Origin of the sequence: Robertkochia sediminum (assembly GCF_016786255.1) — a bacterium.
GTDB lineage: Bacteria > Bacteroidota > Bacteroidia > Flavobacteriales > Flavobacteriaceae > Robertkochia > Robertkochia sediminum.
This window is the reverse complement of the sequence record NZ_JADMKT010000074.1, coordinates 259,123-316,793: the sequence shown is the minus strand read 5'-3', so window position 1 is coordinate 316,793 and position 57,671 is coordinate 259,123. Positions and strand designations below refer to the sequence as shown.

The 57,671-nt window shown below is 45.0% G+C and carries 41 protein-coding genes and 1 tRNA gene (1 of these 42 running past the window's edge); 24 read left to right on the top strand and 18 right to left on the bottom strand.

The genetic code is table 11. The features are described from left to right. The 6 genes from IS446_RS08255 to IS446_RS08230 form a co-directional block, all read left to right on the top strand. Positions 1-405: the 3' portion of a dimethylarginine dimethylaminohydrolase family protein gene (locus IS446_RS08255; protein ID WP_203059671.1), read on the top strand. It extends 510 nt beyond the left edge of the window; 405 of the gene's 915 nt are visible here — the last part of the coding sequence; the start codon falls outside the window, past its left edge; the stop codon is at positions 403-405. Positions 406-426: 21 nt separating this feature from the next. Continuing rightward, positions 427-1,362 carry a citrulline utilization hydrolase CtlX gene (gene ctlX, locus IS446_RS08250; protein ID WP_203059669.1) on the top strand — a complete coding sequence of 312 codons (936 nt, stop codon included), beginning with the start codon at positions 427-429 and terminating at the stop codon, positions 1,360-1,362. 112 nt (positions 1,363-1,474) lie between these two features. After that, the gene (locus IS446_RS08245) at positions 1,475-1,882 is read left to right on the top strand and encodes an RrF2 family transcriptional regulator (protein WP_203059666.1); all 408 of its coding nucleotides are present in this window, start codon (positions 1,475-1,477) and stop codon (positions 1,880-1,882) included. A 125-nt stretch (positions 1,883-2,007) separates the two neighbouring features. Further along, on the top strand, positions 2,008-2,634 hold the full coding sequence (locus tag IS446_RS08240) for a phosphoadenosine phosphosulfate reductase domain-containing protein (protein WP_203059663.1): 627 nt from the start codon (positions 2,008-2,010) through the stop codon (positions 2,632-2,634). 111 nt (positions 2,635-2,745) lie between these two features. Further along, positions 2,746-3,399 (top strand): N-acetylmuramoyl-L-alanine amidase, encoded by a 654-nt coding sequence (locus IS446_RS08235; protein WP_203059661.1) that lies wholly within the window; start codon positions 2,746-2,748, stop codon positions 3,397-3,399. 5 nt (positions 3,400-3,404) lie between these two features. Further along, positions 3,405-4,874, top strand: coding sequence for a M14 family metallopeptidase (locus IS446_RS08230; protein WP_203059659.1), 1,470 nt, complete (start codon positions 3,405-3,407; stop codon positions 4,872-4,874). 3 nt (positions 4,875-4,877) lie between these two features. Here the strand turns inward: IS446_RS08230 and IS446_RS08225 are convergent, their stop codons facing one another. Next, on the bottom strand, positions 4,878-6,368 hold the full coding sequence (locus IS446_RS08225; protein WP_203059658.1) for a BCCT family transporter: 1,491 nt from the start codon (positions 6,366-6,368) through the stop codon (positions 4,878-4,880). 142 nt (positions 6,369-6,510) lie between these two features. Between IS446_RS08225 and IS446_RS08220 the strand changes: the two genes are divergently transcribed. Both IS446_RS08220 and IS446_RS08215 read left to right on the top strand, forming a co-directional pair. After that, positions 6,511-7,962: an MBOAT family O-acyltransferase gene (locus tag IS446_RS08220; protein ID WP_203059656.1), complete on the top strand. Its 1,452-nt coding sequence runs from the start codon at positions 6,511-6,513 to the stop codon at positions 7,960-7,962. Further along, entirely contained in the window at positions 7,959-8,957 is a 999-nt protein-coding gene (locus tag IS446_RS08215; protein ID WP_203059654.1) for a hypothetical protein, read from the top strand. The genes IS446_RS08220 and IS446_RS08215 overlap by 4 nt, the downstream gene beginning before the upstream one ends. Here IS446_RS08215 and IS446_RS08210 read toward each other — a convergent pair. The 4 genes from IS446_RS08210 to IS446_RS08195 all read right to left on the bottom strand — a co-directional run bounded on the left by IS446_RS08210 (position 8,902) and on the right by IS446_RS08195 (position 16,096). Next, positions 8,902-12,747, bottom strand: coding sequence for a glycosyltransferase (locus tag IS446_RS08210; protein WP_203059652.1), 3,846 nt, complete (start codon positions 12,745-12,747; stop codon positions 8,902-8,904). The two genes, IS446_RS08215 and IS446_RS08210, sit on opposite strands and share 56 nt — an antisense overlap. Next, positions 12,734-14,071, bottom strand: a complete 1,338-nt coding sequence (locus IS446_RS08205; RefSeq protein ID WP_203059650.1) for a glycoside hydrolase family 2 TIM barrel-domain containing protein — start codon at positions 14,069-14,071, stop codon at positions 12,734-12,736. Before IS446_RS08205 ends, IS446_RS08210 begins: the two co-directional genes overlap by 14 nt. A gap of 124 nt (positions 14,072-14,195) precedes the next feature. Next, positions 14,196-15,659, bottom strand: coding sequence for an SDR family oxidoreductase (locus IS446_RS08200; RefSeq protein ID WP_203059648.1), 1,464 nt, complete (start codon positions 15,657-15,659; stop codon positions 14,196-14,198). An 11-nt stretch (positions 15,660-15,670) separates the two neighbouring features. After that, positions 15,671-16,096 carry a hypothetical protein gene (locus IS446_RS08195; protein ID WP_203059646.1) on the bottom strand — a complete coding sequence of 142 codons (426 nt, stop codon included), beginning with the start codon at positions 16,094-16,096 and terminating at the stop codon, positions 15,671-15,673. 280 nt (positions 16,097-16,376) lie between these two features. On the opposite strand from IS446_RS08195, the gene argS reads away from it, so the two are divergent. The 4 genes from argS (at position 16,377) to IS446_RS08175 (ending at position 22,520) form a co-directional block, all read left to right on the top strand. Then, positions 16,377-18,149 carry an arginine--tRNA ligase gene (gene argS, locus IS446_RS08190; protein ID WP_203059644.1) on the top strand — a complete coding sequence of 591 codons (1,773 nt, stop codon included), beginning with the start codon at positions 16,377-16,379 and terminating at the stop codon, positions 18,147-18,149. Positions 18,150-18,444: 295 nt separating this feature from the next. Further along, positions 18,445-19,782 (top strand): signal recognition particle protein, encoded by a 1,338-nt coding sequence (ffh, locus tag IS446_RS08185; RefSeq protein WP_203059641.1) that lies wholly within the window; start codon positions 18,445-18,447, stop codon positions 19,780-19,782. 46 nt (positions 19,783-19,828) lie between these two features. Beyond that, positions 19,829-20,716 (top strand): bifunctional methylenetetrahydrofolate dehydrogenase/methenyltetrahydrofolate cyclohydrolase FolD, encoded by an 888-nt coding sequence (gene folD, locus IS446_RS08180; protein ID WP_203059639.1) that lies wholly within the window; start codon positions 19,829-19,831, stop codon positions 20,714-20,716. A gap of 76 nt (positions 20,717-20,792) precedes the next feature. Then, positions 20,793-22,520, top strand: coding sequence for an alpha/beta hydrolase-fold protein (locus IS446_RS08175; protein ID WP_203059637.1), 1,728 nt, complete (start codon positions 20,793-20,795; stop codon positions 22,518-22,520). A gap of 62 nt (positions 22,521-22,582) precedes the next feature. On the opposite strand, the gene IS446_RS08170 is transcribed toward IS446_RS08175, so the two are convergent. The 4 genes from IS446_RS08170 to rho form a co-directional block, all read right to left on the bottom strand. Then, positions 22,583-23,605, bottom strand: a complete 1,023-nt coding sequence (locus IS446_RS08170) for an AI-2E family transporter (RefSeq protein WP_203059635.1) — start codon at positions 23,603-23,605, stop codon at positions 22,583-22,585. Between the two features lie 27 nt (positions 23,606-23,632). Continuing rightward, positions 23,633-24,058, bottom strand: a complete 426-nt coding sequence (locus IS446_RS08165) for a VOC family protein (RefSeq protein WP_203059633.1) — start codon at positions 24,056-24,058, stop codon at positions 23,633-23,635. A gap of 12 nt (positions 24,059-24,070) precedes the next feature. Further along, positions 24,071-25,039 (bottom strand): mechanosensitive ion channel family protein, encoded by a 969-nt coding sequence (locus IS446_RS08160; RefSeq protein WP_203059631.1) that lies wholly within the window; start codon positions 25,037-25,039, stop codon positions 24,071-24,073. A 464-nt stretch (positions 25,040-25,503) separates the two neighbouring features. Beyond that, on the bottom strand, positions 25,504-27,219 hold the full coding sequence (gene rho / locus IS446_RS08155; RefSeq protein ID WP_203059629.1) for a transcription termination factor Rho: 1,716 nt from the start codon (positions 27,217-27,219) through the stop codon (positions 25,504-25,506). A 194-nt stretch (positions 27,220-27,413) separates the two neighbouring features. On the opposite strand from rho, the gene IS446_RS08150 reads away from it, so the two are divergent. Next, positions 27,414-27,824 (top strand): DUF4293 domain-containing protein, encoded by a 411-nt coding sequence (locus IS446_RS08150; protein WP_203059627.1) that lies wholly within the window; start codon positions 27,414-27,416, stop codon positions 27,822-27,824. Positions 27,825-28,182: 358 nt separating this feature from the next. Here IS446_RS08150 and IS446_RS08145 read toward each other — a convergent pair whose 3' ends face one another. Further along, on the bottom strand, positions 28,183-29,769 hold the full coding sequence (locus IS446_RS08145) for a peptide chain release factor 3 (protein WP_203059625.1): 1,587 nt from the start codon (positions 29,767-29,769) through the stop codon (positions 28,183-28,185). Between the two features lie 761 nt (positions 29,770-30,530). Between IS446_RS08145 and IS446_RS08140 the strand changes: the two genes are divergently transcribed. The 9 genes from IS446_RS08140 to IS446_RS08100 all read left to right on the top strand — a co-directional run bounded on the left by IS446_RS08140 (position 30,531) and on the right by IS446_RS08100 (position 46,226). Further along, positions 30,531-32,213, top strand: coding sequence for an HYR-like domain-containing protein (locus tag IS446_RS08140; protein ID WP_203059623.1), 1,683 nt, complete (start codon positions 30,531-30,533; stop codon positions 32,211-32,213). A gap of 156 nt (positions 32,214-32,369) precedes the next feature. After that, entirely contained in the window at positions 32,370-40,583 is an 8,214-nt protein-coding gene (locus IS446_RS08135; protein WP_203059621.1) for a hypothetical protein, read from the top strand. Between the two features lie 51 nt (positions 40,584-40,634). Next, complete coding sequence (locus IS446_RS08130; protein WP_203059619.1) at positions 40,635-42,614, top strand: Ig-like domain-containing protein; 1,980 nt, start codon at positions 40,635-40,637, stop codon at positions 42,612-42,614. A gap of 12 nt (positions 42,615-42,626) precedes the next feature. Then, complete coding sequence (locus tag IS446_RS08125) at positions 42,627-43,586, top strand: PorP/SprF family type IX secretion system membrane protein (RefSeq protein ID WP_203059617.1); 960 nt, start codon at positions 42,627-42,629, stop codon at positions 43,584-43,586. A 242-nt stretch (positions 43,587-43,828) separates the two neighbouring features. Next, positions 43,829-44,359, top strand: a complete 531-nt coding sequence (gene idi, locus IS446_RS08120; RefSeq protein WP_203059615.1) for an isopentenyl-diphosphate Delta-isomerase — start codon at positions 43,829-43,831, stop codon at positions 44,357-44,359. Further along, complete coding sequence (locus IS446_RS08115; protein WP_203059613.1) at positions 44,356-44,766, top strand: 6-pyruvoyl trahydropterin synthase family protein; 411 nt, start codon at positions 44,356-44,358, stop codon at positions 44,764-44,766. The genes idi and IS446_RS08115 overlap by 4 nt, the downstream gene beginning before the upstream one ends. Before the next feature lie 59 nt (positions 44,767-44,825). Next, on the top strand, positions 44,826-45,788 hold the full coding sequence (locus IS446_RS08110; protein WP_203059882.1) for a type I phosphomannose isomerase catalytic subunit: 963 nt from the start codon (positions 44,826-44,828) through the stop codon (positions 45,786-45,788). Between the two features lie 36 nt (positions 45,789-45,824). Beyond that, positions 45,825-46,091 carry a hypothetical protein gene (locus IS446_RS08105; protein WP_203059611.1) on the top strand — a complete coding sequence of 89 codons (267 nt, stop codon included), beginning with the start codon at positions 45,825-45,827 and terminating at the stop codon, positions 46,089-46,091. 61 nt (positions 46,092-46,152) lie between these two features. Then, positions 46,153-46,226, top strand: a tRNA-Thr gene (locus IS446_RS08100). Positions 46,227-46,469: 243 nt separating this feature from the next. Here IS446_RS08100 and IS446_RS08095 read toward each other — a convergent pair. The 5 genes from IS446_RS08095 to IS446_RS08075 all read right to left on the bottom strand — a co-directional run bounded on the left by IS446_RS08095 (position 46,470) and on the right by IS446_RS08075 (position 52,668). Next, on the bottom strand, positions 46,470-47,219 hold the full coding sequence (locus tag IS446_RS08095) for a DUF4369 domain-containing protein (RefSeq protein WP_203059609.1): 750 nt from the start codon (positions 47,217-47,219) through the stop codon (positions 46,470-46,472). A 49-nt stretch (positions 47,220-47,268) separates the two neighbouring features. Continuing rightward, positions 47,269-48,534 carry a DUF819 family protein gene (locus IS446_RS08090; RefSeq protein WP_203059606.1) on the bottom strand — a complete coding sequence of 422 codons (1,266 nt, stop codon included), beginning with the start codon at positions 48,532-48,534 and terminating at the stop codon, positions 47,269-47,271. 81 nt (positions 48,535-48,615) lie between these two features. Continuing rightward, positions 48,616-50,478, bottom strand: coding sequence for a M61 family metallopeptidase (locus IS446_RS08085; RefSeq protein ID WP_203059604.1), 1,863 nt, complete (start codon positions 50,476-50,478; stop codon positions 48,616-48,618). A 47-nt stretch (positions 50,479-50,525) separates the two neighbouring features. Next, entirely contained in the window at positions 50,526-51,347 is an 822-nt protein-coding gene (locus IS446_RS08080) for a Cof-type HAD-IIB family hydrolase (RefSeq protein WP_203059602.1), read from the bottom strand. Between the two features lies 1 nt (position 51,348). Next, positions 51,349-52,668 carry a serine hydrolase domain-containing protein gene (locus IS446_RS08075; RefSeq protein WP_203059600.1) on the bottom strand — a complete coding sequence of 440 codons (1,320 nt, stop codon included), beginning with the start codon at positions 52,666-52,668 and terminating at the stop codon, positions 51,349-51,351. Between the two features lie 141 nt (positions 52,669-52,809). Between IS446_RS08075 and IS446_RS08070 the strand changes: the two genes are divergently transcribed. Further along, positions 52,810-53,610, top strand: coding sequence for a S1/P1 nuclease (locus IS446_RS08070; protein WP_203059598.1), 801 nt, complete (start codon positions 52,810-52,812; stop codon positions 53,608-53,610). Positions 53,611-53,629: 19 nt separating this feature from the next. Here IS446_RS08070 and IS446_RS08065 read toward each other — a convergent pair whose 3' ends face one another. Continuing rightward, a complete protein-coding gene (locus tag IS446_RS08065) occupies positions 53,630-54,499 on the bottom strand; it encodes an AraC family transcriptional regulator (RefSeq protein ID WP_203059596.1) in 870 nt (289 codons plus the stop codon). 159 nt (positions 54,500-54,658) lie between these two features. On the opposite strand from IS446_RS08065, the gene IS446_RS08060 reads away from it, so the two are divergent. Further along, entirely contained in the window at positions 54,659-55,084 is a 426-nt protein-coding gene (locus IS446_RS08060; protein WP_203059594.1) for a hypothetical protein, read from the top strand. A 785-nt stretch (positions 55,085-55,869) separates the two neighbouring features. On the opposite strand, the gene IS446_RS08055 is transcribed toward IS446_RS08060, so the two are convergent. Together IS446_RS08055 and IS446_RS08050 are read right to left on the bottom strand one after the other, a co-directional pair. Beyond that, complete coding sequence (locus IS446_RS08055; RefSeq protein WP_203059592.1) at positions 55,870-56,463, bottom strand: alpha-ketoglutarate-dependent dioxygenase AlkB family protein; 594 nt, start codon at positions 56,461-56,463, stop codon at positions 55,870-55,872. Continuing rightward, positions 56,463-57,338 carry an AraC family transcriptional regulator gene (locus tag IS446_RS08050; RefSeq protein WP_203059590.1) on the bottom strand — a complete coding sequence of 292 codons (876 nt, stop codon included), beginning with the start codon at positions 57,336-57,338 and terminating at the stop codon, positions 56,463-56,465. Before IS446_RS08050 ends, IS446_RS08055 begins: the two co-directional genes overlap by 1 nt. Between the last annotated feature and the right edge of the window lie 333 nt (positions 57,339-57,671).

Sequence of the window (57,671 nt, the reverse complement as noted above, 5' to 3'; positions counted from 1 at the left end):
ATCAAAGAACATTTTCCGAATAAGATCGTTAAGGAATTCGACCTGGTAAAATCAAACACCGAAGCCAGGGATAATGCCCTGCACCTTGATTGCTGTTTCCAACCTGTAGGGAAGGATAAGGCTATAATCTATAAAGGAGGCTTCAGGTCGGAAGACGACTATAAGTACCTGGTAGATCTTTTTGGAGAAGATAATCTCTTTCAGATCACCCGCGATGAGATGTATCATATGTTCAGTAATGTGTTCTCTATCGCCCCCGACGTGGTGGTAACCGAGCGCAACTTCACCCGTCTTAACGAATGGTTGCGAACTCAGGGTTTTACAGTAGAAGAGATTCCCTATGCAGAGATCGCGAAACAGGAAGGACTTCTGAGGTGTTCGACATTGCCCCTGATCAGGGATTAAATTATTTGAAAGCACGCAAAAATGAAAAAACAGGCAACAAACTCTATTTTGATGATTCGTCCGGTGAATTTTCGGATGAATGAACAAACTGCAGTAAATAATTACTTCCAGGAAGAAACAGATGCGCTTCAGGCCACAGTAAACCAAAAGGCCAGAACTGAATTTGACACCTTTGTCGAAAAATTGCGCAAGGCCGGGGTTCATGTGGTAGTGGTAGAAGACACCCTGGATCCCGATACTCCTGATTCGATCTTCCCGAACAACTGGATCTCTTTTCATGGAGATGGGCAGATCGCATTGTATCCTATGTTTGCAGAAAATCGCAGACTGGAAAGAAGAGAAGATGTGCTTGATCAACTCGAAGGTGAAGGCTTTAAGATCGAGAACGTCATGGATTATACCAGTGCCGAAGAGCATGGGGTATTTTTAGAAGGTACGGGGAGTATTGTTCTTGACCGCGTAAATCAAAAGGCCTATTGCGCATTGTCGCCAAGAGCAGATGAAGACCTTTTCATTGAGTTTTGTGAAGATTTTGAATATACACCCGTGATCTTTCACGCGTATCAGACCGTGAAAGATGAACGCTTACTTATTTATCACACCAATGTGATGATGTGTGTGGCCGATACCTTTGCGGTGATCTGCCTGGATTGTATTGACGATAAAAAGGAGCGTAAGAGTGTAGAAAAGCATCTTAAAGAAGATGGTAAGGAGATCATCGCGATCACTGAGGCACAGATGCATCAGTTTGCCGGAAATATGCTTCAGGTAACTGGAAACGATGATAAGACGTATCTCGTAATGAGTCAGTCGGCCAGAGATTCCTTAACGGAACAGCAGGTAGCGAGAATCGAAAAACACAGTGAGATCCTTTCGAGTTCTCTGGAGACCATAGAGACCTGTGGTGGGGGAAGCGCACGTTGTATGATGGCTGAGGTATTCTTGCCTAAAGGTTAATCATACCCTTTACCGTATAGATAGGTGCGGGGTTTATAGGGTTAGGTCGTGAAGATCGCCTTATAAACCCCGCATTTTTATTATCTTAGTTCCCAGTTCGGACCTGATCATTATGCTTTCCAAAAAAACAAAATACGGCCTTAAGGCGCTTTCCAATATCGCCAGGAAACAAAGCGATAGCCCGGTATTGATCTCTGACATAGCTGAGGAGGAAAATATTTCCAGGAAATTTCTGGAGATCATTTTGCTGCAGTTAAAGAATTCCGGATTCCTGGGCTCTAAAAAGGGGAAAGGTGGGGGATACTACCTCTTAAAGAAACCTGAGGATATTACTGTGGCCGATCTTATCAGGGTACTCGAAGGTCCTATAGCACTGTTGCCCTGTGTAAGCCTTAATTTTTACGAGAAATGTGACGATTGTAAAGATGAGAAAACATGTTCTTTAAAGGCTTTTATGATCGACGTACGCGACAGCACCCTTGAAATTCTGGAAAAAAGGACCTTGGCCGATCTTACCTGAGTGCAGGTAATCACTTGATAAATAGTTAGTTGTATTTTGCAGGAGCTATGTTATTAAAACTTAACACATAAAGCCTATTGAATTACTAGGGTAATGTATATTTTTGTTCGTATAAAATCTTAACCATGGATAAATCAGCATTAGAGCAGCTCAATGCCGACCTTAGCACAAAGCGTCCTTCAGCAGTTGTTGAATGGGCGATCACCCGGGCTACTAACCCCGTTATTACTACGAATTTCAGGCCCTACGAGGCTGCAATACTTCATCTTGTTACTTCTGTCATGCCCGATATACCCGTGATATGGTGTGATACCGGATACAATACGGCCCAAACCTACAGGCATGCAGAAACCATCATCGAACAACTAAAGCTCAATGTCAAGCTCTATGTTCCCAGGCAAACGGTGGCCCATCGCGAGGTGCTTATGGGCGGAGGAATCCCCGATATTTATGATCCGTTGCATGAAGAATTTACCCGGCAGGTCAAGCTGGAGCCATTTCAAAGGGCCTTCAATGACCATCGTCCGGACCTTTGGTTCACTAATTTGCGACAGGGACAAACGGCTTTAAGGGATACTCTGGATATCGTTTCGGTAGATTCTAAGGGATTGATGAAGGTGAGTCCGTTTTACCATTGGACCGATAAAGAGCTCGACCAATACCTGGAGACGCATAACCTTGAAAATGAATTCAAATATTTCGATCCGACTAAGGTGCACGGAAACCGCGAATGCGGTCTCCATCTGTCTTAAAATAAATTCAAAGAAAATGTAAGCCGGATCAATTGTCCGGCTTTTTTTATGGACTTTTTCTAGGGTTCGGCTTATATTTAAAGTGATTAACCTAACCTTATTCGCTTTTTTATGAGATCTAACTTTCTCTTTGGCCCTGCGCTGATCTTTCTGGTGATCATGACCGGATGTGCTCCTGAGATCATCGATAAACCCATCACCTTTGACCAGGAGCGACTGGAGCTTTCCCGACATTACTTAAAAGACCGGTATGGAATCGAAAAGGGTGAGCCGGTTATTGAACCAAAAATGGTGGTGTTGCATTGGACAGAAATTCCCGATCTGGCTGGTTCCTTCAAAGCATTTAAAGACTCCCGATTGCCGAACTCAAGACCTGAGATCGCCGGTGCAGGGGCGCTAAACGTTTCTGCTCATTTTCTCGTAGATCGTGACGGTACGATCTATCGACTTATGCCCGAAACCATCATGGCAAGGCACGTGATCGGACTCAATCATTGTGCTATCGGGGTCGAAAACGTTGGAGGAACTGCCGATACTCCTCTTACCGATGCACAACTTAATGCCAATATTGCCTTAGTGCGCTACCTGAGGTCTAAATACGCTATCGATCATGTGATCGGACATCATGAATATCGCAATTTCGAAGGCCATCCGTTGTGGCTTGAAAAGGACAGTGCATATCGTACCGTGAAATCTGATCCGGGAGACGATTTTATGAAGGCAGTAAGAAAGGCCCTGGCCATAGCAGAACCTGAAATACCTTAATTGTGATGTTAAAATATGTATACACCAGCCTGTGCCTGATCGGTTTTGTTCTGCATGCTCAAGCTCAGGACCTGTCAGAACGGTTAAATAAAGACTATAGCAAGTTTAATGAGCAGTCTGTTCAAAAACGAAGGATCAAGTATGACGATCTCAAGGCATTTCTTTCAGGCATCGAAGGAACTGGGGCGCTTGAGGTTAACAAGGCAGGCACATCGATAGAAGGGAGAAACCTGTACTTGATCTCCCTGGGTGAAGGTGATACCGATGTATTTCTCTGGTCTCAGATGCATGGGGATGAATCTACAGCTACTATGGCTATTTTAGATATGATCAATTTTTTCAGGTCGGATGCTCACTATCCTGAAAGGGCAACGCTCCTGAAGCAACTCCGCATTCACTTTCTGCCCATGCTCAACCCTGACGGGGCCCAAAGATTTACCCGTCGCAACCGTCTTGGTATCGATATGAATCGCGATGCAATGCGATTGCAATCCCCGGAGTCGCGTACTCTGAAGCGGATCAGGGATAGCCTTGAGGCCGATTTTGGTTTCAACCTTCACGATCAAAGTCGTTATTACAATGCGCTTAGAACCCCAAAGCCTGCTACCATTTCTTTTTTGGCTCCGGCTTATAATTATGAAAAGTCCATTAATACGGTCAGAGGGAATGCGATGAGGGTGATCGCCCAAATGAACCGGGTGCTGCAGACTCTGATTCCCGGACAAGTGGGGAGGTATAATGATGATTTTGAACCCAGAGCCTTTGGCGATAATATTCAGAAATGGGGTACCAGTACCATTCTTATCGAATCGGGAGGGCAGTATACCGATCCTGAAAAGCAAGAGATCAGAAAGTTAAATTTTATAGCGATACTCAATGCCCTCTATTCCATCGCAACAGAGGTGTATAAACAGGTGCCTGTAGATGAATACTTCGAGATTCCTAATAACGACCGTAAGCTGTTCGATCTTAAACTTACCGGGATGACCTATGAACTTATGGGAGAGAATTATATCCTTGACGTAGGAATCCAACGAAATGAAGTAGATAATGAAGGGCATCACTCCTTCTTTTACAAGGGGAGTATTGCAGACCTTGGCGATCTTTCGACGTTTTATGGGTACAGAACAATCGATGCGAAAGACCTGAAGTATGTTCCAGCCACAATTTACCCTGAGACCCTTGAAAATATCAAGGAGATTAAAGCCATGAATGTATTGGAGCTTATTAAACAAGGCTACGGTTATCTGAGGGTCAATAATATTCCGGCAGATCTCACTTATACCGATCTTCCAATGCATGTTCTTTCAGAAGATCATACCCCAGATCCGGAGGTGATCATTGGAAACAATCCCTCATTCTTTCTAGCCAATAAGAAGGGTGAACTGCTGTATTATGTTTGTAATGGCACTCTCATAGATATAGCTAATATAAAGAAGGAAGCAGGTGTTTTGAACGCCCTGATCATGAGATGACCTTTATCCCTTTAGCAATCTTTTTAAAAAGAAGTAGGTGATCAAAGGGATGAGGAGCGCGAAGGGGAGTGAGGTTACGATGAGTAACAACTGGAGTATGTTGATGATGTCTATACCATTCCTGATGTCGCTTAGTACCAATAGCGCAAAACCACCAATAGCAAGGAGCGCCGCCCAAATAAGGCGGTGCTTTTTTTGTGGGGATAAGTTGCCCTTATCGGTGAACATGCTCAGTACATAAATTGCCGAGTCTGCCGAGGTAACCAAAAATCCAATGAGTAAAATGATCACCAGGGGATTCACGATAGCGGCGCCGGGAAAAAGCGATAAGAACTCAAAGATCGAGCTGAATTCATTAGAGAACTGACCGGAGTACCCGCCACTAGCCTTAATAAATCGTATGGCGGTTTCACCAAAGGCCGAGAACCAAAGGAAGCTGGCCAGAGAGGGGATCAACAGGACACCGATCACAAATTCGCGCAGGGTGCGACCTCTCGAAATACGGGCGATAAAGATCCCGGTAAAGGGTGCCCAGGCGATCCAGAATGCCCAATAGTAATAGGTCCAGTCTCGCAGGAACTGTTCTCCCGGATCATAATTTCCCAAAGCCAGGCTCATGGGAACAAAGTCTGTAAGATACAACCATAAGGATACTGTAAATGCCTTGAATATGGCCATGAGATCACCTTGGGTAATAACGTAGAGAAGTAAGAGAACGGTGAGGCCAATGTTCAGATTGGAAACGACCTTGATACCCTTATTTAATCCTTGCCATGCAGAAATAAAGGCCAGGCAGCAAATAACAAATAAGAACAAGGCATTCAGGTCCAGGCCGAACGGAACACCCCCTTTCAGGAAATTTATGCCTTCGGTGATCTGGGTGGTTCCCAGGCAAATGGCTCCGGTAACTCCGATCACAGTGGTCAGGATCACGAGAATATCAAGGACATTTAACAGACCGGAATGAGAGATCTGTCGCTTCAAGGTACTGCTTAACAGTGGCAGTTCGTTCCACTTCATTACCGCGATACCCAGGATCAGGGCGAACAGGGCATAAAATGCCCAGGCGGTAAATCCCCACTGGTAAAAGGTGAATTCCAATGCCAGAAGTTCTGCCGCACTACCGGTGTTAAGGGGCGGATTTACATACATAAATACCGGTTCTTGAACTGCACGCAGTAAAACGCCGGCCCCCATCCCCGCGCTGTAGAGCATGGCTATCCAGGAAAATCTGGTGAATTCCGGCCGCTCATTTTTCTTTCCCAGTACTATTTTGCCCGTAGGGAGCAAGGCAAGGATCAGCAAGAATAAAACACATCCCAGGCCAAGGTAAAGGTAGTATTGCCCAAACCACTGCCTTACCCAGACCGAAGTTTGTTCCAAAAGGATATAGAATGCCTCGGTAAAGACTAGGATAACCAAGGAAAAGAATAGAAAAATACTTACACAAATAAGAAGTATGGTGTTATTGCGTAAGAACTTTATAAAAGTCATATGGGTATAAGTTGTATGGTCTGTGCCTGAATTATCCCTGCTTATGCCGTAATTAATCAAGCAATTTTACGTTTAATCTGTTTTAAATGAGAACAGCGGGTTTAAAATGTTAATTTAGAGTGAATTACAAGCCCATCGCTTCATGTTATTTAACTCTTTTGAATTCTTGTTCTTCTTTCCGGTGGTTGTTTTTGTATTTTATGTACTGCCCCACCGCTTCAGATGGTTTTGGCTCCTTTTAGCGAGCTATTACTTCTATATGTCGATGGAGCCGGCATTGATACTCCTTTTGATCGCTTCGACCATTCTCGATTACTACTGTGGTCGTCAAATGTACCTGAAGCAGGATAACCGTATACGCAAGCGTTATTTATGGATGAGTATTATTGGTAACCTCGGTATGCTCTTCTTCTTTAAGTACTTTGTTTTCTTTACCAATAGTTCTCAGGCGATCATGGAGTTTTTCGGGATCGACTGGTTAGGTGTTGGGGGAGAAGAGAACTATGTTTTCAATAAGATCCTCCTTCCGGTAGGGATCAGTTTTTATACGTTTCAAACCCTGAGTTATTCCATCGATGTATATCGAAGAGAGGTGGTCCCGGAGCGGCATTTCGGGCGCTATGCGCTTTATGTGGCCTTTTTTCCCCAGCTGGTGGCAGGTCCTATTGAAAGGGCAAGCAGGTTACTTCCTCAATTCAGGAAAGAGGTGTTCATTGATATAAAGCGCATCAAATGGGGTATCGTGATGATGGCCTGGGGATTCTTTCTGAAGCTTGTTGTTGCAGACCGCATAGGTGTTTATGTAGATGCCGTTTTTCTTGATCCTTCAGCGCATAGGGGTTTACCGTTATTTATAGGAAGCTTGTTCTTTGCTTTTCAGATCTATTTTGATTTTTCTGCCTATTGTACCATAGCCATTGGGGCTGCGAAAGTTTTGGGGTATGATCTTATGCAGAATTTCAATCGCCCTTTCTTTTTTAGCAGTGTTCGCGACTTTTGGAGAAGATGGCATATCTCGCTTATGCTCTGGTTAAAAGATTATTTATATAAGCCGCTTATTGCCAAATTTGGACTGAATAAGATCGTTGCGGTACTTATCGTTTTCTTTTTTAATGGCTTGTGGCATGGAGCCAACTGGACCTTTGTGGTCTGGGGGCTACTTTGCGGGGTTTTAATGATCATAGAGGTCGGGACACAGCCCTTGCGTTATGCTGTGCTCCGCAAATTGGGGATATCCTTGCAAAATCCCGTACTACGCTTTGTGACCTGGCTTACCATATTTTTGAGTATCACCACGACCCTGGTGTTTTTCAGATCACCAAACATTCTACATGCCCTGCTGTATATAAAAAACATGTTTAGCCTTAATTCGACCTTTGTGAATGTTACTTATGACAGGACCGAGCTATGGCTAAGTATGGTACTGATCTTACTGGTGCAGATCATTCATTATTTCAAGGGTAATGATGATATACCGGAACTGGTGCTCAACAGAAAACCGGTGCTGCGTTGGGGGTTTTACATCGCCTTTATATTTACGATCGTTCTTTTTAGCGTGAATAGACAGAATAACTTTATATACTTCCAGTTTTGAATAGATCCTTATACATATTCCTTTTGAAGATCTTGGTGTTGGCAGTATTGCTTATCGGGGTTTATCTTGGTTTTGCCCGTCAGATCACCAAGACCTTTGTGAGCGATGACTATGCGAAGTTCACCCATCAAACCCCTAGTTTGGTGCTTGGCCTTTCAAGGGCGCATTATGCCATGGACCCTTATACCATTGGGGCGGAGTTGGAAGATGTAAATTATCAAGGGCCTTTTCAAAACTTTGCCTTCGAAAAATCACAGTCGCCATATGGTGAGGTGTATCTCCGGGCTGTTCTTGAAAAGATCCCCGATCACACGTTAAAAGGCATCTTTATCCTTGGAGTATCTCCGGGGAGCTTTTCTGCGTCAAACAGATTGAAAACGCCTGAAGATATTCATGAATTTGACAGTAAGACGATGGTGGGTAAGATGACCGAGTTCAATGCTCATCCGAACCTTGAATTTGTCAGGAAATGTTTTGGTCGTTCGTTGTACAAAGGGGTCTTTCCTCACGATCACAGAATAAGTACCGTTTTTCATGAAAATGGCTGGGAGGAGTTTCGTTTAGAGGCTCCGGGTTATACGATCACTCAAAGCGATATCAATTACTGGCAGGAGGAAACGGTCGAAGGATATACACGTCTCGCAGCGGTTATTCCCGAGCATGTTTCGTCTTACCGACTTGAATGGTTCGGGAAGACTATTGACAGCCTGCAAAAACGCGGACTCGTTTTTCTGGTGCGTATTCCTATGCATGAGGGGGTGCTTGCCCTGGAGGATGGAGCTTGGCCTTCTTTTGATCGTGAAATGGATTCCATAGCCAGGCTCAGGTCGGTTCCGTATTTTAATTACCGTGACCGTACTGAAGATTTTGAAACCTACGACGGGTCGCATTTACATTCAGAAAGTGCTGTTTCATTTAGTAAGGATGTAGCACAAAAGATCAGAGACCATATTGTGCAAAGAGCGCTGGTTCAATACTACGATCCGGAAGATTGAGCGAAGAGCGCGAAGCGTGTACCACATCATTTTCAATGTATTTCAATACCAGGAAATAATTTTCGAAGTTTTCCGGGATCTCGATCTGTTTTTTCAAGCCGGTCCCCAGGTCTTTAAAGGCTAAAGGCGTGCCAAACCTGTCGCATTTCACCAGGGTCCATTCCAGTTGGTCTCTTTTATCCGGAGTGGCATAATCCCATGAAGAAGTATTGTCTGAAGCGATCAGGGCGTGATACTCGTGAGCTCTTCCCTTTCGTAATGGAACTGCAGGACGTAAGATACGAACCTTGTCTGCAGGTATTTCAGTGAAGTTGTCGGTGATCAAGTCCCGTGCCAGGGCATAGGATCGCTTTGTTCTTCCCTTGTGATCCAGAAGGCCGTCGAAACTTACATGATTGCTTTCATGCTGATCCTGCCAATTGCTCAGAAAGTAATGTTCCGGTATGGAGGTCAGGGTCGACAGTACTTCCGGCGAGGCATCGCCTATGAGTACGGGTATCTTACTCAATCTCGCGAATTCCAGGAAGGTTTCACTATTGGTCTTGTTTCTTATAGTGATCGCCAGGGCATCTACATCTTCCAATTCAGCAAGCAAGAGTAGTGCATTCTTCGAGGCGTATCTGTTGAGGTCCAGGTCAAGAATTACCGGTCTGTTCGGATCGATTTCCTTGATCTTTCGGAGCATATTCTTAAGCCAGCTTATATGCTCGAGGATCTTCATTCTTGCGTTCTCCTCTTTATTGAGTTGGTTTATTCTTGTGATGATGTCGTTTCCTAGATTCCATGCAATGATCTCCTGTTCTCCTTTTAGTTTTCGAACACTGGCGAGAATGGTTTTCTCTACATGGTTCTCATCATCGCGGTTTTGACCCAGGGATGCAGGCATCCATAATCCGTAAATAATGGCCATGTTGTTGGAACGTGCCGCACTAAGCATATTGCGATCATAGACCGGGTTTCCGAAATACTTGACCGTATTTAGGCTAAGGGTTTTCATCTGATCAAAATCCTTGCTTACGGTCCGGATGTCCATTACCTGGTAGTTCTTAAACCAGTTCTGGCCTTTTTTATAGCTCACCCCTCTAATACTATCCGGGAGTGGAAGACGATTGCCGTTGAATCCCTTTTCCGTTTTTAATGCAAGATCGCTGAGGTAGGAGATCGAATCGTCCGGGGTTTCCAGCTCCATTTCCCAAAGCTTATGTCTTATGGGTTTCACTTCCTTCAACGACCAGTCTAAGGTGGTGATACTTTGTTCATCTACCGGTACATTTTTGTCGATATCACTGTTAAAGAAGAGAATACCTGCGATCTCCGGGTGGTTTTCATAAATACTGTCAAGGGCATCGTTGATCCAATTAGTTTGGATGTTCTGTATGTTCAGACTTCCAAATTCGGCAAGGAATACCGGTTTGTTGATACGATTTTCTTTGAGTGCCTCCTTTATAGGGTAATAGATGTCATTAAAATCATAGGGTTCTCCCGAAGGCGTAAGGTTTCCGTAATTCAAAGCGGTAACACCAACATAATCTACAAATTGGTCTCCCGGGTAATACGAAGCTATGGCTCTGGCCTTCCATGGGTTCCATACCCATTCTACATTGGTAACCCCGTTGTTCTCAAAATAGTTGTGAATATAGATCCATGCCTTTTTAAATTCCGAAGGGGTGTTGTTGCCCACCTCAGACCATGGATATTGCGGATTATCGAATTCATGAGCAAAACGCAGGTATACCGGTTTATTAAATGCTTTTAATTGCTCAGCAATATCCTTAAGATAGGGGTCAAATTCTCCTTTACTAATATGAGAAAAGACCTTTTTTTCCTGGCTTAGATCGGATGAAGCTGCAGAAATATCAAAAGTACTGCACCAGGGCTCCCAAGTAATAAAAGGGATGTAATTCTCGGAATTACTAAGAGAAAGTACAGTTTTAAAGTCTTTTTCCTGGCCTGTGTCTCCCCAGGGGATGTAATGGGACATGATATCGAACCTGGTACTCAGGGCAGATTCAGTTTCCCTGGCTTTTCGGGGAAAGCTCACCCCATTGGTAATATGCGGTGCGTATATCCCCAGGTACTTATTTGGGAGTACCGGTAATTCGGGATAAGAGCGAACACCTTCCCATTTTAGATACTGATCGTATGATATCAATGCAAAACTTACCAGGAAACTCATGACCACCAGAGGCAGGGCTGCTCCCCTCATTCCCCGGTACAGGTCATGTCTGAAGTCCCATAATTTTTGCTTGATCCAAAGTTTAGAGGTGTAAAACCTCTTTTTGCCTTCATCGGTCAGGGATTCGATATCGACATACTTATGATCTGCGAGATATAGACTGAACAGCATAAAGGCAATATTGAGCAGTGCAAATCCCGACATGAAAATACTAAAGGGCGAAAAGTCTTTGCTGAGTCCGTAGAAAATAGCAAATAAAGACACAAGGGCGATCACCATATTAGGGATCAATAGCTTCCAGCTGGTCTTGTCGTCGCCGGTTTTAGGTGTGGGAAGGTAAGGTACTTTTTTCCTTAAAAGGGTATAGAATGCCCCAAGGCAAAACACCCACCAGGTATTGATGAGCAGCAATCCTCCAACCATATGAAATCCGCGTTCAGATTCTTCCATGACCCACCGTTGAACAAAACTTCTTATAACCAGTAAGCTGGTTATAAGGGGGATGGTGATCAGGCCAAAGAAAACAATATTGCCTGTCCATGGTGACGTTGCCGTGGTCAGGGAAATTATCGGTATCAGGAAATTGATCAGAAAGGTAAATCCGATGAGGTAATGCAAGGGGATGGTAGCGTAATGCAAGCGTTGCCTCCAGGTAAGGTTCTTAAAGATCTTGGGGTATACCGAAACCAGAAGTTCCAGGGTTCCTCGAGACCACTTGAGCTGTTGCTTGTAATAAGCTGTCATGGAAGCAGGTACCAAACCCCTCGCCAGCACCTTGGGTACGTATATTGACTTCCAGCCTTTGGCGTGTAAAAGCATGGCCGTATGCATGTCTTCCGCCAGACCGGGAGCATGGCCACCGATCGAATCGAGAGCGGCTCTTCGGAAGGTGCAATTGGCACCAATGGCATTCACCGTACCATAACTGTTCATGCACATCATCATGGGGCCATAGAACTGAAAGGTTTGCTGTGCGGCCCCCTTAGCCACATACGATTCATCAAAATTCTTATAAGCCTGGACTACCTGAACATAACCTATCTCCTCGTCGTCAAAATAGGGAATGACCTCGTCTAAAAACTCTGGATCCGGCACATGATCGGGGTCGAGGATCACACAGATCTCACCCTTAGCGACCTTATTCAAAGCATTGTTGATGTTCCCTGCCTTGGCATTGATCCTGTTGTCTCGGCTTATATGTATAATACCGTGTTTTTTGCAAAATGCTTTCAACCGCTCATCATCGGCTTCGTCACAAAGAATCGTGGTATGCGGATACCTGATATTCTTGATCGCGATCAAGGTATTCTCGATCATATCATAGGGTTCTCCCGGGAAATAAGTCGTCAGGAAATCTACCGTATACTCCTGCCTTGTAGTTTTTTTCTCGGGCACAGAGATATTCCAGTAGTGGTACCATTCGTAGAGAATACGCAAAGAGGTATAGCCAATGGTGATGAGTAACAGCATATAAAGAAACCTGTTGCCGATATAGTCGAAAGAGATAAACCAAAAGAAAAAGTTCAATAAGCTAATCACCCCCAGGATGATCATGATCCGGAGCGTTTTGCGTTCTTTCTGGGTTGGTTTATGTACAGGCTTAGTTTTGGACATGAGCTTGGTTAATTACATAAAACGGGAAATTCGCTGTGGCTATGTTCCCTTTGTGGTCTTTGATATAGGTGAATATGCGATACGGGCCTTCCTTTTCCGGAGTTTTGAACCGCACCATATTTTCCTTGCTTTCCAGGATAAGATGGTTTAGCGCTATGGGTTTTTCCTCCTTGCGTTTTGAATGAGGGTTACGTGTCCAGATCTCCGGGAGGATCTCCCAGGAAATAGAGATGGAATCACAATCTGGGGCATTGTAGAACACATCGGCTATATTTTCCTGCCCGGCATTGAGGAGCATACTTTCCTGTGGGCCGTATCTATTGAGCATGAGAAAATCGAGCTGAGGTCCCTCATAGGTTATGGAGGTGTCTTCCCTGAAGATCTGCTCCAGTGCATAGACCGAGGGGGTAGACTCTCCCTCTTCAGAGAACAGGCTGAACCAGGTATGGGTTCTTTCGTGTTTGTAGCCCCAGTAAAAGATGAGACTTCCCAGGCAGCGATCTTCGAGCGGACTGATATTATTTTTATACACCTCTGCAAGTCGTTCTGCTTTTTTGGAACTGGTAGGTTCCAGGGGTGCTCCCCATTTGGTCACTTCCTTACTCCACGGACCCTCGTCGTTCCATTCACTTATCAGGTAGGGGCCATCCCATAAGAGTTCTATTTGCTTGAGGTCTTTCTCCATCTCTTTTACCCCGCCAAAGGAATTGATAGCGATAAGGTCAAGGTCAGAACGGTAATACAAATTAAGGATGAGGTGCCGCCCGGCCTGGCTAATGGCCGTGGTCACCGGGTGGTCAGGGTCTGTTTGTTTGACGATTTGGATCAGGTCGTTATAGTATTTCGTGAATCCGCCTCCGCTACCTATGTTCGGATAATTGATCTCGTTACCCAAAACCCACATCAACAACGCGGGGTGATCCTTGTATTGGGTGACAAAATTCCTTACCAAATTATCGATGTGCTCCCTTTGTGCCGGAGTAGCATAGGGATTGTAGTCTTTGTTATAGGAGGGTAAAGGAATGTCTGCGATCACAGCGATGCCGTGCTTTTGTGCACTATCCAGTTTGCGTTTCAGGTTTAAGGTGTCGTAAAATCTTATGGTATTGCCTCCTGATGCTTTGAGCCTATCCAGATAGGTCAAAGAACCGGAAGCGCCTTTGATCTTGAACGGAGCGCCATTACGAATGAGTTGGAAACCTTGGTCAGATCGTTCGATATAAACTTTCCCTCGCACTTCCGGTTGATACCTTTTCCTAAGCAGGAAGAAAAGTACGGTGGCCAGTAAGGTGCCTCCTAAGATATACAGCAGGTATTTGCGCATTCCGATTAAGGTGTTGATTATGAGATTTCTAAATGTAGATAAAATAAAAATTCTGAGAAGTAAAAATTCTCCTTAAGAATCATATTATAGACCAACGACCTTGTTTCGTGAAAAATACCTGTATTTATGTGGAAGAAGACTTTGCCATAGAGGGTGTGCTACTATCGGTTTGGGCTATGTTTTTGATCATTCCGCCGAAAATAAAATAATGAAATGGCACCAGGGAATACCAATATAATCTACCGGCCAGCCCCTTAGGTCTGAAGGTAGCCGTTTGGTGCAGCACATTATCTTTATCGATATGAAATTCCAGCCATGCCTCCCCGGGAAGCCGCATTTCTGCGAATAGCAACAGCCTTCTTGACTCCTTATCGGCGAGTAATACCCTCCAGAAATCCAGAGAGTCCCCGGTAAAGATGCGGTTGGGGTGGGTTCTGCCACGTCTCAAGCCTACACCTCCTACGAGTTTATCGAGAAATCCGCGTATTTTCCACATCCAGTTTCCGTAGTACCAGCCTTTTTCGCCACCGATACTCCAGATATTTTCCAACACACCCTCCTGATCGTCCACCTTCAGGCTTTTCTCGTCTTTTAAGACCCCGTATTTTGGCACCTGAATGTACTTGTTGAGGTCCTTTTTAAACCGGCCGCTCACCATACTATCTTTCCAGCTGCTCAGAACCAGGTTTTGTTCGATCTTGGCGAAGGCCATTTCGATCGCCTCAACATAGGTGTAAGGTTTTATCCCAAGGATCTCTTGCAGGCGCTTGTCTTTTGCCACCACCTCCATTTTCATGCTATCGACCAGGTTAATAGCCAGTTTGTAAGAGGTAGAAGTTACAAAATAAAGCCAGTAAGACGATAATTTCGGGGTCATGACCGGCACCGTTATGATGAAGTTGCTAAATCCTCTGGTCTTGGCGTAGAGCTGTAGCATTTGCTTATAGGTGAGAACGTTGGGCCCTCCGATATCAAAACTGTCGTTGTAGCATTTTTCATTCCCTAAAACTCCGGTAAGGAATTTAATAACATCGCGAATTGCTATGGGCTGCGATTTGGTAAGCACCCATTTGGGGGTGATCATGACAGGAAGTTTTTCGCACAGGTCTCTGATGATCTCAAAAGAAGAACTTCCTGAACCCACAATGATACCGGCCCGCAGCGCGGTCAAGGCAAAATCACCTTCCCCGAGAATGTTTTCGACATTCTTTCTGGACGACAGGTGTTTGGAGAGTTTGTCATCATTAACGATCCCACCAAGATAGATCACCTGTTTGACGCGGGTGAAGCTCATATAGGTGTTGAAGTTATGAGCAGAGAGCGCCTCTTTTTTATCGAAATCGGTAGTAGAAGAGGTCATGGAGTGTATGAGGTAGTAGGCGACATCAATATCTTCGGGAACCACCCCTTTTTTTGGATCTTCAAGAAAGTCGATCTCAATGACCTCGATCTTCTTAAGGGTGTCTTCATCAATGGCTAGCCTGTTCTTATCGCGTACAGCACAAACCACGTCATGGCCGGCCTGAAGCAGGGGAGGCAGGAGTCGCATCCCGATATATCCGTTAGCACCGGTGAGTAAGATCTTCATATCATTATGATTTATAGGTCGTCAACGTGATCGAATCGCTGCTCATCTTTTATACGCAGCATTTTAGATATAAAATTATGAACCTCCGGCTTTTTAGCGGCTACCTTGATAAAGTGATGGTCTTTGTAAAGGCTGTATTCTTCGCTCTTTCCCTTGTACACTGAAAGTTTGTAATAAGGAATGATCAGGGCAAAGGTTTCCAGGATCGACCTAAACCGTAAAATAATACCGCGGGGACGCAATTCAATATTACAGGTGTTGAGGTTTTGGTCCAGTACCAGGAGATTGTGAATGTCCATACTGCACGAAGTGATCTGCAACTTTGGAGATCCTATACCCTTGTGTTTCCAACGCTCCCTGAGGTTGAAAGGCTTTCCTACGGTCTCGTTAATGCGCTCTGTTAATTTCCGGTCTTTGTAAGATACATTTACTAGCATACTTGAATTCTTTTTAATGAGATGGTCATTAATGGGACAAATTGCATTAAACCATAAATTGCCTAGTTGCCGGTGGGACTTCGGAATTTGCATCCCGCAAAACCGGGATTCGGGATCTCAGCATTTTATGGCGATCCTGTCATTGGAAAGGTGTTTGATCTATGGAAAGGTCTGGTGGGTGGTTGGTGTCTTAAAGGTACATTTTTCGGTGGTTTTTAGCGTTAACCAAAGCCTAAACTTTTGCTATTTGGTTATCTTTGCAATCAAATTTTAATCATCCATGGAGGAACTGTTGATAAAAACCGTTAAAGAGGCGGTCAAGAATCTTTTCGATAAAGAGCTGGATGCCGTCGAATTGCAGGCTACCCGTAAAGAATTTGAAGGAGATGTAACCGTAGTGGTCTTTCCGATGTTGCGGGTCGTTAAGGGTAATCCCATGCAGATCGGGGAGCAGATCGGCGAATATCTTAAGACGAATTTGCAAGAAGTAAGTGACTTTAATGTGATCAAGGGATTTTTGAACCTGGTGATCGCTGAAGATCATTTTATCGAACGGTTCCAAATCATGAGAAATACCTCCGATTTTGGGTATGTACAACCCGAAGCCGGAGAAAAGGCGGTAATGGTAGAGTACTCTTCGCCAAATACCAATAAGCCTTTACACCTCGGGCATATCCGTAACAATTTATTAGGTTACTCGGTATCGGAGATCCTTAAGGCATCCGGTAAACCGGTATATAAAACACAGATCATTAACGACCGTGGGATCCATATCTGTAAGTCGATGCTGGCCTGGCAAAAATTTGGTAACGGCGAATCACCTGAGAGCACCGGACTCAAGGGCGATAAGCTGGTAGGGAACTACTACGTGGCTTTTGATAAAGCCTACAAGGAAGAGATCGCTCAGCTGGTTGAGGAAGGGATAGACAAGAAGGAGGCCGAAAAACAGGCCCCGATATTGCTCGAAGCCCAGGAGATGCTCCGTAAATGGGAGGCAGGAGATGAAGAGGTGGTGTCTCTATGGAAAACGATGAACCAATGGGTGTACGAAGGATTCAATACGACCTATGAAGCCATGGGGGTCGATTTCGATCAGTTGTATTACGAGAGTGATACCTACCTTTTAGGGAAAGATGTGGTACAGACGGGCCTGGAAAAGGGCGTGTTTTACAAGAAAGAAGACGGTTCGGTATGGATCGACCTGTCTGATGAAGGTCTGGATGAAAAGATCGTACTCCGGGCAGATGGTACAGCCGTGTATATGACCCAGGATATAGGTACCGCAATTCAGCGGGTAAAAGACAATCCCGATATTGGAGGTATGGTATATACCGTAGGGAACGAACAGGATTATCACTTCAAGGTGCTATTCCTCATCCTCAGTAAATTGGGGTATCCGTGGGCAGAGCACCTGTATCATTTGAGTTATGGGATGGTCGACCTGCCAAGTGGTAAGATGAAGAGTAGGGAAGGAACTGTGGTTGATGCCGATGACCTTATCTCGGAAATGACCGCTACCGCCGGGGAGATCTCTGCAGAACTGGGAAAACTTGACGGCTTCTCTGACGCAGAGAAACAAGAGCTTTATAAGACTATTGGACTCGGAGCCCTTAAGTATTTTATTCTTAAGGTAGATCCGAAGAAAAGGATCTTGTTCGACCCGAAAGAGTCTATTGACTTTCAAGGAAATACCGGTCCGTTTATTCAGTATACTCATGCGAGGATACAATCGATATTGCGTAAGGCCGATTTCGATTATTCGCAACCGGTTGCTAATTATAAGCTGGAAGCTAAAGAAAAGGAGCTTATCAAGATCCTTGATCAGTTTCCGGTAGTGATACAGCAAGCAGCAGAGAATTATAGTCCGGCTCTTATCGCTAATTATTGTTACGATCTGGTAAAGGAATTTAATTCATTCTACCAGAACATTTCGATCCTTGGGGCCGAAGAAGCCGATCAGCGTATTTTCCGTGTGCAGCTTGCAGAGCAGGTTGCAAAAGTGATCGCCAATGGTATGCGCCTTCTGGGGATCGACGTTCCGGAAAGAATGTAAAGTAAAAGAATAGAATATAAACAGCGGCCCGGTTTGCAAACCGGGCCGTTTTCTTTGTAGGGAATAAGTTTGGGGCTTTTCGATATGCTAAGTGGAAGGCAGGCTTTGGAAGCATAGCAAATTGGATACTAGAAGGGGAATAAGCTGCGGTGAGATCTTCGTAATGAACAGCAATTAATTTACCCCGGGAAATAACCGGAAAGGTGAAGGAGTTGCTTCCATCTTCAATTTCAAATGACTAAATTTGCACCTCTCCGCATTTAAGGGAGAATCAATTGTAAGAAGCGATAAGATTATGTTTGATAATTTAAGTGATAAGTTAGATAAGGCGTTACACGTGTTAAAAGGGCACGGGCAGATCACCGAGGTGAACGTAGCAGAGACCCTCAAAGAGGTGCGTCGCGCGTTGCTGGATGCCGATGTTAACTTTAAGACGGCGAAAGCCTTTACCAATAGCGTTAAGGAAAAAGCCCTGGGGCAGGATGTATTGACCTCGCTTAAGCCGGGGCAACTTATGGTAAAGCTCGTTAAAGATGAGCTCACAGAACTCATGGGTGGAGAAACTGCGGGGATCGACCTCTCCGGCGCTCCAACCGTGATCCTGATGTCAGGTTTACAAGGTTCCGGTAAAACCACCTTCTCCGGTAAACTTGCAAATTATCTCAAGAATAAAAAGACCAAGAAGCCCTTATTGGTTGCCTGTGATGTGTATCGTCCGGCGGCGATCGATCAGCTTCACGTAGTGGGTGATCAGATCGGGGTGGATGTGTTCTCCGATAGAGGAAATCAGGACCCGGTAGCTATTGCTACAGCTGCGATAGCCCATGCCAAAGCCAATGGACATAATGTGGTGATCGTCGATACCGCGGGTCGTTTGGCGATCGATGAGCAGATGATGAAGGAGATCTCGAATGTTCATAAGGCCATTAATCCTAACGAGACCTTGTTCGTTGTGGACTCTATGACGGGGCAGGATGCTGTGAATACCGCAAAGGCCTTTAACGATGTCCTGAATTTTGACGGAGTTGTGCTTACCAAGCTCGATGGTGATACCCGTGGTGGTGCTGCCCTTTCGATCAAATCGGTGGTAGATAAGCCTATTAAGTTTATTGGTACCGGGGAGAAGATGGAAGCTATTGATGTGTTCCACCCTTCTCGTATGGCCGATCGTATTCTCGGTATGGGAGACGTGGTGTCGCTGGTGGAAAGAGCTCAGGAGCAATTTGATGAAGAAGAAGCCCGAAAGCTCCAGAAAAAGATCGCCAAGAATCAGTTCGGTTTTGACGACTTTCTGAGTCAGATCCAACAGATCAAGAAAATGGGTAATATGAAAGACCTCATGGGGATGATCCCGGGAATGGGGAAAGCCCTGAAAGGTGTGGATATCGACGACGATGCGTTTAAAGGTATCGAAGCTATTATTCATTCCATGACCCCGGAAGAACGCACCAATCCTGCTGTGATCAACGGAAGCCGTAAAAAGCGTATAGCAAAGGGTAGTGGTACTTCGATCCAGGAGGTAAACCAGTTGCTTAAGCAGTTCAATCAGATGAGCAAGATGATGAAGATGATGCAGGGTGGCGGTGGCCGCAAGATGATGCAAATGATGAACAATATGAAAGGCATGCGTTAACCCGTTGACTTAGCTCTTATAATATTAATTTTCAGGATATAGCATTATGGTAATCTTAGATGGTAAAAAGATCTCAAATCAGATAAAGGACGAGATCGCTGCCGAAGTAAAAGAAATGAAGTCGAACGGGGAAAAGGTGCCTCACCTCGCTGCAGTACTTGTAGGAGAAGACGGAGCCAGCCTTACCTATGTTGGTAGTAAGGTAAGGGCTTGTGAGCGCATCGGTTTCGAATCGACCCTGGTGAAGCTTCCGGATACCACCACAGAGGACGAACTCCTCGCTAAGATCGCAGATCTTAATGCCGATGATGATATTGACGGATTTATCGTTCAGCTCCCTTTGCCGAAACATATCGACGAGCAGAAGGTGCTTTTAGCCGTTGATCCGGATAAGGACGTAGATGGTTTTCACCCGGCAAACTTTGGGAAAATGGCCCTGGAAATGCAAACCTTTATTCCGGCCACTCCTTTTGGAATAATGGAGCTGCTCAAGCGTTATGAAGTGGAAACTTCAGGGAAACACGCTGTAGTGATCGGGAGATCTCATATTGTTGGACGTCCCATTAGTATCCTGTTAAGTACTAAAGATAAGGTTGGGAATGCAACCGTAACCCTGACGCATAGCCGTACAAAAGATCTTGAGGCCTTTACCAAAGATGCCGATATTATTATTTCTGCACTCGGAGTGCCTAACTTCCTGAAGGCCGATATGGTCAAGGATGGCGTTGTTGTAGTGGATGTGGGTATTACCCGCGTTCCCGATGAAACCGCTAAACGAGGTTACAGGATCGTTGGTGATGTCGATTTTGAGAACGTGAGTAAGAAAGCCAGTTATATTACGCCTGTTCCGGGTGGTGTAGGGCCAATGACCATTGCCATGCTCTTAAAGAACACCCTTTTAGCCAGACAAAGAGGGATGGCCAAAAAGGCCTGATACACGTGGTAGCTCGGGAGGGTAACCTGTTGATATATAAGATTTAAAATGATACCTTGTAAGAAATACAGTTCTTATGAGGTATCTTTTTTTATATGTGTTTATTGCATTCGTGTCATTTTCCTGTCAAGAAGCAGGGGAAGATGAAATAGCTCCGCAAATAGTGGTGCGCCTTGGCAATGATCTTAAGGGTGGGGCAAAAGACGGTCGGTTATTACTGATGTTCTCGACCGATGGGGGGGATGAACCCAGGTTTCAGATCTCCAATGATCCGGATACACAGATCATTTTTGGGATGAATGTCGAAGGATGGAAGCCGGGGCAGGAATTGGTTTTCGATCCCGGATCTGAAGGACATCCCATAAGCCGACTTGCAGACCTTAATCCGGGGGAATATCATGTGCAGGCTCTTTTGCATGTCTATGAAACCTTTAACCTGGCTACCGGGCATACGGTCAAGCTGCCTATGGATAACGGGGAAGGACAACAATGGAATACCTCTCCCGGTAATGTTTATAACACGCCGGTAAAGGTAGATGTCTCTCCGGGAGGAAGGGTAGCGATCACCCTGGATCAGGTTATCCCTGAAATAATCCCTCCGGAGGATACAGAATGGGTCAAGCATATTCGCATGAGATCGAAGTTGTTATCAGACTTTTGGGGGCGCGATATGTACCTGGGCGCTCATGTGTTACTGCCTAAAGGATTCGAAGACCATCCTGAAGCTAAATATCCGCTAATGGTATTTCACGGTCATTTCCCGAAAGATTTTGGCGGTTTTCGCACCATGCCACCCGATCCGAACCTGGAGCCGGAGCATTCAGAGCGCTTTGGGGTCGATGGCTATAATATTATTCAACAGCAGGAGGCTTACGACTTTTACCAACGGTGGACCGATGAAGATTTTCCCCGTTTCCTGATCATACAGATCCAGCACCCCACACCTTATTACGACGATAGTTATGCCGTGAACTCTGCCAGCCAGGGGCCTTATGGAGATGCCATAACCCATGAGCTGATCCCTTTTATTGAAGAGCAGTTCAGGGGGATCGGAGAGGGGTGGTCCCGATTCCTTTATGGAGGGTCAACCGGAGGATGGGAGGCGCTTGCCGTACAAGTTAAGTATCCTGAGGAGTATAATGGTTGTTTTGCTGCCTGTCCGGATCCTATAGACTTCAGGGCGTATTGTTTGACCAATATTTACGAGGATGAGAATGCGTACTACCTGAAAGGAGCTCACGATAGTGTGGCCATTCCCGGTCACAGGGATTACCTCGGGAATGTTTCTACCACCGTAAAAGGATATAATCAATTAGAATTGGTGCTGGGCGATCGTTCACGATCGGGACAGCAATGGGATATCTGGGAAGCTACGTATTCCCCTCAGGGAGAAGATGGGTATCCTGAGCGTATCTGGAACAAGAAGACCGGAGAGATCAATAAAGAAGTAGCTGAATACTGGCGGGAGAATTTTGATCTCAGGTATATCCTGGAGCGGGATTGGGACAAGCTCGGGGATCAATTACGGGGAAAGATCCATATTTATTGCGGAGATATGGATAACTACTACCTCAATAATGCGGTCTATCTCATGGAAGACTTTTTAGAAAGTACTACCGATCCTTATTACGAGGGAGAGGTGGCCTATGGAGACCGTGCGGAACATTGCTGGAACGGCGATCCCGATAATCCGAACCATATTAGCAGGTTGCGCTACAATTCCATGTATGTTCCTAAGATCATGGAGCGTATAGCCAAATCGGCTCCCGAAGGGGCAGATCTGAGTAGCTGGCGCTATAAATAAGATGCCGGGAAGATTGTGAGCCACGTATTTTGAGGTTCGTTTTCTGAAGGAATACGGGGAATTCAGGCTTCTTTGGATTCCCCGTATTCTTTGGAGTATATCTTTACCACCAGCATAAAAAGGCTGATGAGAAGTGGGCCAAAGATCAGGCCTATGAATCCAAAAAGTGGAACGCCAATGATGACCCCTATCAGGGTGATCAGCGGATGGATCTTGGCCAGTTTGTTTTGTATGATCACGCGAAAAACGTTGTCTGTGACGCCTACCACTGCAACCCCATAGATCAGGATCCCTATGGCTTGCATGTTCTGTCCGTTAGCAAATAATAGAATGGTGACAGGAACGATACCAAGGGCGGTTCCTACGAAGGGGATCATAGACCCTACAACAGTTATCACGAACCAGAAGATCGGATCGGGTACCCCAAAGATGTAAAACCCTATAAGGGCAACGATACCCTGCAGGAGGGCTACCACCGGGATACCAATGGCGTTAGAGCTAACGATCTCGGTGATCTCATGGGAGATAAGCGATACGTTCTGTTCGCTTAGCGGCATATAATCCAGGAAAATCGATTTCAGTCGCTTGGTGTTAATGAGCAGGTAGTACAAGATGAAGTACATGACAGAAAGGGCGATGATCATATTGAAGGTGGAGCCCAGCAGGGTTTGAAACTGTTCTGAGATCCATGTGTTGATCTCCCTTACGTTAAGGCTGGAGCCCAATTCCATTCCGGTGAATTGTTCCAACTCATCTACCTTTCCTTTGAGTATGGCAAGTATCTGTTCTGAATTTTTCGAGAGCTTTTGCACTTTATTTCCCAGCAAACGCACTAAAAGCCATGAAGGCAGGATGATCACAAAAACAGAAGCGATCAGGATCAGGGTGGCGGCTAGCCAGCCTTTAATGCCGCGGTCCAGCATTCTGCTCATAATACCCTGGGTGAGGATATAGATCGTAACTGCTCCCAGAATACCCGAGAAATAGGGAAGGAGTTCGAAAAAGATGAGTCCTCCCAAAACCACGATCAGGATAAGGAGAAAGAGTTGTCTTATAAGTGATATGGGTATAATGCGTTCAGACATGATCGGCGGTGAATTTCGTTACTGCATTCAGGTGGCAAAGATCTGAGCAGGATCTTTGAACGATTTGAATTCTAAGGCATTTCCGGAGGGGTCTTTAAAGAACATGGTGGCCTGTTCTCCGGGCTGTCCTTCAAAGCGGATATATGGTTCTATGATAAATTCGATCTCTTTCTTCTGTAACCGTGTGGCTAGCTTGTGAAAGTCTTCCCATTCAAGAATAACTCCGAAATGGGGGACGGGAACAGACTTCCCGTCGACCGGATTATGGTGCAGGTCTTCCTGCTCCGTTTTGGGTTTGTAATGGATCACCAGCTGGTGGCCATAGAAATCAAGGTCTACCCAGGTGTCGTTGCTACGTCCCTGTTCGCAACCAAGGATTTCGAGATAGAACGTTCTGCAGGCTTCCAGGTTGTGTACGGGAACAGCGAGGTGAAAAGGTTGTATGTTTTTCATAGGGTCTTGTTGTTAAGGGTTGAGGTTATCTGGTAATTGTGCTGCAGCCCCTTGTTCGTGATTATCGGGTACCAGGGCGATCCTGGTTCTCGGCAGGGATTCCGGATGATTTTTCTGCAGGTATTTGATGAGGCCTTCCCGTATGTCTACGCGAAGGTCCCATGTTTTAGGCGAGTTAGAAGCGCTCATCATGGCGCGTAGCTCTACGCCTTTTTCGGTTGCATTGGTCACTTGAAGGTTATTCACCTTCCGGTCCCAAAGCGGATGTTCGTCCAGAAGCCTGGTTAGTTCTTCTCTCAGTGCGTCAATGTCGATCTTATAATCGGTGTAAATAAAAACCGTACCCAGGAGGTCGGCGCTGTTTCGCGTCCAGTTCTGAAAAGGTTTTTCTATAAAGTAGGTAGTGGGTAATACAAGACGACGTTTGTCCCATATGCGTACCACAACAAAAGTGAGCCTGATCTCTTCGACCCAACCCCATTCTCCTTCGACTACCAGGACATCGTCCAGGCGTATGGGCTGGGAGATGGCGATCTGTAACCCTGCCAGTAATGTGCCTATCGCTTTTTGGGCGGCAAATCCGAGGATGATCCCGGCGATCCCGGCAGAGGCGAACAAGCTTACTCCGATCTTTTTTACCCCTTCAAAGAGAGTGAGTACAGCCGCAACCCCGATCGTAATGATGATAAATATGAGGATGCGCTCCAGAATATTGAGCTTGGTGTGCAGTTTACGCGCATGGAGATTGTCTTCGATATTGATATCATGGCGCAACAGGTAACGCTGCTTGAGTAGTCGTAACATTCTTATCGCCCCCCAGCTCATTCCAAAGATGATCATGATCGAACTCACCTTGTTGATCAGCAGCACATAGTCTTCGGGGATCACCTCAAATCCTTTGTTCAGGGTCTTTAAGGCAATGGCCAGAATGATCATTGTTACGGGTTTGGCCAGGCGTTTTAAATAAAGAAGGATGACCATATGGCGAACGGACTAATGTGGTTATTTACCGTTAATTTAAAGAATTTTCATTAGAACATTTTGTTGAGAAGGGTTTTAACGATGAGGAGGTTGGGTATATGGGTATATGGGTAGGTCAACCTTCGCCAAGGCTTCGGTTGATGAAATAGGGTATGTGGGTAGGTAGGTAGGTAGGTAGGTAGGTAGGTAGGTAGGTAGGTAGGTAGGTAGGTAGGTCAACCTTCGCCAAGGCTTCGGTTGATGAAATAGGGTAGGTAGGTGTCTTGTTTGAAGCATGAACCTATTCCCGTTTTTTCCAGGAGGGGTGGCCGTAGCTCGGGGTGGTTTGATTATGGGGAGGTAGGAAAGTAGGAATTGGGAGGCTTTACTCTTTATTCTTGGCTCTTTGCTCTTGGTTCTGTTTGGGGTATAAAAAAAGACCCTCCGGAAGGGGAGGGTCTTTTTGTGATATTTGATTAAGTATCCTATTGATTCATGGTCATCAGGAATTCTTCGTTATTCTTAGTGTGCTTCATCCTGTTCTCCATGAATTCCATGGCCTCTACCGGATTCATATCCGAGAGGTACTTACGCATGATCCACATACGTTGGATAGAATTCTCGTCGAGGAGCAGGTCGTCACGACGGGTAGACGAAGAAATAAGGTCGATAGCAGGGAAGATCCTTCTGTTCGCGATACGGCGATCCAATTGAAGTTCCATGTTACCGGTTCCTTTGAATTCTTCAAAGATCACCTCGTCCATTTTAGATCCTGTTTCTGTAAGTGCGGTCGCAATGATGGTCAATGATCCACCACCTTCGATATTCCTTGCCGCTCCGAAGAAACGCTTAGGCTTATGAAGGGCGTTAGCGTCAACCCCTCCGGAAAGCACCTTTCCACTGGCAGGCTGCACGGTGTTATAGGCTCTGGCCAGACGCGTGATCGAGTCGAGTAGGATTACCACATCGTGACCACATTCAACGAGACGCTTGGCTTTTTCTAAAACGATATTAGCAACCTTTACGTGGCGGTCTGCCGGTTCGTCAAAAGTAGAGGCGATCACCTCTCCGCGAACGTTACGCTGCATGTCGGTAACCTCTTCGGGACGCTCGTCTATAAGAAGGATAAGCTGGAATACCTCCGGATGGTTCGCTGCAATAGCGTTGGCCACATCTTTCAAGAGCATCGTTTTACCGGTCTTAGGCTGCGAAACGATCATCCCCCTTTGTCCTTTCCCGATAGGAGAGAAGAGGTCTACAATTCGGGTGGAAAGCGTACTCTGCTTTTCTGCCAGGTTGAACTTCTCATTAGGGAACAGGGGAGTAAGGTGTTCGAAAGATACGCGATCTCTTACAACCTGCGGGTCGAGTCCGTTGATCTTACTCACCTTGATCAGCGGGAAGTATTTCTCACCTTCTTTTGGTGGTCGAATAGCTCCCTTAACTGTATCTCCGGTCTTGAGTCCGAAGAGTCTGATCTGTGATTGAGAAACGTAAATATCGTCGGGCGAAGAAAGGTAGTTGTAATCACTGCTTCTCAGGAATCCATAACCATCCTGCATGATGTCAAGTACACCTTCGCTCTCTACGATGCCTTCAAATTCATAATCAGGCTCGCGGTAACGGTTCTTCTTATCTTTATCAAAATTGTCCTTGTCTTTACCTCCGTTAGAGTGACTTCCTTTTTTGTGCTGCGTACGCTGCTGGTCTCTCTTTCCTCTTTGGTCTTTTGGCTGATCGTCTCTTCTGGATCGATTGTCGGTTTTTTGACGAGACTCCTGTCTTTGTTGCTTCGGCTCTTGCGGTGTTTTGGGAGCTTCAGTAGAAGTTTCCTTTTGCTGTGGCTCTTGCTTGGCTTGAGCTTGTGATTTAGAAGCTTGTTCTTTGGTGGTCTCTTTTTCTGGTGCCGCCGCTTCGGGCTTGGCTTCATCCTGTTTGGAGGGTCGGTTTACACGGGTGCGTTTGCGCTGAGGTTTGCTGGTAGCTGCCTCTTTTGAAGATTGCTTTTCAGGGGCCGGAGCGCTTCCTTTTTCTTCCTGAAGCGATTTGGCAACGGCTTCAGGACTTGCCGCCTGAACATCGAGGATCTTGTAGATAAGGTCGTTTTTTTTGAAGGATTTAAATTTAGGAATCCCGGCGACTTTAGCAATCTCCTGTAATTCAGCAAGTTTCTTTGCTTTTAGTTCTGAAATTTCAAACATTTATAATTATAAATAAATTATGGATTCGGGTGAATTAAAACTGAATACGTTTTAGAGGAATTTACTGGAAGAGTAAATAAACGAGGTAAAGTTCTCGTTCTTAAATGACTACGCAATAATACAAATTTATTTTATAATTCGACTATTATTTCTCCAAAAGAACATTATTTTTGCTTTTCACAAAGCCAATAATAATGCTTCAACGTATCCAATCGGTATATTTGCTTTTAGTGGTCATCGCCAACGGGGCGTTGCCTTTCTGGTTGCATTTGTGGACCGATAATTTGGGTAAGCCGGTATATGCACAGGACGATATGGTGTATTCCTCGGTCTTTCTGGCTTCGGCAGTTTTGGCCTTTGTGACCATTTTTTTATTTAAGCATAGAAAACGTCAATTTGTGTTGAACAGATTGAACCTGATATTAAATCTTTTTTTACTAGGATTTTTCGTTTATCGGTCGCTAATCTTACCCGGAGGAACAGATGTTCCTGAGAAGGGTATTGGGATGCTTCTTCCTGTAATTTCTATCGTTTTTTTAGTGTTGGCCAATAAAGCCATTAAAAAGGACGAAGATCTTGTAAAATCTGTTGATCGGTTACGATAAACCTAACATCTTAGTATATTAGTGCGTGAAACCCGGGTGAAGACCCGGGTTTTTTTATTTCGCCTACTGGCGAAATAAACAAGGTTACGAGGTTACGAGGTTATGAGGTTACGAGGTTATGCGGAGGGTGGATTTATTATCAGAATTGTACTAAGAAGATTTTGCAATTTTGCAAATCCTCAATTTCGCATCACTGTGTCGCCACTAAGGGAAGTTTCAAATTCCAAAAACTCAAATTCCAAGGTATCACTGGGTCACAGTTTCACCGTTTCACTGTGTCACCGTATCACTGTGTCACCGTATCACTGCATCAGCGCGTAACTTCGTACCTCCGTACCTCCGTAACCTCGTAACTCCTCTAATACTCCGATACAAAATGAAGCTTCACATTCGGGTATTTTTGCTGTGTCATTTGGATGGAGAATGCAGAGTCGGCCATAAACACCAATTGTCCCTGTTTGTCGCGGGCAAGGAATTTTTGTTTTACTCTTTTGAATTCAGCGAACTCTTCACTTTTTTCATCAGCAGGTTCTACCCAGCAGGCTTTGTGTACATTGAAGTTTTCATAAGTACATTTAGCGCCGTATTCGTGCTCCAGGCGGTACTGGATCACCTCATATTGCAGTGCACCAACCGTACCAATGATCTTACGTCCGTTCATCTCCAGGGTGAATAGCTGAGCCACACCCTCGTCCATAAGCTGATTGATCCCTTTATCCAGCTGCTTGGCTTTCATCGGGTCGGCATTGTTAATGTAGCGGAAGTGTTCCGGAGAAAAGCTCGGGATCCCTTTAAAGTGGAGTTCTTCGCCCTGGGTCAGGGTGTCACCGATCTTAAAGTTACCGGTATCATGCAAGCCAACGATATCTCCGGCATAGGAGATGTCTACGATCTCTTTCTTTTCGGCAAAGAAGGCGTTCGGACTCGAAAATTTAAGTTTTTTGTTATGGCGTACGTGTAGGTAGGGAGTGTTTCTCTCAAAGGTTCCTGAAACGATCTTGACGAAAGCCAGGCGGTCGCGGTGCTTTGGGTCCATGTTGGCGTGGATCTTAAAGACGAATCCTGAAAAACCTTCTTCTGTTGGAGTAACCAGTCTTTCCTCTGCTTTTTTAGGCAGGGGAGAAGGGGCGATGTCGATAAAGCAATCGAGAAGTTCGCGAACTCCGAAATTGTTCAAGGCCGAACCGAAGAATACCGGTTGCAATTCTCCTTTGGTGTATGCTTCCCGGTCAAAGTCGGGGTACACCTCATAGGTTAGTTCCAGGTTTTCGCGAAGTTCTTCAGCTGCATCAGTACCGATGATCTCTTCCAATTCAGGGTTTTCCAGGTCGTCAAAAGCGATGGTCTCCTCAATGTTCTTTTTACTGTCGCCGCTGAAAAGGTTGATGTTCTTTTCCCAAATGTTGTAGATCCCCTTGAAATCGAATCCCATTCCGATGGGGAAGCTCATGGGAGTTACCTTGAGTCCGAGTTTCTGTTCTACCTCGTCCAGCAGGTCGAAGGCATCTTTTCCTTCCCTGTCGAGTTTGTTGATAAAAACGATCATGGGGATGTTTCGCATACGACAAACCTGAACGAGCTTTTCGGTTTGTTCCTCAACCCCTTTTGCAACGTCTATAACCACGATCACACTGTCTACAGCGGTAAGCGTGCGGAAGGTGTCTTCGGCAAAATCCTTGTGACCGGGGGTGTCCAGGATATTGATCTTGCGGTCCTTGTAGTTAAATGCAAGTACAGAAGTAGCTACCGAGATCCCTCTCTGGCGTTCGATCTCCATAAAATCGGAAGTGGCTCCCTTCTTGATCTTATTGCTTTTTACCGCTCCCGCTTCCTGGATAGCTCCCCCGAAAAGCAGTAGCTTTTCTGTTAGGGTGGTCTTTCCTGCATCGGGGTGCGATATAATTCCAAAAGTTCTTCTTTTGGCGATCTCCTGTACTAAACTCATGGTGGTAAAAATTTGCGCAAAGATATCATTAAATGTCGAATAACATTGGGGGTGCGGGGTGGAGAAGCTCATAATTAAGAGGTACGCATCTATTTGGTCGTATTTGTCAACATTTTCTTGCTACAATCGGATTCCGGGTTTAGATTTGCAGATTGATAAGGAGTGTATCTTTGTCAGATATTTTTGATGATTTGACGATAAAAAGTGTTGATTATAGAGGAAAAGGGTTTTTTTGTCGATTTTAATGGTAATACCCCTATGATGAATATTCTAGACTGTCAGAAACAATATATTTGGCATAGTTATTAAGAGTTTTTAATATATATTTAGACCCCCAAACAGCGCCTTGAATTGATTTGTCCAACCTACTGCCTATGCTAAAGAAGTACTTCACCACTTTTTTACTATTCTTTTTTGTTTCGCTTTCTGCGTTTGCGCAGTCTTTGGGGGATTATCGTTTTACTGACGCAGATCCAGGCAATAGTAATTGGAATGACCCTGATAACTGGGAATATTATGATGGTGCTAATTGGGTGACTGCAACAGAATATCCAGGGCAAACAACACCGGCAAATCAGGTTTTGATACCAGCCGGTGAAACAGTTTTACTGAATGTTGATGTGTCTGCCGTTACTATTGATAAACTCATTATAAATGGGGTGTTGGAATTAGCTAAGGGTGTTGTTGACTTTACTGGAGTGGCTAGTATCGATCTTAATGACTCTGGTGTGATTCGATGGTCAGGTAATCAGGATTTGATTTTGGGTGAAGACGTGACCCTGAGTATATATGGTAATGGGACGTTTGAGACTGATAATAAATGTAATGCTTCTCAAAGAATTTTTATTGGTACAGATATCTACTCCGCTTGTAATGGTCAGGCAGGAACAGATAAGACTTTTGATGAGATAGTCGACGATGACAGGGGGATCAATAGTTGTTCAAATGATGTTACAGCCCCTGTGCCTGATAATGCTACGCTGCCCGACATCACAGATCAGTGTTCGATATCGACTTTAATACCTCCTACCGCAACCGACAATTGTAGTGAAACCGTTACGGTTACCAACGATGTGACTCTTCCGATTATTGCGCAGGGAACCACAGTGGTGACTTGGACTTTTATGGATGAGGCGGGGAATACCGCGACGCAGACTCAAAATGTTGTTATTGATGATGTCACAGCGCCAACACCGGATGTTACGACGCTTACCGATGTTACGGCGCAGTGTGAGGTGACGAGCTTAACGCCACCAACAGCAACAGATAACTGTGGAGGAGCTGTAACGATCAGCAATGACGCAACGCTTCCGATCACGGCACAAGGCACTACTACGGTAACCTGGACCTTTACCGATGCGCAAGGAAACAGTACGACAGCAACCCAGGATGTGGTGATCACAGATACAACTCCACCAGTGGTTGATGCAGCGACCCTTCAAGATGTAACTGCGCAATGTGAGGTAACAAGTTTGGTGAATCCAACAGCAACAGATAACTGTGGAGGAGCTGTAACGATCAGTAATGACACAACGCTTCCGATCACGGCACAAGGCACTACTACGGTAACCTGGACCTTTACCGATGCGCAAGGAAACAGTACGACAGCTACCCAGGATGTGGTGATTACCGATGTGACTCCTCCGACGCCTGATGCAGCAACGCTTGCCGATGTTACTGCTGAGTGTTTGGTTACGGCATTAACACCACCAACAGCGACGGATAACTGTGGGGGTGTGGTTACAGTAACAAACAATGCTACCCTGCCAATAACAGCACAAGGAACTACAGTAGTTACCTGGACATACACTGATGAGAATGGGGTGAGCAGTACTCAGGATCAGAACATAATTATAGATGATGTAACCTTTCCAACAGCCACTCCGACTCTTCCAAGTCAAAATGTATTCTGTGCCGCGGATATTCCCGCTCCGGATCCAACGTTGATCACTGATGAAGCGGATAATTGCGGTATTCCTGATGTTGCTTGGGACAGAGATGAGACTGATGCGGCAGATCCTAATGTCGTTACGCGGTATTATACGGTTACCGATGCCGCTGGTAATCAGATATTAGTGACTCAGGAATTTACGGTAAGTGGATTCACTATCACTGCCCAACCAGCCGATGTGGAGGCGCTTATTGGTGATGATGTGAGTTTTACTGTGGCTTCGGCCAATGGCGATAGTTTCCAGTGGCAGGTGAGTACCGATGGCGGAACAACCTGGAACAGTATTGATGGGGTAACGAATCCAAGTGCATTGACAGATACCCTGTTGCTAACCGATGTTTCGCTGGACCAGAACGAAGAACAATATCGGGTACTGGTAGGAAGCTCTACCGGAACCTGTCCGGATATTACCTCGAACACCGCATTGTTAAATGTGATCGGAGGAACGGTAATAACCAATAGGAATAAAACATTCAGAGTAAACAGAGATTAATGAAATACGCTTGTTCACCAACAAAATTAGGCCCTAGGCATCAATCATTTCTTGTAATGAATGGTGCTGTTTACATTAGTGACCTGGAGCAACGTGTTCAAAATTTAAGAAGTAGGTAAAGAATTGCTATATCAACTAGAAGTAACCCCAACGAAAATGAAAAAACTCTTATTACTATTAACCTTCATGATGCTTGCCACCGTCTCCTATGGGCAGGTGATCGTGACCCTGGAAGATCAATGTAATTGTGAGATCCTCAGCGGAACAGATGTTACCGCTGCCGGACAAACGACACCGGCAGGGATCGAAGTCGGTGATATTTATGTGAATACCGGTTCTGGAGTTCTGTTCTTTTGGGACGGAAATTCCTGGGAGTTAACCTCAGGGGTGAATCCGGCTATTCAGGATTTTTCCTTTAATGCCACAACGGGAGAGCTTACCCTGACCCTGGAAGGAGGGAGTACGGCAACAGTTGATATTTCGACATTGGCAGATACCGTGACCACCCTCGTTGATAATGGAGATGGGTCTTTTACCTATACTTCTGAAGATGGTACGGTTACTACATTTAATGAGACCACTTCCGGTTTGGTTGATAACGGGAATGGCACCTTTACCTACACAGATGAAGATAACGTTGTAACAACCTTTGATGCGAAGATCGCTTCTATTGTTGACAATGGAGACGGTACGTTTACGGTAACAGACGATTTCGGTACTGTGGTTACCGTAGATACCAATAATATTGTAACGACCCTGGTTGATAACGGGGATGGATCTTTCACCTACACTTCTGAAGATGGCACGATTACTACATTTACAGAGACCACTTCCGGTTTGGTTGATAACGGAAATGGAACGTTCACCTATACAGATGAAGATGGTGTAGCGACTACGTTCGATGCCAAGATCGCAACGGTGCTTGATAATACCGACGGTACATTTACGATAACCGATGATTTCGGAACCAGCGTGACCATCGATACTAATAACGTAGTGACCACCCTCGTAGATAACGGGAATGGTTCATTTACCTATACTTCTGAAGATGGAACGATCACGACTTTCAATGAAACCACTTCGGGGTTAGTGGATAATGGAAATGGAACCTTCACCTATACCGATGAGGACGGGGTAGCGACTACCTTTGATGCCAAGATCGCAACGGTGCTTGATAATACCGACGGTACATTTACGATAACCGATGATTTCGGAACCAGCGTGACCATCGATACCAATAACGTAGTGACCATCCTGTCAGATAACGGAGACGGGACCTTTACCTACACTTCTGAAGATGGTACAATTACCAATTTTGATTCAAGAATTTGTGTTGTAGCCGATAATGGGGATGGTACCTACGACATCACAGACGACTACGGGACGACTGTTACTATAGATGCTAATGACGTACTAACGACTTTATCCCTGAATGCAGACAATACGAATCTGGATTATGTAGATGAAAATGGGGATATGAACCAGGTGGATCTTACGCTTGCCGTTCAGAATCTGGAAACCCTTACTACCCTGGTTGAGAATACAGATGGGACGTTTACCTACACCGATGAAGATGGGGGAACTTCTACCATCGATATTGCTAACTTAGAAACCCTGACTACCCTGGTTCTTAATGCCGACAATACGAATCTGGATTACACCAATGAAGATGGTATTACTGTGCCGGTGGATCTTACCGCAGCGGTGAAGAATCTGGAGACACTGACGACTATTGTTGCCAATGCTGACGGAACTTTTACGTATACGGATGAGGCTGGTGTTGATACTACGATTGATGTGGGTAGTCTGGAGACATTGACGCAAATAGCGCTGAATCCCGACAATATCAACATCGATTATGTTGATGAGAACGGGGATACCACTCAGTTGAATCTTACCGCATTAGTTCAGAATTTGGAAACCGTTTCTACGCTTGTGGCCAATGCCGATGGGACCTTCACCTATACCGATGAAGATAATACGGTGACCACCATCGATGTTTCCAGCCTGGAAACCCTGACCACTTTGGTGCTTAATTCAGATAACACCAACCTGGATTATACCAATGAAGATGGGGTCACTGTTCCTGTAGATCTTACAGCGGCTGTTAAAAACCTGGAGACACTGACGACTATTGTTGCTAATGCCGACGGAACTTTTACGTATACAGATGAGGCTGGTGTTGATACTACGATTGACATCGGTAGTCTGGAGACATTGACCCAAATAGCGCTGAATCCTGACAATATCAACATCGATTATGTTGATGAGAACGGAGATACGACTCAGCTGAATTTAACGGCTCTGGTTCAAAACCTGGAAACAGCCTCCACGCTTGTGGCGAATGCCGATGGTACCTTTACCTATACCGACGAAGACAATACAGTAACTACGATCGATGTTTCCAGCCTGGAGACATTAACGAGTTTAGTTCTTAATCCCGATAACACCAATCTGGATTACACGAATGAGGATGGTAATACCATTCCTGTAGATCTTACTGCAGCGGTTAAGAATCTGGAAACAATTTCCACACTTATAGCCAATGCCGATGGCACCTTTACCTATACTGATGAAAACAATACGGTAACTACGATCGATGTTTCCAGTCTGGAAACACTGACCACTTTAGTGCTTAATACAGACAATACCAACCTGGATTATACCAATGAGGATGGAATTACTGTTCCGGTGAATCTTACAGCAGCAGTAAAGAACCTGGAGACCTTAACAACTCTTGTAGCTAACGCCGACGGGACCTTCACCTATACCGATGAGGCCGGGGTAGATACGACCATTGATGTAGCCAATCTTGAAACCCTTACTCAGATCGCTCTGAATCCGGATAATGTCAATATTGATTATGTTGATGAGAACGGAGATACAACTCAACTGAACTTAACGGCCATCGTTGAGAATTTGGAGACAAATACCAGTCTGTCGATTTCCGGAGGAGAATTGGTTTATACCAATGAAGATGGAGATAATCCTACCGTCCCTCTGATCAGTTCCGATGCCGATAACAATATTATTGTAGGGACCGATGGCGCGTTGTATTTGAATGTTGCCGATGTAAGTGTTGCTGAAACTGTGACCAATTTAGTTGACAACGGAGACGGTACGATAACGTATACCAATGAAGAAAATACCGCACAAACTATAAGTAAGTCGGATATCACCGACAACGGGAACGGAACTTACACCTTTACCAATGGTGACGGAACCGACGTAACCATTAATACCAATGGGGTTGTTATTACCAATACATTCGACGGGAATCTTGTTGCTACGGTTACTGATGCAGGAGGAAATGTGGTGGAAATCGACGAAACCGTTACGAATCTTGTGGTTGCGGCTAATGGAACCTTTACGTATACCAATGAGGCAGGAGTACCTGTGACCTTTGATGCGAAAATTGCTTCCTTCACAGACAATCTTGATGGAACGTATACATTGACAGATGATAATGGAGTTACAGTAATCATCGACACGAATAATACCGTAACCAATCTGACGGATAACAATGACGGTCTCATTACTTATACTAATGAAGCTGGTGACGTTCAAACGGTGAGCAAGTCGGATGTAACCGATAATGGAGACGGAACGTATACGTTTACCAACGGAGATGGGTCTGATGTAACGATCAATACCAACGGAGTAGCGATCACCAATACTATTGGTGGTAATTTGATTGCGACCATCACCGATGCTTCGGGAACTGTGGTTGAGATCGATGAGACCGTTACTACATTATTAGACAATGGTGATGGTACATTTACCCATACTTCTGAAGACGGAACTGTAGAGATCTTCGATGCGAAAAGTGCAACGGTACTTGATAATACCGATGGAACATATACCATCACAGACGATTTCGGGACTGAAATTACTATTGATACTAATGAAACCGTAACCACGCTTGGATTAAATACATCGGCAGAATTGGTGTATGCTAACGAGGATGGAACAAATGTCAATGTTCCGTTGATCAGCGGCCAGGCCAATAATGATATTGTTGCTGGTACAGACGGCGGACTCTACTTGAATGTTGCCTCGGTGACTATAGCCGAAACGGTAACCAATCTTGTTGATAACGGAGACGGAACGTTTACCTATACCAATGAAAATGGGGTAGGCCAGGATGTGAGTAAAGCTGATATTACTGCTAATCCTGATGGGACATACACATTCACCAATAATGATGGAACCGACGTGACCATCAATACGACTACAGTTGTAGATAATGGCAATGGGACTTCTACCATTACTGCGGTTGATGGGACTTCGGTTATTGTTGATAATAATGGTGATGATGTAGACGATGCCGATAATGATCCTACCAACGAGCTTTCTGATCTGGCGCTTACCGGAAATCAGTTAACACTTACCAATGCAGCCACAGGAGCTACGGGAGTAGATCTTGTAGGATACCTGGATAATACCGATGAGCAAACTTTAAACCTTAATGGAACAGATCTTGAGATTTCTAACGGGAACTCTGTAGATCTATCCGGATTTGTTAGTACAGATGATCAGAACTTGTCAGAAGTGCTCGCGCAAGGTAATGATGCTGGCGGTACTGTGATCACGAACCTTGGAACTCCGGTTGCAGCTAGCGATGCAGTTACAAAGGCTTATGTTGATGCATTGGCTGATGATGATATTACCGCAGTGAATTTTGATGATACTTCGAATACCTTAACAGTTGCAGAAGGCGCTACCAGTTTCGATGCTGATCTTTCTACTTTGGATCAGGCTGCAGGTGTTGCAGCGAATGCCGCAAATATTACTGCAAATGCCAATGCGATTTCAACTAATGCAACTAACATAGCTGCCAATACAGGTAACATTACCAATAACGCTAATGCCATCACGGCTTTAGATACCCGTGTAACTGATAATGAAACCAATATTTCAAACAATACAACAGCAATAACTGCTAATGCTGCTGCAATTTCTGCGAACGCGACTGATATTACTGCTAACAATACCCTGATCACCGATCACATAGCTGCCGACAACGATCTTGATCAAACCAACGAGATCCAGGATCTGAGTGAGGTATTGGCGGTAGGAGCTGATGCGGGTAGCGTTGCGATCACCGGACTGGCCGATCCAACAAATGCTCAGGATGCGGCAACTAAGAATTATGTGGATAATGCGATCGCTGGTGCTGCACCAACTATTGTTAGTGGAGATGCCGGAAATGACATTACCGCCGGTGGTGACGGAGGTGCGTTCTACGATGACGCAGTTTTGCAAACCGGGATTTCTGATAATGCAGCAGATATTATTACTAATGCGACTAATATCTCCAATAATACTGCAGCCATTAACACTAACACAACGAATATTAACAGCAATACTACCGCTATTAGTAATCTTGATGGTCGTGTAACGCTGGCTGAAAATAATATTTCAGCCAATACTGCAGCGATAGCGACAAACGCCGGTGATATTGCTGATAATACGACGTTGATCAACAATCACATCACTAATGATCAGGATATTGATGAAACCAACGAGTTGAACACAGGACTGGCCGTTAACGATGGAAGTATTGAGGTCACAGATGCGGCGGGAACCCTTCAGGCTTCCCTGATCAGTACCGATGCAAATAATGATATTGATTTCGGCTCTGATGGTGCACTTTATCTGAATGTTGCTTCCGTAACAATTTCTGAGACGATTACGAGTTTGACAGACAATGGTAATGGTACATTCACCTACAGTAATGAAGCTGGTGCCCCTGTAACCTTTAATGCAAACACGCTCAATATTACCGATAATACCGATGGTACATATTCATTCACAGATGAGACAGGGACATTGATCGCAACGGTGAATACCAATGCTGCTTCTAATGGGTATGACAATTCGACTTCTGGGTTATTAGCCGATAACGTGCAAGACGCTATCGACGAAGTGGCTGGAGGTAGTACTGATGATCAACAGCTAACCTTGGAGGCTGGGAATATTTTAACTCTTGAAGATGGTGGTACCGTTAACTTAACACCATTTTTAGACAATACCGATAATCAGCAGATCACGGCCTTTAGCTTGGATAATGGTACTAATATTTTGACCCTGACCCTTGAAAACGGTGGTACCGAGACGGTAGATTTCACTACTGTACTTGCCGCTGCCGGAACCGACGATCAGAATTTATCAGAAGTACTTGCCCAGGGTAATGATGCTGGAGGAGTTGCGATCACGGGGCTGTTGGATCCAACAAATGCTCAGGATGCAGCAACGAAGGCATATGTTGATGCTGTTGCTGATGATGATGTGTCTGGAGTAGCTCTTGATGCCAGCAATGTATTGACGATAACAGAAGGGACTACCACAGTTACAGAAGATTTATCGAGTTTGAATGAGTCTGTAGTAGGAGCTAATGATATTACAGTAAGCGAGTTGACTCCTGGTGTGTTCACTGTAGATTACGTTGATGGAGATAAGAGTGATATCAACGAGATCCAGAATTTAACTCAGGTATTGGGTGAGGGGAATGATGCCGGTGGAGCTGTGATCACTAACCTTGGAACTCCAGTTGCAGGAAGTGATGCTGTGACCAAAGATTATGTCGATGCCCTGGCAGATGACGATATTTCAGCAGTAACCTTTACAGAAGCTTCGAATACCCTGACCGTTGAAGAAGGCACAGTAAGTCTGAATGCCGATCTTTCTTCTTTAGATCAGGCTGCCGATGTTGCTGTGAATGCTTCGAATATCACCACTAATGCTAATGCGATCACTGCTTTAGAGGGGAGAGTGGGTACTAACGAAACCAATATTGCGGCTAATACCGCAGCGATCGGTACAAATACGACTAATATCGCTACCAATACTACCGATATAGCAGATCATATCGCTGCGGATGGCGATTTGAGTGATGCCAATGAGATCCAGACGATCACTTCTACCGATGGTAGTGTAATCGTTACGCCTTCAGGAATTAACTATAACCTTTCTGTAGCTACAGCTGATGGCTCAGAAACATTGATCGTAGACGGACAAAATACCACCGTTAATGGAGACGGGACATCCGGAAACGCTTACAGTATTGATGTTCCGGACAACCTGGATAACGATCCAACCAATGAGAACCAAACGGTTTCAGCTGGTGCCGGTATCAATGTGAATCAAACCGGACAGAACTTTGAGGTAGTCAATGCGGCACCTGATCAGGTGGTGACTCTTGCAGATGGAGGTAGTGGTAATGTGGCGATCGGAGGAACCTATCCAAACTTCACCATCGATGTAGCTTCGGTTGATGATGCTGATGCTGATCCTGCTAATGAGTTCCAAACCATTTCCAGAACAGGAGACGATATTACCCTTTCTGATGGAGGAGGTACGGTATCTATTCAGGATGGGGATTTTGATCCAACCAATGAGAATCAAACAGTTTCTGCCGGTGCCGGTATCAATGTGAACCAAACCGCGCAGAATTTCGAGGTAGTCAATGCAGCTCCAGATCAAGTTGTATCTATTACCGGTGGTGCAAGTGGTAATGTTTCTGTGACCGGAACCTATCCTAACTTCACGGTTGATGTAGCCTCTGTAGAAGATGGGGACGCAGATGATTCTAATGAGATCCAAACGCTTACTCAAGTCGGTACCGATGTTACCCTTTCTCTTGGAGGTGGTTCCATTTCTGTAGCTGATAATGATAATGACAGTAGTAATGAGATCAACACCGGGTTTGCCGTAAATGGTGCGAACCTCGAGATCACAGATGCTAATGGAACGCTTTCTATTCCATTAAGTTCAATAAGCACTGACGACCAAAATGCTACTGAAGTTCCACTTGCTTTAGCAACCGATTTTAATGGAGATTCTGTAGATGAAACCAATGTGGAAGAAGCGCTTAATGCTATTGCTGGAGCCAGTACAGACGATCAATTGGATTCTGAGGTGTTATTAGAGACCCCAATAAACGTAGATGGCAACACAGAGACAACTGCTACGAGCCCTCTGATTGAAGAGACAACTGTTCAGGAAGCTATTCAGCAAATAACTAAAGTTACTGCTAAGGCCGGAAGGATCTTTTACCCACCTTCTGTAGCGATCAATGCTGCAACAAGAACGCTAGATGGTTCAGGTGGGGCTAGACTAGCTCCTGCAGAAACACTTGATCTCTATGCGCAATATTTGGCAGAATTTGGTACTCCTGAGGTAACTAGCCCTGGAGCTCCAGCTATTCCAACATATACTGCAGACCAATTGTACTATTACGTAACGGCATATGATAAAACAGTTTTTGAGAATGTAACAATTGATGCCAATGGTTTAATGACCTACGATATCATCGCTACACCTAGAAACTACAACGCTATCATCAACGTAGTATTCATGGTGAAATAATCATAGCCGATTCGAAATAGAATTTAAACATTAAGGGTTGAAACAAACTTTTTGAAAGGAATAAATACACATATCGTAATCGCACTCACCATGGTTTTTCTGGCCCTGGGAGCTCCCTTACACGCCCAGTTCATCCTGCAGGCACCTAACAGTACCGACGAAACGAATTACCGTTGGTATGAAGCCCAGGATCCGGCCACGGTATTGGGAACAACCGATACGTATGAGGTGTTTACTCCGGGAGTCTATTGGGCGACCTACGAAGGTACCATCTGTGGGAACAACGCGACCAGTTACTTTGTGGTAACCTGGTGTGGGGATCCCGACGATCAGGTGACCCTGGATATTTCACAAAGTGTTCCGGCCGGTGCTAATATTACCTGGAATCCGCCCGTTAGCGGTGATCAATTAGCGCCTACCGTGACTGCCCTTTACGGATTAAACAATATTGTAAGATACCAGCCTGTGGTGGAGATCCTGGGGAATTCCAAAGCCCTGCCCACCTTTGATGTGATCTGCCTTCAACGACCATTCACCCTGGTCGACGATGTGGTGGTTACCGATGAAGAGGTGCCGGTAGATATCGATGCGCTTGCGAATGATATCAATATCCCGAATGTTGGGGTGATCTCCAATACGAACGCCTCTAACGGACAAGTAGTATATAACGATGGAGGTACGCCTTCTGATCCGAGTGACGACTCGTTTACCTATACTCCGGCGCCCGATTATTTCGGTCCGGATAGCTTTACCTATACACTAACCCTGATCAACTCAGACGGGACTACGGTGGTAGAAACCGCCACGGTGAACATCACCGTGAATAATGTGAACGACCTGCCAATTGCGGTCGATGATTACGCTACGACCGAGTCGCCACTGCCGGTTACCATTGATGTGCTCGCAAACGATAGTGATCCCGATGGTGATGTGCTTACCGTAACGAACCTGACCCAGCCCGGAAACGGAGTGATCGTGAACGACGGAAACGGAAATATTACCTATACTCCGAACGAAGGATTTAGTGGTAGTGATGCCTTTACCTATACCATTTCTGATGGTAACGGCGGAATTGATATTGCCTATGTATATATCGCGGTGACGCCACCGGACGTGATCATTGCAGACTATGCAGTCGATGACGAGGTGACCATTGAAGAGGATACCTCTGTGACCATAGCCGTGGTTGATAACGATAATATCCCTGCCGATGCTACTTCTGTAGTGATCTCGGATGTTGAACAGCCACTTACTGCTTCAGTTGTAGTGAATGCTGATAATACTATAACTGTAACTCCGGAACCTGATTTTGTGGGTACACTTATTATCGGATACGAGATCATGGTAACAACACCGGAGGAAGTATCGGTGAGTCAGGCTATGATGATCATTGAAGTGACCCAAGTACAGGATGTTGCCATCGATATGGTTTCTGTGAACTCCTATGATCCGGAACCGGTGGTGATCGATGTGTTTGCAAACGATACTTTTGATCCGGGAAGTACCCTGGTGATCATTAGTGTTTCCGATCCTATAAACGGGGAGGTAACCATTAATGACGATGGTACAGTTTCTTACCTGATCGATGAAGGGTTTGAAGGTACAGATATCTTCACCTACACTGTGAGTGTTGTGCATTCTGACGGAACCTTCAATACCGAGCAGGGGACTGTTCAGATCAACGGATTCTACGAGGAAGAAACGGTAGAACCTCCGGTAGAAGAAGAGGAAGAGGTTTATGTACACCAGTTAATGACCCCGAATGGAGATGGTCAGAATGACTTCCTGAGGATCTACGGTCTGGAGAACTATCCGAACAATACTGTTCAGATCTTTAACCGTTGGGGAGTTAAGGTATTTGAAACCGAAGGATATGATAATTTGAGCAATGTGTTCAGAGGAATGTCTGAAGGCAGAATGACCATTAGTAAAGACAGTATGTTGCCATCCGGAACGTATTACTATGTTCTTGACTATGAAGTGAACGGAAACAGTAAACGCCTGGCAGGGTACTTCTATATAAACAATTAAGGTATGGGAAGCATGAGAAGGAGTATTTTTACGTGTCTTATCGTTTTGTTTGGGCTTGCTATTACTGCAGAGGTTCAGGCGCAGCAGGATGCGCAGTATACCCAATACATGTATAATACCATGAGTGTTAATCCGGCCTATACCGGGAGTCGCGGACTCATGAGTATCACCGGGCTGTACCGCAACCAGTGGCTTGGGCTGGACGGTGCTCCTGAGACCCAAACGCTCAATGTGCACACCCCTTTAAAGCGCAGTAAATTTGGTGTGGGAATGTCGATCATAAACGATAAGATCGGGAATGGAGTTAACCAGCAAACTTGGTTCGATGGTACCGTCTCTTATACCGTTCAAACTTCTTATGAGGGGAAGCTTTCTTTCGGACTTAAAGTTGGGGGGAGTTTGCTTAATATCGATTTCACACAACTCAATCAGTACGACGATGTGGAGTTTACCGCAGCCGATAATATTCAGAACAAGTTTTCTCCCAATATTGGAGCGGGAGTGTATTATCATACAGATAACTACTACGTAGGTCTTTCGGCGCCCAATCTCCTGGCGACCGAATATTTTAATGATTCTAATAATGAGAACACCGATGTGTCTTCTTATGTGGCTAAAGAACGGGTTAGTTATTACCTGATCGGGGGATATGTTTGGGATTTTGACTACCGATGGAAGTTTAAGCCTGCATTTTTGACCAAGGTGGTTTCAGGAGCTCCAATACAGATGGATCTTTCTGCGAATTTCATGTATAACGATCAGCTTACCGTCGGACTGGGATATCGACTTGATGCGGCGATCACTGCGATGTTCGGATTTCAATTAAGCAGAACCCTTGCTGTGGGTCTGGCCTATGACCGCGAGATCACCCGTCTGGGTGGTACAGCCTTTAATAGCGGCTCATTTGAGTTCTTCCTGCGCTATGAGCTTATCAGGAATTATAGCAGGGTGCAAACGCCGAGGTTCTTTTAGTTTAGGTAAAGAGGTAAAGGTGTGAAGATGTAAAGTGGGATTATACATGATAAAATATGGATTGTAAATTTTATATTTTAATCTTCATAACCTCATAACCTCATAACCTCATATCCTCATAACCTCATAACCTCATAACCTCATATCCTCATAACCTTATAACCTCATAACCTCGTAACCCTATAACCTTTTTAGATTTCCTTAATACAATTTTAACTGCGAACTCGTATTTTTACCAGCCTATGAAAGAAGAAAGAGTTATCCTGGTTAACGAAAAAGACGAGCCCATCGGAACCATGGAAAAGATCGAGGCTCACGAAAAGGCGTTACTGCACAGAGCCTTTTCTGTTTTTGTGTTTAATGACAAGGGGGAAACTATGATCCAGCAACGGGCCTTGCACAAATACCATTCGCCCGGATTGTGGACCAATACCTGTTGCAGCCACCAACGCGAAGGGGAGACCAATATTCAGGCCGGCAAACGCAGGCTTATGGAGGAAATGGGATTTACCACCGAACTTCAGGAGGTTTTCTCTTTTATCTATAAAGCTCCTTTTGATAACGGACTCACCGAGCACGAGTTGGATCATGTTATGATCGGGAAATATACAGATGCTCCTGAGATCAATCCTGACGAAGTCGCAGATTGGAAGTGGATGTCTTTGGAAGACATCAAATCGGATATGCAGGATCATCCTGAGAACTACACCGCCTGGTTCCGCATCATCTTTGAAAAGTTCTATGCCCACATCAGTAAAACCAATGTGCTATGAGGGTAAAGGTTAGTCGTAAGGCGCATTTCAATGCCGCGCATCGGTTGTACCGTAAGGACTGGAGCGACGAAAAGAACGCAGAGATCTTTGGGAAGTGTAATAATCCGCATTTTCATGGACATAATTACGAACTGGAGGTTAGTGTAACCGGGGCGATCGATCCTGAAACCGGATATGTGATCGATATGAAAGACCTCAAATACCTTATCAGGGAACAGGTAGAGCAGTATATGGATCATAAGAACCTCAATGAGCAGGTTGAAGAATTCAAAACGCTCAATCCTACTGCAGAAAATATCGCTGTGGTGATCTACAACAGGCTGCGTCCGCATCTTAAAGAATCCCTTGACCTTGAAGTTGTGCTCTACGAAACCCCCCGAAATTTTGTGACTTATTCCGGAGAGTAGTACCTTTGATTCTTCGAATTTTTATTACCTAAAATCACATTATATTGGGAGCAGAAGCACTGTATCCTCTGAAGTTCACGCCTATATTTAAGGATTATCTTTGGGGAGGTACAAAATTGAAGGAGGTATTAGGAAAGGATGTTACAACCCCGACAGCAGCAGAAAGTTGGGAACTTTCCGGAGTAGATGGAAATGTTTCTATCGTTGCAGAAGGAACCTTAAAAGGTAAGAGTCTACAGGATCTTTTGGAAGTTTATGGAGAAGACCTGTTGGGAAAACAGGTGTTTGAACGTTTTGGTCCTAAATTTCCGATCCTGATCAAGTTCATCGATGCAGAGAAAGATCTTTCCGTACAGCTCCATCCGGGAGATGAATTGGCTAAAGCCCGACATAATTCTTTTGGAAAGACCGAAATGTGGCATGTAATGCAAGCCGAGAAGGATGCTGAGCTCATCGTGGGCTTCAATAAGTCGTTAACCCGGGAGGAGTATGTTAAGGCCATGGAAGAAGGGAAGCTTCTTTCTATTCTCAACAGGCAAAAGGTGGCCTCGGGTGATACCTTCTTTATCTCACCTGGAAAAGTACACGCTATAGGAGCGGGAATCCTTTTAGCAGAGATCCAGCAAACTTCGAATGTAACCTATCGCATTTACGATTACGACAGAAAGGATAAAGACGGAAACACCAGGGAACTTCACACCGACCTGGCCCTTGATGCTTTGGATTACGACCTGAGGAACGATTTTCATATGCAATACGCTACCGATGAAAATCGCCTGAACCCAATGGTGAAGTCACCGTACTTTATTACCGATTACCTTCATTTAACAGATCGTGTTGATATTGATGTCGAGCAACGTGATTCTTTTCATATTTATATCTGTACCGAAGGAGAGTCCGTTTTTACGGTTAATGGTAAGGATCATACGTTGCATATGGGGGAGACTCTTTTAATGCCGGCGTGTATCGACAAGTACAGCATACGTTCTGAACATGCAAAAATATTAGAGGTGCACCTTTAAATTGGTTACCTTTGCAAGCAATAAACAATACGCATTATGGCAAGTATCAAAGATCTTAAGAAAGATATCAATTACGTGCTCGGTGATATTATCGAGACCGTTTACGTATGGGAACTAACCGCCGAAGATAAGGCTGCTGAAAAAGGAGAAGCCATCATCGATGAGACTATTGAGCATTTTGACAAGCTTATTGCCAAGGTGAACGACCGTTCGGTTGAAGATCGTGGAGCTCACCTCAAGCAAGTAAATAAAGAGCTTGAAGAAGTGGCGAACGCATTGGTCGATAAGATCAATAAACTTTAATGAAAAATATATTTGGATATTTCGGTGGCAAGTGTATTTTTGCATCCGAAATATTCAAAAGGCCGATGTAGCTCAGCTGGCTAGAGCAGCTGATTTGTAATCAGCAGGTCGTGGGTTCGAGTCCCTCCATCGGCTCAAAAAAAGCCTCCCTGAAAAGGGAGGCTTTTTTGTTTACGGAGAGGCGGTTATTATTCAATTCAAGAGCGTGCGATAATAACGTTCTCCTTCCCATTCCAGGGGAAGGTGGCCTCTGCTTCAGCAGAGGTCGGAAGGGGTTGCTGAATTCTATTAGTCCGCCACTTCGATGTTGATCCTTCACCATAACCCATAAAAAAAAGCGCCCCAATGGAGCGCTTTATTATTGATTAGAGAGCGAATCTACATATTAGCTTCCTCTTCTTTGATATCTTCTTTAACATCAGCCTCAGGAGCGTTCTTTACTTCTTCGATGAAGTCGGCGAACTGCTTTCCGTATTTTGAGTTCATCACTTCCGGAGTGATCGCCTGAGCAAGGGAATCCAGGTATTTTGGGCCTAATTGTCCCAGTTGATTCAGTGCGATATAAGGCGTAACATATGAATCGACGTTATTGAAAGCGAAATTCACCGTGTACAAATAGCCTCTCTGGGTATTTTTCTCTCTCAAGCGACTCAGGGAGTCAACGGCCTTTATAAGTCCTTCCTGACCCGCTTCCAGGCTTTCTTTGATCAATTCCAGGTTCTTATCAGAGAACTTCGCCATCATTCGGCTGTATTCAACATATTTATCATGGCTAACAGAACCTTCTACTTTCGCTTCAGCAGCAAAATAGTCATGAGAGGTAGTGATATTGATCGCTCCGGGTTCTCCGAAGAATTCCAGCATATCGTTCATGGCATTTCCGTCTGCCTTATCCAGGTAAAGGTAGAATACTTCCGGAGAAGTCACTTCTGTGGTAAAGCTAAAGGCAGGGTCTCCATCGATCACCAGGGAGTCGAGGGTTACCAGCGTGGTGTCTTCTACTTTTTGGAAATAAAGCGTTCCTTTCTTCAATCCGTCAACGGTCCCTGTTACCAACATTTCATTTTCATTCGTAGAACAGGAAGCCAATACTAACAGGCATAACAGCGAGGCAAAAATTCTAGGCATAATTTGAGTTTTTAGATCGGGCAAATATCAATAATTCTGTGTAAACTAACTAAAGGGTACTCGCGATTTCCATAAGGTAGGCGCAAAACAGTGCGGCATAGGTTCCAACGACGTAGCCAAATACCGCCAAAAGTACGCCAACCGTTGCCAAGGAGGGGTGGAAGGCTGCGGCCACAACCGGGGCAGAAGCTGCACCTCCTACATTGGCCTGGCTACCCACTGCCAGGAAAAAGAAGGGCGCTTTAATGAGCTTAGCGACCCCAATAAGCAGTAAGGCGTGGATCGTGATCCAAACCAATCCGATAACAATTAATCCCGGGTTTTCTAAAACCTTAGACAGGTCCATCTTCATACCAATGGTGGCTACCAGTACATAGATAAATACCGAACCGAGCTTACTGGCACCGGCACCTTCGTACTGCTTCGCTTTGGTAAAGCTTAGGAGAATTCCCAAGAGCGTGGCAATGGAGATCATCCAGAAGAACTGAGAGCCAAAAGAGGCCAGGGCACTGGTCTTATCCTGAACCGCAGCGACATTCTCATTGAGGTATGTCGAGATATTGTCGGCACCCCAATGGGCGATCCCTACCGTAACGAATGCGATCGAAAGCATGATCATCAGGTCGGTGAGGCTGGGGTTGCGGGTAACGCTTTCGGTGAACTTGATCACCTTTTGTTTCAGCTCTTCAATGGCCGAATCGTCTGCGCGAAACCACTTATCAATAGCCTTGTTCTTTCCGATACCCAGGAGGATAATGGCCATCCACAGGTTGGCCACCACGATATCTACAAGTACCATTCCGCCGTATTTTTCGGGATTGTATTTAAAGATCTCCAGCATGGCAGCCTGGTTGGCACCTCCTCCGATCCAGCTTCCCGCAATAGTTGCGAGTCCGCGCCAGATGGCATCGGGGCCCACACCCCCAACGGTTTCCGGAGAGACTGCGGCGATGAGTAAAATAGCAATGGGGCCGCCAATCACGATCCCCAGGGTACCTGTAAGGAACATGATAAGGGCTTTCGGGCCTAAATTAAAAACGGCTTTAAGGTCCAGGCTCAGCGTCATGAGCACCAGGGAGGCAGGCAGGAGATACCTGCTGGCCATAAAATACAGGTTCGATGTTTCATCAGAGATCACTCCTGCAGAGGTGAATATCGCCGGGAGCAGGTAGCACATAAGCAGTGCCGGTATGATCTTGTAAAAGGATTTCCAAAATCCGGATGTTTTAGACGAGGTGTAAAAAACAAAACCCAGACAAAGGGCCAGGATCCCAAAAACGATGGTGTCGTTGGTAATCAGTGGTGTGTTTTCCATGTGTAGTTGTTTAGGTTTGGGAAAATACAAAAACCATAAAAAAAACAGGAGCCTGAGCTCCTGTTTTCTTAAAGGTTGGCGTTATTCTGTTAACCATGCCTTTCGCAGATCGATGATCTCTTGTTCTATATGTTCCATTGGAATGATCTTCATGGTATTTAAAATCGGACTTGTGACCTTGCCTTCGAGCACCATTTCCCGGCCCTCGCGATCGATCTTCAAGGTGATCGGGTCATCTACCTGCCACGAGAAGGAGGTCATGATAAGTTGCTGGGCACTGTCCAGGTCATAGCTCACCCCGTTGATCTCCTTGATCACGTCTCCACCTTCCAGACCCAGCTCGGTATAAAAGCTGCTCAAAGGAATGTTACGCACATAGATCTCTCCCGAGGGTTTGGCATCGACAAAAGGTTCTTCTTCGGTCTTAAAAAGATACGAAGGGGTAGCGATAGTGGTTTCCGTAAGGGTAAGTCCGACCTTATTGAGGTAGGTCTCATAAGGAATAGGGGTGTCTCCCTGGATATAGGTCTTAATAAATTCCCCGACTGCAGGGTAGGTAAGTGCTTCTATAGCTCCGAAGAGTTCTTCATCTTTAAAGGGTTTGTCGGCACCATACCGTTCCGACAGGGCTTTCATAAGTGATAAGATCCCGCGATCTCCCTTGCTTTCTTCCCTGATAATGATATCCATACACATGGCGATCAGGGCGCCTTTTTCATACACATTGGCGTAGTTGTCCTTGTAAGGGGCTTCCAGGATATTCGCGCTCATTTCGGTGAACGACATCTGGTCGTCATACATGGAAGCATTCTGTATCTTTTGATAAATGCGGCTGTAAAACTCATCTTCCCCGATGAGTCCCTGATTGATCTGGAACAGCTGGGCAAAATATTCTGTTACTCCTTCGTACATCCAAAGGTGTTGGGACATCTCCGGATCGTTGTAGTTAAAGTAGTGCACCTCTTCTGAGTGAATGGTCAGGGGAGTTACGATATGGAAAAACTCATGAGATACCACATCGACCATGGTTTCAACGAGCATGGATTTTGGCATGGTCTCCGGCAGGACCACAGTGGTCGAGGTGTGATGTTCCAAAGCTCCGAAGCCCTGAGGACCGTTTTGGTTCATGTCGCTTAGATAGAGTAGGATATGGTATTTTTTGGTGCCATCCAGCGCTCCCAGGAAACGTTTCTGTGCCTTCATCATGGTCTCCATTTCGCTCTTAAGACTTAGGGCCGAATACACTTTGCTTGGAGAGTATACAGAGAGGGTTACCTCAATGTCATTCACCATAAAACTTTCTGAGTCGGGCCTGGAGAACATAATGGGATTATCGGTGACCTCGAAATAGCGCGAAGCGTAGAACATGTCACTACTGTTATCCTTTTTGTTGTTGCTAAGACGCGTCAGTGAGGTTGCGGCTTCGAGCCCTTCGGGTTTGATGAATTCCAGTTCGTAGGGCCTACGGTCGTATCCCTCGAAGTATCCTACCAGCATATGGAGGTTCAAAAAGAAATTCTCTCCCTTTTCGATATTGGTTCCTGCCGGGGAGAACACCGGAGAATCGGTTTGGAACTCGGTGTCAAAGGTGTCGTTGGCCTCATAGGTGATGCGGTCCAGGTACTTTCCTGGTGTTATGGACCATCGGTTAGGTCCGTCTTGAGTTACCGGGAGCGCCTTTCCGCGGTAGTCGTAAGCGCTTACATTTTGTATGTATTTCCCGTAGTTGTCTACCGAATAGGTGCCGGGAACGGTCTTCGGTATCATAAATACGACCGTGTCTTGGTTAAATCTTCCCGGATCTACAGTTACTGTTATTCGATCTTGAGAAACATTGACCAGGTCTAACTGCGCCTTTACGGGCAGGTCGCCCGCCATATCATTAAATTTTGGAGAGCACCCGGTAAGCAGGATCCCCGCTAATAGCCATACTATATTTTTCATCGTAAAGGTCTTTAAATTCATCATGTGATCTACAATAAGGTTTGTTGTCAGAGTTCCCTGGAGAATTCCTCGAGAAAGCGTCCAACCCCATCTTCCTTATGGTGGCCGGTGATGGTATTGGCTACGGCTTTAAGTTCTTCTCTGGCATTGGCCACTGCCACTCCCAGTCCGACGGCATTGAGCATCTCAATATCGTTGTAATTATCACCAAAGGCTACGGCCTGGTCGAGGGTAATGCCTTCTCCCATGGCATCGAGCAGCATATTGATCCCGGTGAGTTTTGACACGCGTTTGTTCGCGATCTCGATATAGGTGTCTTTTGATCGATACAGGTGCAGGTCTGTCCCGAAGTGGGCTTCCATATAGCTATAGATCTTGTCGATCTGTGATACCTCTCCCATACACATGATCTTATGCGCCCCGATACCTTTTGATCGCCAGGAGGCCAGGGTCTCGCGATTTGAGCGTACCTCAGGAGTTACGCGGGTATTGTTCTCTTCGCGTTTTGCCCAATAATCCATAGCTTCTACAGTCCATTCGTCACCGTGATACAGGCTCAGGTGTACCGGCTGGTCCTGGGCTTGGTTAAAGTCGATAAGTGCCTGGGTGTGTTCAGCGACGATCTCAGTAGAATGAATCGGCTGATCACCATGAAGTACAAGGGCTCCGTTATAGGCGATCATCGATTGACCGAGGTCTTCAAGCTGCTCCTGGAAATAGGTCATCTGCCTCGGCATTCTCGATGAGACCAAAATAAACGGCAGGTGTGATTTTATTTTTTTGATCTGTGCCGCCGTATAATCCGAAATGGTACGGTTACTGTCTAACAGGGTTCCATCTATATCGGTGAAGATGATCTTGTATTTCATGTTATTCTGCTTTAATAAACATCATTTGTTTGCCATTCTTGTGGAGTACCACCCCAACAATCTGGCCTTCTTCATTCGTTTCAAATTCAAGGTGGGCTTTGAGCCCGGTATAAAAAAAGCGCTTCTCGCCCATAAAATGCAAAGATAAGGTATCTTCTTCCTGCACCACCTGCAAGGTGTCCTGAAGCGTTTGCAGTTCAAGGGAGGCATTCATAGCGTCGTTGATGTATGTGCCTGAGAATTTCGATAGCTGCGCTCCGTTAATGGCTTGTGGTATATAGCGCTCAAGGGAATAAACATGAGGGTTTACCAGGTGCATGCCAATATCCGTGATGTCGGCCGCATCTGTGTTGGTAGCCAGGGTAATGACCCTTTGATGCTTTTGGTCAATAGCGATAAACGTATTGAAGCCTTTGTAGTGGCCTGAGTGATAAAGTATACCCTCAGGATCCTTGAACCATCCCATTGCTACTGCCAATCTGCTATCTTCGCTGTGGAATGTGGTAGTTGCCAGTTCCATGGCCTTTTGCATGGTTGGTGGGGGAGAAAGGATCTTCTTTCCGTAGTCCAGCAGCTCTTCAATATTGGCAGTCCACCATAAGGTAGGGGCAGAAAGTACGAGGGTATTTTCATTAGCCGTTTCAAGACTCAGTCCTGATGCCAGGGAGGCTTTTGAACCTTTTGGAGCAATAAAAGTGAGGTTTAGACTTAAGGGGTTTATGACTTCACGAACAACAATTTCCGGGTAGGGAGTTTTTGTGTATTCTGAGAGTCCGTTAGCCAACAAGGCCATGGCCCAATCAGAGTACAGCAGGGCTGTGCCGGCACGATACGGACGAATAGCTTCGGTAGCTCCTTCTTCAAATAGTGCATCCCAGCTGGCTTCCGGAGTTAATGCGATCCCTCTCTGGTCTTTGAGTCCGCTGCGGTGGGTTACCACATCGAGTATGCTAACAGACTGACCGCTGAGATCTTTAAAAGGCAGTTCCGGGGTAACGAGGCTTCCCAGGGTTGTATCTTTTTTTATCCTTCCCGAGACGTCCAGACTTGCGGTGAGCAATCCGGTGAGGGTGTTCCCCAGGTTTCCAAGGCGGTAGCGGGTTTTTGGGGTTGCTTTGATCCCTGTATGCGCAGTGCCTGCAACAAAAGTGTGATCTCCTAAACTGTCGTGTATGGCGATGGCTATGGACGGATTGATCTTGAGGTTGACCCGGTTCTGAATTTCATCTTTGATCATTGGGGGAACCTGGGCAAGACCATAAGTACAAAAGAATATGCCCGGAATGAGTAGTTGCAGAATGCGTTGATTATATGGTATCAAAGGCTTTTTAACGCTTAAAATTTTAGCGTTTAAAGGTATGAAAAGTTGCCTGAACCGATCGGATTGAGGAATTTAAAAATTAGTGAAAATGCGGGAAGAGGCGTTAATAATGTTTAATTTTAAAAAAAATATCGAAATCGTATGAGAAATATTGTCCTGGTATCCCTGTTTCTTCTATTTAATATCCACACTACGGTCATGGCCTCTGCACCTGTTTGGGGAAAAACGGGTCATCGCGTTACTGCCCAGGTGGCCGAAAAGTACCTTACGCCTGTGGCCCGACAAAAGGTAAAGGCCCTGTTAAAGGGGAAGTCATTGGCTTTGGTCTCTACTTTTGGTGACGATATAAAATCTGATGACCGTTTCAGAAAGTACAGCCCATGGCACTATGTGAACTATCCGCTTAATAAGGAGTACGAAGATCAGCGACCTTCAGACCAGGGGGATATCGTTCAGGGTATTGCCAAATGCGTTGCCGTTTTGGAAGACCCTAAGGCTTCTGATGCCGATAAGGAATTTTTTCTGAAAATGCTGGTTCACTTTATCGGGGATCTCCACCAGCCCATGCATATCGGGAAGGCTGAAGATAAGGGGGGTAATGATATACAGGTACGTTGGTTCTCTGAAGGGAGTAACCTCCACAGGGTATGGGATTCTAATATGATCGATGAGTTCCAGATGAGCTATACTGAACTCAGCAATAATTTGCCGGTACTTACCCCGGATATGACCAATAATATTTCCCGTGGCGATTATAAGGATTGGATGAGGGAAACCAGGCAACTAACCAAAGAGGTATATGCATCTGCACGGATTGGTGAAAAGTTAGGGTACAGGTATATGTACGATCATTTTGGTGAGGTACGCATGCAATTGCTCAAGGGAGGCATCCGACTTGCGGCTATGCTTAATGATATCTTCGATCCCACTTCGGCCAAATAGGTCCTTTGGTAACAGGACTTTATTTACGTAACAGATGGCCGTAGCGGTCCCTGAATTCTTTTGGGGTGAGCATATGCTTCTTTTTAAAGGTCTTGGTAAAATGACTCTCGTCGGTGAACCCGAGTTGGTGTGCGATCTCTGAGATCGGGGCGGAGGTGTTCTTCAGCCGGAATTCGGAGATCAGGATCTTGTAGTTCAGAATGTACTGTCTGATGCTCTCTCCCGTTTCTTTTTTGAAAAAATTATTGATATAGTTAGGAGACATATGAAAGGTGTCGGCCAGGTTTTCGATCTTCATAAGCTCAGAATCGTATACATTTTGCCTGATATACCCCAATAACTGGTCTGCTTTGTTGATGTATACCGTAGGCTCAGGTTGCCCCTCGGTCCGGTAGCGGGCGATGATATTCCTTGCGATGATGCTCAGAATGGTAGAAACGCCATCCGTTAGAATGTGGAGGTAAAACTCTTTCTCTTCCTTGTACTCATTTACGATAAGTGATTTGGCGTACCATACGATCTTTCGATCTTCAGGATTATCGATAGCATCGCCGGGAAGAATATTCGGGTGATGTAATATATGCTCTATGAGCTCCAGCCAATCGGTACGGTCGGGCAGCCTGGTCTTGTTTGAAAAGAAAAGCTCCGTAAAACGTATGTTGGTAAAATGCGTTAATTCTTCAATGTCGAAACTGTGTTTATCTTCCGGAGCGATCAGAAATACACACCCTTTAGTGTAAGGTACTGCAATGTCGTTGATATGGTGTATGCCTTTTCCTTTGTCAATAAAGATCAGCTCAAAATAATTCTGCCGGTGTGGGACGACATCCCAGGAATCGGTTTCCCATTCATTAACGATAAAGGCGTTGTGTAAGTTAAATCGAGTCATAATGAAGCTGTCTTTTTTTACCGTGATCCTGCGGTTTTGATCTTTTTGATGTTGTTAATCAGATAGTTGCGACTGGACTGGCAAAAATATCGTCTTTTTTTACAAGTAAAGAATTTGTAACCCTTTTTATTTTTGCGGTCCTGAAAATCAGTAGAATAGATGTTTAGAGATGTTTGGTGTTTGACACCCCACTGGAAGTGGATGTTCATTGCAATGTTGTTGCTGCACGGAGGGTATCACATCCTCTTTTTTGACGCCTTCATTAATTTGTGGAATGCAGGATTTCAGGAAACAGAGGTCTTTACCGGAAGTCTGTATTTATACTCCGTGATCTTTATTCCGCTATTGCAACTGGTTGCGGGTTTGATGCTCGTATTGGGATATAAGGAAAAACTGGTATTGGGCGTTTTGTTCTATGTCTTACTGTTTGCCGGATATTGTGCCTTAGACAGTAATTATCCCTTAGGCTTTATGGCCTACTTTGGGATGGCCTTTTTTGGATTGTTCGTGCTTTCAGGGCAGTACTGCGACTGCAGCTGTCAGGAGAGTAAAAAATATAGAAAGATACCTACAGGAGGTATGTAACGTGGTCTGACCCTAAACAGCCACTTACAGGATCCTGCTATGTTCATTTGATTTTTTTAAGTTGTTGAACAGGGGGGCGATAGCCTCCCTGTTTTTTTATACCCCAAAACGATAGGTGTTCTTTCTCCAATACCTAGAGCTCTCTTTTTAAGCCTCACTTTTTCTAATGAAATATAACGGTTTTGCAACCTTAGCGATAGGGTTAAAAGAAACGGTGTTTACAGTAAGTTTTTTTCTGGATATCAGTTAAATGGTTGATTTGCAGGAAGTAGAGAATAACAAACCAGTTTTTGCTCGTTTTTTACAGGATCCAGGCCGGATCACTACCGTATCTTTGCCCTGTTGATAATGAGACGACTAACAGCTATGTTAGTCCATCTAACCTTAAGCAGGTAGATACAAAGTTTTCATAATTGATTTTTTAAGTTGGTTGGTTGATGATACAGGGATTGCATTCGCATTCCCTGTTTTTTTTTGTAGTCATGAGGTTGGAACAATAACCGTTGTTTCGTCTGTTTGCAAGACTACAAGGCGTGTAGGTTTAAGTAGCAGTAAATCAGCAGGGTACGAGGTTGTTTCTGAAGAAAAATGCTTGTTTTTTACTGTTTCTGAATCGGATAGCTGAACGATATTTGCATCGTTGAAAATCAAGGGGTTACCATATGGGCCCGGGAATTAAGAACAAGTTTTTCATATTTTGATTATTGATTTTATTGGTTAGTGTTTTAAAAGGGATCTGGTGCTGATCCCTTTTTTTATGTCCTATCCCGGAGATCAAAAAATGGCTAAAGAATATTTCTGAAGGTGAGGTTGATCCTCGGTGTCATTTGGCGTTTGCTTTTTGGAAGCTGGTGTTGCCAGTGATGCTGGGTGCTTCCCTTCATAAGAAGAATACTTCCGTTTTCAAGAACCAATTTTTGCTTTAGTGACTTGTCCTTTTTATGGCGAAAGTGAAACATGCGGTCCTGCCCAAAACTAACTGAGGCGATCACAGGATCGGTGCCCAATTCCTTTTCATCATCGGCATGCCAGCCATTCGAATCGTTTCCATCCCTGTAGAGATTGAGTAAGCAGCTGCTGAAGTCGGTTCCGGTGAGCTCTTTTACCCGCTTCAGGATCTCGTGGAGCAGGGGCGTGTATGGGTTGGGATCAAGGGTGAGACCACTATAGGTATAGGGATTGCTATTTGCTGCATAAAGTGCAGTAAGCCTGGGTTGGTCGATCCATTTTCCGAAAATACGCACCTGATCGGCTCGCCACGCTATTTCTTTATACAGTAGCTCATAGTAGTGTTTACTTTCTGCTACATTAAAGGCATTCGGAAAGTACCAGACATCGGCCTGTGGCATATCAAGGGCATATGAAAGGGCTTTATCCATCAGGAAGTAAGTACTTGTTTGTGGCTGTTTCGATATTCTGAAGGCGATTTTCCTGTAAACTTTTTAAACGATTTATTGAAGTAGGAAAAGTTGTTGAAGCCACATTCAAAGCTAATTTCGGTGATGCTCATTTTGTTTTCCGAAAGTAATTTGGAGGCGTGCACCAAACGGTATTCGTTAACGAACTGAGTGAATGTTTTTCCCGACACTTTTTTGAAGTATCTGCAAAATGAGGGCGTGGTCATTCCGGCCATATCGGCCATATCATCGAGTGGTATGGGCTCCTGGAAATGGGTTTTCACGTGATTGAACAGCTTATTGATGCGTTCATTGTCTTCTACATTAGCTTGCATAGTATATCCCGATGCGTTCAGGATCTGATATTCCTGAGAGAGCGACATATCATTTAGTATGGATAAAAGCCCCAGGAATCGATCGAATCCCTGGCGGTCGGCGAGTTCCAGGACACGCTTCCCAAGGTGATATTTGGTTTCACCTCCAAAGGCTAATCCAGTTTTACTACGTTCTATAAGCTGCCTGATATTGCGCATTTCCGGTTTGTTTTCGGTGAGACTGTCTATGAACTCAGGGTGAAACTGTATAACGATCTCACTTTCATTACCGGTAAGTTTATCGGTGAATCCGCAATGTGGCAGGTTGGAGCCTATAAGAATAAGCTCTCCTTCGGTAAAATAGGATATATGGCTACCTATTTGCCGCTTTCCTGATCCGCCATGAACATACACCAGTTCGATCTCCGGATGATAGTGCCAGTAGTTGGTGTTCTCATTCTCGCTACTGTTGTAACGTGCTAGTGTATAGGAGCTTCCAAAGGAAGGGTTGATACGTTCCAGGGCGGGTTTCTTGGTGCTCATATGCTGTTGTTTTTTAATAGCTAACCATGCTTACTGCATGCAAAGATATGGAATATTAACCTGAATATGTGTTAATTTAACACGGGGTTAATTTATGAGGTAGTAATGCGTTAATATAGTGCATATATCGGTAAAAATTACCGTAGTGGCCCCTGTATGCCACTCCTATATTTGCAGCGTTACTGAAGTTCAACCCAAAACAAGTTTAGAGATGAGAAAATTATTTAAAATGAGTTTTGCCCTTTTGATGATCGCATTCGTTGGAACCGGGCAATTGGCAGCAAACACTGTAGAAGATAAAGTGATCTTATTGAATGAAGGTGGTGAAGCTAA

Coding starts and splice junctions, on each gene's coding strand:
- ctlX (WP_203059669.1), top strand. CDS start 427: ATGAAAAAACAGGCAACAAACTCTATTTTGATGATTCGTCCGGTGAAT.
- argS (WP_203059644.1), top strand. CDS start 16,377: ATGGAGGAACTGTTGATAAAAACCGTTAAAGAGGCGGTCAAGAATCTT.
- IS446_RS08200 (WP_203059648.1), bottom strand. CDS start 15,659: ATGAAGATCTTACTCACCGGTGCTAACGGATATATCGGGATGCGACTC.
- IS446_RS08090 (WP_203059606.1), bottom strand. CDS start 48,534: ATGGAAAACACACCACTGATTACCAACGACACCATCGTTTTTGGGATC.
- IS446_RS08150 (WP_203059627.1), top strand. CDS start 27,414: ATGCTTCAACGTATCCAATCGGTATATTTGCTTTTAGTGGTCATCGCC.
- IS446_RS08160 (WP_203059631.1), bottom strand. CDS start 25,039: ATGGTCATCCTTCTTTATTTAAAACGCCTGGCCAAACCCGTAACAATG.
- IS446_RS08145 (WP_203059625.1), bottom strand. CDS start 29,769: ATGAGTTTAGTACAGGAGATCGCCAAAAGAAGAACTTTTGGAATTATA.
- IS446_RS08060 (WP_203059594.1), top strand. CDS start 54,659: ATGTTTAGAGATGTTTGGTGTTTGACACCCCACTGGAAGTGGATGTTC.
- IS446_RS08210 (WP_203059652.1), bottom strand. CDS start 12,747: ATGTCCAAAACTAAGCCTGTACATAAACCAACCCAGAAAGAACGCAAA.
- IS446_RS08095 (WP_203059609.1), bottom strand. CDS start 47,219: ATGCCTAGAATTTTTGCCTCGCTGTTATGCCTGTTAGTATTGGCTTCC.
- IS446_RS08170 (WP_203059635.1), bottom strand. CDS start 23,605: ATGTCTGAACGCATTATACCCATATCACTTATAAGACAACTCTTTCTC.
- IS446_RS08225 (WP_203059658.1), bottom strand. CDS start 6,368: ATGACTTTTATAAAGTTCTTACGCAATAACACCATACTTCTTATTTGT.
- ffh (WP_203059641.1), top strand. CDS start 18,445: ATGTTTGATAATTTAAGTGATAAGTTAGATAAGGCGTTACACGTGTTA.
- IS446_RS08135 (WP_203059621.1), top strand. CDS start 32,370: ATGAAAAAACTCTTATTACTATTAACCTTCATGATGCTTGCCACCGTC.
- idi (WP_203059615.1), top strand. CDS start 43,829: ATGAAAGAAGAAAGAGTTATCCTGGTTAACGAAAAAGACGAGCCCATC.
- IS446_RS08080 (WP_203059602.1), bottom strand. CDS start 51,347: ATGAAATACAAGATCATCTTCACCGATATAGATGGAACCCTGTTAGAC.
- IS446_RS08115 (WP_203059613.1), top strand. CDS start 44,356: ATGAGGGTAAAGGTTAGTCGTAAGGCGCATTTCAATGCCGCGCATCGG.
- IS446_RS08235 (WP_203059661.1), top strand. CDS start 2,746: ATGAGATCTAACTTTCTCTTTGGCCCTGCGCTGATCTTTCTGGTGATC.
- IS446_RS08105 (WP_203059611.1), top strand. CDS start 45,825: ATGGCAAGTATCAAAGATCTTAAGAAAGATATCAATTACGTGCTCGGT.
- IS446_RS08165 (WP_203059633.1), bottom strand. CDS start 24,058: ATGAAAAACATACAACCTTTTCACCTCGCTGTTCCCGTACACAACCTG.
- rho (WP_203059629.1), bottom strand. CDS start 27,219: ATGTTTGAAATTTCAGAACTAAAAGCAAAGAAACTTGCTGAATTACAG.
- folD (WP_203059639.1), top strand. CDS start 19,829: ATGGTAATCTTAGATGGTAAAAAGATCTCAAATCAGATAAAGGACGAG.
- IS446_RS08220 (WP_203059656.1), top strand. CDS start 6,511: ATGTTATTTAACTCTTTTGAATTCTTGTTCTTCTTTCCGGTGGTTGTT.
- IS446_RS08195 (WP_203059646.1), bottom strand. CDS start 16,096: ATGCTAGTAAATGTATCTTACAAAGACCGGAAATTAACAGAGCGCATT.
- IS446_RS08205 (WP_203059650.1), bottom strand. CDS start 14,071: ATGCGCAAATACCTGCTGTATATCTTAGGAGGCACCTTACTGGCCACC.
- IS446_RS08125 (WP_203059617.1), top strand. CDS start 42,627: ATGAGAAGGAGTATTTTTACGTGTCTTATCGTTTTGTTTGGGCTTGCT.
- IS446_RS08050 (WP_203059590.1), bottom strand. CDS start 57,338: ATGAGCACCAAGAAACCCGCCCTGGAACGTATCAACCCTTCCTTTGGA.
- IS446_RS08065 (WP_203059596.1), bottom strand. CDS start 54,499: ATGACTCGATTTAACTTACACAACGCCTTTATCGTTAATGAATGGGAA.
- IS446_RS08240 (WP_203059663.1), top strand. CDS start 2,008: ATGGATAAATCAGCATTAGAGCAGCTCAATGCCGACCTTAGCACAAAG.
- IS446_RS08070 (WP_203059598.1), top strand. CDS start 52,810: ATGAGAAATATTGTCCTGGTATCCCTGTTTCTTCTATTTAATATCCAC.
- IS446_RS08085 (WP_203059604.1), bottom strand. CDS start 50,478: ATGAAAAATATAGTATGGCTATTAGCGGGGATCCTGCTTACCGGGTGC.
- IS446_RS08230 (WP_203059659.1), top strand. CDS start 3,405: ATGTTAAAATATGTATACACCAGCCTGTGCCTGATCGGTTTTGTTCTG.
- IS446_RS08175 (WP_203059637.1), top strand. CDS start 20,793: ATGAGGTATCTTTTTTTATATGTGTTTATTGCATTCGTGTCATTTTCC.
- IS446_RS08055 (WP_203059592.1), bottom strand. CDS start 56,463: ATGGATAAAGCCCTTTCATATGCCCTTGATATGCCACAGGCCGATGTC.
- IS446_RS08245 (WP_203059666.1), top strand. CDS start 1,475: ATGCTTTCCAAAAAAACAAAATACGGCCTTAAGGCGCTTTCCAATATC.